We start from the raw sequence: 57,367 nt of genomic DNA, 5'->3' as shown, positions 1-57,367 counted from the left end.
CAGTGCCGAGAACTGGTTCGGCACCGACCACCTGGGTCGCGACCTCTATAGCCGCGTCGTTTATGGCACGGTTTCCTCGGTATCCAGCGCACTCATTGCCGTGGTCATAGGTGTCGTCGCCGGCGGCATCATCGGCCTTCTGGCCGGCTTCCTTGGCGGCTGGGTGGACACTGTGCTCGCCCGCTTGGTCGACGTGCTGCTGGCGATCCCAAAATTCCTGCTGGCCGTCATCGTCGTCACCGCGATCGGCTTCGACACCACGAACGCCGCCATCGCCACCGGCGTCTCTGCGGTAGCCGTCTTTGCCCGGGTCATGCGCTCCGAAGTCATCAAGACCCGGCGGGCGACATTCGTTGAAGCGTCGTTCCTCTCGGGCGGCTCGCGCTGGCACATCTTGTGGCGGCATGTGCTGCCGAACGCGTCACGCTCGGTGCTCCCGCTCGCGGTGCTGCAGTTCGGCGACTCGATCCTGGTGATCGCAAGCCTTGCTTTCCTCGGGTATGGCGACCCGCCACCGGCCTCCGACTGGGGCCTGCTGATCTCGATCGGCAAGGACTACCTCAAATGGCCATGGCTGGTATACGCACCCGCCTTCGTCACAATCGCGACCGTCCTCTCTGTGAACAGGATCAGCCGATGGCTCCGCAAGACAGACTGAACTTCACTCTCGCCCATGGTGAGATCACGACGCTAAATCTACAGCGATCTGCCCCCCTGCTCCTCGTCAAGGGCATGTCCGTCTCTTACGGGCCGCAGGAGGTCGTTACCGACGTTGGCTTCGAACTGGGCCGCGGCAAGAGCCTCGCCCTCATCGGGGAGTCAGGCTCGGGCAAGTCGACCATCGCCCGCGCGGTGCTGCGACTGCTTCCTGGCAGAGGGCACGCTACCGGCCGCGTCGAGTTCGACGGCCAGGAAGTTCTCGGCCTCTCGGAGCGTCGTTTCCGGCCTTTGCGGGGACGGGCCATCGGCTTTGTCCCGCAGGATCCCGGCAACTCGCTCAACCCGGTACGGACGATTGGCGCCCAGGCGATGGAGGCGGCAGCTCTCCTCGACGAGCCCAACAAGGCAATCCAAAAGGCGCTTATCCTTGATATGTTCGCCCAGGTCGGGCTCGACAACCCCCAGCGTGTCTACGACTCGTACCCGCATGAGCTGTCGGGCGGCATGCTGCAGCGCGTGCTGATCGGCCTTGCGGTCCTCCCACGGCCCTTGCTCCTGGTCGCGGACGAGCCGACCTCCGCGCTGGACGTCACGATCCAGAAGCGGATCCTCGACCTGCTCTCCCGGCTACAGCAGGAACTCGATATCAGCCTGCTTTTGATCACCCACGATCTTGCGATCGCCGCCGAACGGGCGGACTCGCTGGTGGTGCTGAAGGACGGCCTCGTCCAGGAAGCAGGCAGGACCGCAGCTGTCTTCTCGTCGCCGGCGTCGGCATACGCGAAAAAGCTGCATGCCGACGTCCCGGCCCTCAACCCCAACCGCTATGCCAGGCTGCGCGATCCCGGCTTCCGTCGGCTCAAAACCGATGCCGGCAAGGCACCGAAGATCGAGGTCGGTGGCGTCACCAAGACCTTCACGGTCGACGGCAAGATACTGACGGCTGTCAACGATGTGTCGTTCACCGTCCCGGCCGGTACCACGCATGCGCTGGTCGGCGAGTCGGGCTCAGGCAAGACAACGACGATCCGGCTGCTGCTGGGGCTCGATGAACCCGACGCCGGGAACATCACGGTTGCCGGCGAGCGGCTCGCCGGTCGCTCGAACGGGTCTCTGCGCGCGGTGTGGCGGCATCTTCAGTTCGTTTATCAAAACCCGTTCACCTCGCTCGACCCGACCTGGAAGGTCGAGCAGCTGGTGCGCGAGCCGCTCGACCGGTTCAAGATCGGGACGCGTGAGGAACGGGCTGAGCGGGTCCGGGAAGCGCTGGCCAATGTCGGGCTCGGCGAACACCTGCTCTCACGCAAGCCGGAAGCCCTGTCAGGCGGCCAGCGCCAGCGCGTGGCCATCGCCCGGTCGCTGGTCCTCAAGCCGGACGTGATCGTGCTCGATGAGCCCACCTCCGCGCTCGACGTCAGTGTCCAGGCCGACATCGTCGAGGTGCTGCTCTCGCTGCAGGCCAAGCTCGGCCTGACCTATGTGTTCGTCTCCCACGATCTGGCCCTGGTGCGTCAACTCGCCCACACTGTCTCGGTGATGCAGCGCGGCCGCATTGTCGAACATGGGACCGTCGCCGACATCTTCGACAACCCCCAGCAGCCCTATACTCGGTCTTTGCTGGCGTCGATCCCGTCCGGCGCAGCCGATATTGCCCGCGCGCCACACCCGCAACCCCGGCGGATATTCAACGAGGAAATGATCGCATGAACGTCACCGCGCCCGCCAGCACGCTACCCGCACAGTTCCGTCCGAAGCAGCGGCTCGGCTTCAATACGCGGGTATCGTTCAACGATGAGGCTGGCCCGGCGCAGGGGCTGCGCGACGGGATCGAGCTGTTCAAGGCCGCCGAACGGCTGGGTTACCAGTCGGGCTGGGCCTACCAACGGCACTTCGACAACTACCTGTCTTCACCGCTTCCGTTCTTTGCCGCTGCCGGCCAGCATACGCAGCATATCACGCTGGGCTCCGCGGTCATCCCGATGCGCTATCAAGATCCGATCCTGCTCGCCGAGGCGGCCGGCACGACAGATCTGTTGATCGGTGGCCGGCTGGAGCTTGCCATCTCGACCGGTACCAACGCGGCGTTCGACGCAGTGTTCGGCGCGGTCGATACCGATGCCCGGACGGAGGCCAAGCGCCGCCAGGCGCGCTTCCTTGCCGCAATTGCAGGCGAGGTTCTCCACACCGTCGCCGGACCCGGACAGGGCGCCCCGGAAGGCGCCGAGCTGCGCGCGACGCCTCACAGTCCGACCCTGCGCTCCCGTATCCGGCAGGGCTCGGCCAGCCTTGACTCCGCCGTGCAGGCGGCCGAACTCGGCATCGGGCTCATCTCCGGGACCGTCCAGCACGACTACGCCGAAGGTGAGAGTTTCGGTGAATACCAGGCGCGCATCATCGAGGCCTACCGCAGCACCTGGCGTAAGACGTGGGGCAACGAGCCGCCTTCGGTCGCCGTCGCTGCCTCGATCCTGGTTGGCACCACCGCCGAACTCAGGGAGAAATACGCCAACTACGACCTCGAGCGCCGCACCCTTGGTATTGCCGCGTCTCGCCCAAAGGGTGCCCTTGAACCAACCGTGCGGACCAACCAGCCGCCCGGGACCCAGATCTCCCCGGTCTTCCATGGCACTCCCGAGCAGGTGATCGAGGCCGTCCTCAACGACCCGGGCCTCGCCGCCGCGGACGAGATTGTGCTCTTCCTGCCGCCAGGCTTCGGTCTCGCCGAGAATGTGCGGCTGCTGTCCGATCTGACGGAGACGGTGGCCTCGAACCTTGGCTGGTCGCCTGGCTTTTGAATAGACGCAAGCGGGCCATCGATGGGGTAGCATCGTTGTCTCGCCTGCATGTGGATTGCTGAACAACGTAGCTCGGCCACTTCATTGCGATGACAACCCGGTGATCCTGCTCCAAGCCACAAACGGCGATCAGCGCTCCATAGACAGTCTTCATCGCGCGAATATTTTCTACGTATTCTATAGAAAAAGAATGACCTGTCTTCCTCTCCGTTTTTCAACGCTCTAACTTGACTGCATGATTATACAACCTTAGGGAGACACGCCCACATGGCCGCAGAATTCATCAGCGTAACCTTTGCGAATGAATCGAATGACCTCAACCCCCTTCCCGACGCGCCGGTGGATCCGCAGTTTCTTGAGCGGTACGCGCGCGCGCTTGACGACTACGGTTTCAACTATACGCTGATCCCCTATTCCTCATCCTCCTTCGATCCTTTCACTCTTGGCGCCACGATTCTCGCACATACGAAGAACATCAAGATCATCGTCGCTCTGCGTCCGAACACCGTCTATCCAACCGTCGCAGCGAAATCACTGGCGACGCTTGATCAGTTGAGCGGCGGGCGCGTCGTTGTCCACTTCATTGCCGGCGGCAGCGACGAAGAGCAGGCGCGTGAAGGCGACTTCCTCAACAAGGAAGAGCGTTACGAGCGGCAGGAGGAATATATTCGCATCCTGCGCCTAGTCTGGACGTCGACAGAGCCCTTCGATTTCGATGGGAAATATTATCAGTTCAAGCAGTTCCGCAGTGCCGTGCGCCCCACGAATGGCCTTATTCCCATCTCGCTGGGCGGATCGTCGGACGCCGCTTACCGGATCGGTGGTTCGCTCGCCGACATTTTCGGCCTCTGGGGCGAGCCGCTCGCAGAGACAAAACAGCAGATCGACCGGGTCTATGCCGAAGCCGCCAAGGCCGGCCGGACGGATCGTCCCCGCATCTGGGTCACATTCCGCCCGATCGTGGCTGAAACCGACGAGCTGGCCTGGGTGAAGGCGCATCAGATTCTGGACCAACTGAACGACAACCGTCAGAAAGGTCTCGGACGGTCGCCGCTTTCCGCTCCGCGCCCTGCCAATGTCGGCTCGCAGCGACTCCTGGACATTGCTGCCCGCGGCGACGTGCATGACCGTGCCTTATGGTATCCAACAGTCACTGCGACCAACGCAGGTGGCGCCACCACCGCGCTGGTGGGATCGCCGCGAACCATCGCCGATTCCATTCTCGATTACATCGATCTTGGTGCCGACCTGATCTCCATCCGCGGCTACGACAATTACAACGATGCCGTCGATTATGGCCGCTACATCCTGCCGCTGGTGCGTGAAGGCCTCCGCGAGCGGGAAGAGGCCAGGAAGAAAGCGGCCGCGTGATGATCGCGGTCCGGCCCGGGTTTCACACTACATTCAATCCCACAATCACCAGGTGAGGCGGCGTTCATCGCGTCGAGGGATATTGCTGGCTCCATCAGAAAGCTTGAATGACATGCCCTATGACAGAAGCGTACTCGACGCGACCGCGCGGGTTCTTGCGGATGCGGCGCCGGACGCGGATCGTACCGGTCAGTTTCCCTGGGTCGGTATTCGTGCCGTTCATGAGAGCGGCCTTCTCGAAAGCACGGTTGCTACCCGCCATGGCGGCGACGGTGCCACGCTTTACGATGCCGCCACCATTCTGGCGGCGCTGGGCCGGGGCGATCCGTCGGTCGCGCTGATCAGCGCCATGACGATCTTCACCCATCTCGGCCAGGCAGGAAAGAACCATTGGCCGGAAGATCTCTACAAGCGGCTTCTGGCAGAGGGAAAGCAGCGCCCGCTCCTGCTCAACGCCGCTCGCGTCGAGCCGGAACTGGGGTCGCCAGCGCGCGGTGGCCTGCCGGCAACGCTTGCCCGGCGCACAGCAAACGGCTGGTCGATCACGGGCCGCAAGCGCTTCGTGACCGGTGCGCACGGTCTGACCCATTTTCTCGTTTGGGCTCATACCGACGAAACGCCGTCCCGGGTCGGAACCTTCGTCGTGCCGAACGGGCTGCCCGGCATTTCCGTGATCGAAAACTGGAACAGCCTCGGCATGCGCGCCACAGGTTCGCATGACGTCGACTACACTGACGTCGAAATTCCGGCAGAAAACGTCCTGGAACTCGTGGATCCCTCTGTGGCTCAGCAGGACAATCGCGCCCATGCGGCGATCACGCTGGCGCTGACCGCGATCTATCTCGGCGTGGCGGAAGCTGCGCAAGAAGCCTTCACCCGCTTCGCGCATGAGCGGGTACCGGCCAATCTTGGCTATCCCATCGCCCGCACGGAGCGGTTTGTGGCGCTTTCGGGTGAAATCGACCTGCTCGTCTCAGGTGCCCGACAGATCATTTTCGACGCGCTCGGGGCTGGCCAGGGCGATGCGGAAAGGCACATTCGGGCCCGGCTCATCGCCGGCCGGCAACTCCGCGACGCCGTGCAGATCGCGGTGCGCAGTATCGGCAATCCAGGCCTGGGCGCAGATCTGGGCCTTGAACGACATTTCCGCGACATCCAGGCCGTGCTCGTCCATGCTCCGCAGGAAGACACATCCATTTCCATTCTGGGCCGCGCCGCCTTCGACAGATGGAACCGGGATCAGGCCGCCTCGCACTCCGTGACGGACCTTCCTATCCTCAAGACAGCCTGACGCGATCGGACGGACATGACACGCTACATTATCATCGGCGCCGGCGCAGTGGGCGCGAGCCTTGCCGCAGAGTTCGAGACGCACGACATTCCCTACGTTCTGGTGGGACGTGGCGCGCAGATCGCTCATATCATCCGCCACGGCCTTTCCTATCGCCGTCCCAGAGAAACACGCGTGGTGCGACTGAACGCGGTCGACACCGCGACGCCGCCGGCCTTGAAAAGGGGCGATATCCTCATCCTCACGGTCAAGGCGCAGGACGTCGAGGCAGCAACCGATTTCTGGGCCTGGCGCGATGTGGATGGTGGGGGCCTTGCATCCGAACTGCCGCTGGTGACGCTGCAAAACGGTCTGGCGGCCGAGGATATCGCGCTTCGACGCTTCGATCGTGTCTATGCGGCAAGCGTCAAGATCCCCGCGCGCTATACCGTGACGGGCGAAGTCGTCGTCGGCAGCGAGCCGAACCTCGGCGTGGTGACGCTCGGGCGCTATCCGCACGGACTGGACGAGACCGCATCGGCAATCGTCTCCGATCTGACGAAGGCCGGATATCTGGCGGAGGCCCGCGCGGACATTCGCCGCTGGAAGGCCGCGAAGCTGGTACACAACGTGACGAACGCGACCGAGCTTTTCGCCGGCACAGCGGAGGCCCTCGCTAAGGCCGCCACCGAACTGGCCGACGAAGCCCGGACCGTCCTGAAAGCAGCGGGATACGACCCGGCAGAGCCTTCGGAGCGAACCATTGACATTTCCGGCTGGCACGTCGCGGAAGACAGCGGCATCGAACATGGCCAGCAATCGACTTGGCAGAGCTTTGCGCGCGGCACGTCGAGCGAGGTTGACTACCTGAACGGCGAGATCGTGCGGCTCGGGCGTCTTCACGGCGTACCCGTACCCCTCAATGCGGCCTTTCAGCGGGCGGCGGCGAAGCTTGCACGCGACGGCGGCAAGCCGGGTTCGCTGGACATCGCGGAGATCGAATGGTCGGCCTGACCAGAGGGAAAAATAACTTCGAACATGTGCGATCCGTCCGAATTCCACTGGTACATTCCCAACGACGTGAAGGCCGGTCATCGCGGAGATGTCGCGGCCGAAGGCCATAACAGCCTCGACACACTGACGACCCAGGCAAGAGCCATTGAAAAACACGGATGGAAGGGCGCTTTGATCGGCACCGGTTGGGGACGTCCCGACACATTCACGATCGCGACAGCGCTTGCTGCGCAAACGACGACGTTCGAGCCGTTGATCGCCGTACGCCCCGGCTACTGGAAACCTGCGAATTTCGCCTCCTCAGCGGCGACGCTCGATCAGTTGAGCGGCGGACGCGTGCGGGTCAACGTGGTGTCCGGCCAGGACGAACTCGCGGCCTATGGAGACAGCGAGGGTGACCAGGCACAACGCTACGCCCGCACGAAGGAGTTCATGCGGCTGATTCGCCGTCTCTGGACCGAAGAGAACGTCACCTTCACCGGCGACCACTTTCAGGTAACTGCGTCCACGGTGGTGCCGACGCTTGAAGCCCGAGGCAACCGCCTTCATCCGAAACTCTATTTCGGGGGTGCTTCGGAAGCGGCCGAGCGGGTGGCAGCCACGGAGGCCGACGTTCAGCTTTTCTGGGGCGAACCTCTCGACGGAGTGCGGGACCGGATCGAGCGGCTGAAGACGCTTAGCAAGGCGCTCGATCGCGATATCGCTCCGCTGGAATTCGGCCTCAGGATCACGACCCTGGTGAGAGACACGACGCAACAGGCCTGGGCCGATGCGGAAGCGAAAGTCGCCAAGATGGCCGAAGGCAAGGCCGGCAGCTGGCAGGACCATCGTCACACGGTGGCAGTGGGCCAGCAACGCCTTCTGGATCTTGCCGCGCGCGGCGACGTGCTGGACGACAATCTCTATACCGCGCCAGGTAAGTTCGGTGGCGGCGGAGCGAGCACGACGTGGCTGGTTGGCTCTGCCGAGGAAGTAGCCCGCTCGCTGCGCAAGTACGAGGAAGTCGGAATCACCCATTTCGTGCTGTCCGATACGCCTTATCTTGCGGAAATCCAGCGTCAGGGCGACCGATTGCTTCCTCTTCTCCGTACATAGGTGTATCGCAATGACGTGGCATAAAGTCCTGACGGGTCCAGAATAAGCACCTGCCGCCTGAATGGGATTGAACCGCAGATAGGGCCGTTAGATTGCGTAATCGGGATTTGCAGTTGGTTGCTCCATGGTTACACTAGGCAAATCGGACTTCGGCCTTCCGACCACCCGCGCCGGCACGCCAGCTACCGAGGTATGGGCCGCGACGGCCGACACGACGACGCTGCCAGCCCCCACCCTGGCACCCACACCAATCTCGATATTGCCGAGTATTTTTGCGCCGGCGCCTATGAGGGCGCCCCGGCGAACCTTCGGGTGGCGGTCTCCGGAATCATTGCCCGTTCCGCCTAAAGTAACATCCTGAAGTATGGAAACGTCGTCATCAACGACGGCAGTTTCGCCTATGACGAGCCCGTTTCCATGGTCAAGCATGATCCCGGTGCCCATCCGGGCAGCCGGGTGAATATCAATCGACAGCACCTCGCAGATGCGACTTTGGACGTGGCGCGCCATGTGCTTCTTATCGTTCCGCCAAAGCCAATGTGCTATGCGGTGACCCTGCAAAGCAAGAAAACCCTTAAAGTAGAGGAAAGGGATCAGTAGCTCGGACGTACTCGGGTCTCGATCATACACTGCTTGCAGGTCCGAAACAGCAGACGTTATGATATCGGGAGAGGCGTGAAAAACCTCAAGCGACAACGACGTCAGCACGTCGGCACCAACATCCCTATTCGCGAGTATTTCTGAAAAACGATAAGCCAAACCACAGGCGAAGGTTGGATGAGCCAGTATATTAAGTTGCATTGCCTGGGCAAGCCGTGGATCGTTGTCCACCACCACTCGGGCCTCCGCGGAGAGTGTGGCCCAAACGGCGCCGCAGGGGGAAACGGTGACTGGTGCGGCGGTTCCGCCAAGAGTTGTCTCAGCGGCGGCCCAACTTTGGTCGAAACGATTAGCCAGTCCCATTTGGTTCGTCATGTTTGCTCTTATCTTACCCGATTTGACCCATTTTTTCGGTTATGAGGACTCTATGACGGGCATTCCTAGTCTCCGACATGATACTCGGCAACGTCGCTGATGTTCGCGGTTGAGGCAAGTGCTGCGATATAACCAGGGCTCATCTTGAGGTCGGTCCCCTTAACAACGATATTGGTTCCCGGAAAACAGCACCGAAATCCGCAGGCCTCCTGATCTGCCACGGCCAGTCGTTGAAAATCGACGAAAAGACCTGAGCCAAAAACCTTCGCCGTGGCCTCCTTCCGCGTCCATGCGCGAAGAAGAAATTCTGCTCGTTCAACCTTCTGAGCGTAAAGATAATCAAGCTCGACTTGCCCCAGAGTACCCATGATAGTCGGTAAGAATGAAGCGCTATCTTCAATGCTCTCGACATCCACCCCGATTGCCATCGCGCTTGAAAGGCCTACAAGTGCGAGATCGCCAACGTGTGCGATGCTGACTCCGGGTCCTGAAAGAATAACTGGTTTTCCATAGGGTGCCCGAATGACCTCGACTTTGTCAGGCCGGCACTCGAGCATTGCACCAACGACACCCCGCAAGGCGATCCAACCCGTTACCGAACGATTACGATCCATCACTTGCGTGAAGCGATCTGCACGGCTCGATTCCTCGGTCGAAAGAGGAAGGTCCCATAGTTCAAACTGTTGGTGTGGAACACTTATCGAGATTGCAGCGTGAAAGTCGCCCTGCAACCACTTTCGTCTCAACTCAGAACCGATAGCCGCGAAGTCTTCCATGCGGCGTGCCGCTTCGTATGCGACCATCACGACCTACTCCTGTCAGCGCTCATATCTGAGACACGGGCCCGAGTGCCACTATTTGATTCTTCGCATGTCAGCTGGCGGCATAGGATTCTTGCACTGAAGGTTTGTCGTAGCCCTTTTTCCGATAGACGATGGTGGAAATGATCCAGCTCACGAGGAAAATGCCGACGACGGCGTAGCCCACGTTCGAAAGGTTGTCGTTGAATTCTCCTAGGAAACTCCAGAAATCCCCCTCGAATCCGAGCTTGTCGACAATAAGGCTCGCGGCTGTAAGACCACCGATAAATACGGCCACGACCACGGAAGCGGCGGTAACGGTTAGATTGTACCAAAGCTTGCGGGCCGGATTGACGTAGGCCCAGCCATACGCTCCCGTCATCAGGACGCTGTCGGTGGTGTCCATCAAGGACATTCCCGCGGTGAACAGCGCGGGAAAGAGTAGGATCGTCCAGAAGGACATGCCCTGCGCGGCCTGCATCGCGGAGATGCCCAACAGACCGATTTCCGTGGCCGTGTCGAAGCCAAGCCCGAACAGAAAACCGATCGGATACATATGCCATGACCGGGAAACCACGCGAAAGACCGGCCGGAAGATCCGTGCGATCAATCGGCGGCCGGCGAGAAGGGCGTCGAGATCTTCGTCCACGATCTTTTCTCCCCTTCTAACACGCTTGAACGCGGACCATATACCCTTGAGCACAAGAAGGTTGGCAATGCCAATGATCAGCAGAAATACCGCCGACACGGTTGTCCCGATAATGCCTCCGATGTCGGCCACCTCGTCGAGTTGCATGGCGGCAGCCGTTGCCGCGATGACGATGGATGCCAGAACCACGATGCTCGAATGGCCCAGCGAGAAGAAAAAGCCGACGGAATAAGGGGCTTTGCCCTCTTGCATCAGCTTTCTCACCACATTGTCGATCGCAGCTATATGGTCCGGGTCGAAGGCGTGACGCAGTCCTAGCATGTAGGCGAGGAACGCAGTGCCCATGAGGGCATGGCCGATCTGCAAAGGCCACCCAGGCCCAGAGCCATGCGGCGATGTTCGCAGAGATCAGGAAGACAAAGGTGATCGCCGCTTTTGTCCTGATTTGGAATGGCTTGTCGTCAAACGGATTTGGAAACATTGGCTGCCCTTTGCAAGTCACGGAGAGGCGGTTCGGCAGTGACCTGCCGACCGCCATCTAATGATAGGTACTTGGGCGGTGTTAGTGCCGGCCCCAGCCCGGGACATCACCGGTGTACTCGACCTCGAACTGGTCGAAATCGGCCATGAGATCGATAAGCTCCTGCTCGGATGCCCGGCGGCCATCGGCATAAAGCGCACCCAACCTGCGGAAGTATTCCTCGCGGTTCTTTCCCGGGCTGAAAAAGATCAGCATGACCGCTTCCTCGTCGAAGGGATTGTGGAAACCGTGAGGAACATCCTCAGGGACCTGAATGTAGGTGCCCGCAGGGGCGGCGACATGCTCACCGTCGATGTAGATTTCTACCGTTCCCTCAAGAACATAGAACGCCTCGAGCTGGTGGCGGTGAATATGCGGCGACGCGCCAGGCGCGCCGGGTTTCATGCGGTGTTCGAACAGACCGATACGATCGTCCGTCTCCTTGCCGACTGCCTTGAACGTCGTGTGCGTCGTGGTGCCGATCTGGACGGATTCGCCTTCACCGGGAAACAGGGTCTTGGAAAATTGCGTCATGAACTCTTCCTTCCTTTTGGTATTGATGGATTTAAGTGCCGGCTTGATCGGTCGGCTATGAACTGAGGAGCGACACGTATCGCTCGCCAGAGTCTGGAAATATCGTCGCGATGCGGGTCCCGGCTAAGGCCGGCCTGTGTCGCAGCTGGCGGCAGACATGGGCGACGGCGCCGGATGAAATTCCTGCAACGATCCCGGCAGCGGCAAGCTTGCGTGCCATGGCCCAGGCATCTTCATCTTCCACCGTCACAACCTCATCGAGCAGGGTGCGATCGGTGGTCGCCGCGACAAAGCCACCATTCAGTCCGGGAATACGATGAATTCCACCGGGGTTGCCGCTAAGGACGGCCGAGCGCACGGGTTCGACGGCAACGATCTTGATATCCGGGTTCTGTTCCTTGAGGTATTTCCCTGTACCGCTGATCGTCCCGCCGGTTCCCACACCGCAAACGAGGACATCGATGCGCCCGCCAAGATCGCGCCAGAGTTCCGGACCGGTCGTCTCGTAATGGGCGAGAACATTGTCTCTGTTCTCGTGCTGGCAGGCAAACCAGGCCCCCGGCGTTGCATCGCGCAGCTGTTCGGCTTTCTCGATTGCGGCGGTGTACCCCTCCTGGCTCGGCGTCAGTTCCAGCTCTGCGCCAAAAAACTTGAGCAGCTCTATGCGTTCCTTCGACGCGCTGTCGGGCAAAACGATGATGCAGCGATAGCCCCGCGCCTGGGCAAAACCCGCAAGCGCGATACCGGTATTCCCGGACGTTGCTTCGATCACCGTTCCCTGACCTGGGATCAACTGCCCCCGCGCCTCGGCCCCTGCAAGCATGTACCAGGCGATGCGATCCTTGATGCTGGAATAGGGGTTGTACTTCTCGAGCTTGGCGAAGACGTCTCCCCCGCCGACAAGCTCCGCCGGCAGTTCCAGGACGGGCGTCGCTCCGACACCTGAGCCGAAGTACAGCGCGTCCTGGGCCGTCTTGGAGGCCGCACCCTCGCCCCAACTACTGCCGTCGCTAGATGCTGGCGCCGAGTGCGTTCCGGCAACCGGCCGAAAGTTTGCTGCGTGCGGCGCGGTGGTGCTCGAGGACAAAGGGTCTATGGCGCTCATTAGTTGTTCACCTTTCCAGAGGCCTCAGGTAGGGCGGAGGGAGAAATACGACCCTCGGCAAGCGCCATTCCGACCAGGATGACTGCACCGCCCACGATGATGTTCCACGACAAGGGTTCGAGCAGCAGAACCGCACCGAACAGAACGGCGAAGACGGGCACAACATAGTCAACCGCGGACGCTGTTGAGGCGCCGACATCCTGGATCAGCCGGAAGTAGAGGATATTGGCAATTCCGCTGGCGAGAACGCCAAGGTAAAGCAGCGACAGCAACGGGACCACGGAGACCGCTTCGATTGCAGGCCAGGTAAAGAACGGCAGGGCAAGGCCGAGAAGGATGGCTGCCGCAATCAACTGGTTGGCACCCAGCGTGATCGGATCGACCTTCAAAGGCGACAAGTAGCGGCTGACATAGGCGTATCCAAGAGCATAGCTGGCGGCTGCACCGAAGCATGCCAGCGCGCCGAGCAGCGAACTGCCCTCGGCCTTCCAGGGACTGACGACGAGCGCCACGCCTACGAAGCCCAGGAAAAATCCAGACACCTTGCGCGAGGTTGCCGGTTCATTTCGCAGAGCGACCGTCGAGATGAACAGCGTCACCAGCGGCGTGCCGCCGATAAGCACACCCGCCAACCCGGCGCTGGTGTGGAGTTCACCGTAGCTGAGCAGTAGATACGGAATGACGTTTGCGAAGATCGACGACACCGCGACATGGAACCATGCCCGGCCGGTCAGTCTGAAAGACCTTCCCGTGAAGATGATAATTGCAGCGAGCGTCGCCGCGCCGAGGATCAGTCTGAACAGAACAAGTTGGTTGGGACTGAAATCCTCCAGAGCCAACTTGATGAAGGTGAAACTCGCACCCCATATCGCTGCCTGCCCGAAAAAACGGGCCGCCGTTGCCTTTTCCATCTTTACTCTCCCTATTTTGCGGCCTGTTGCACGCCGTAGTTCGGCTCTCTAACCAGGAACTTCTGGCGCCCGATAATCTCGGGTTGGTAGACGAGTGCGTCCCAGTGCGCCGCCTCCACCGGTTCAAGCGCCACCGAGACGACGTTTGGCGCGCAGCCGAAGGCCTTGATGACCGCCGATGCGAGCTCGTCCGCCAGAACCTGCCGGCGGCTTTCGTCGATGTTGGCTGGGAAATGCTTGACGCTGATATGAGGCATGGAAATCTCCCGCTCGGATGAAAGGACGTCACTGAGAGCCTGGGCGAGCGCCGTCTGGCCGTCGCCACGAAGGATCGAGTAATGGTCATGGGGAAGCTCGATGACGTCGCTGAACCCCTGCCGGACACGGCGGCCCATTGTTTCGAGGAACGAATAATCGTCTCCCTTCGCCTTGATCAGCGTGAGTGGCGCTGCAACGGTGCGCTGGTCGAGCTCGGCGAATGTGTACTCGAAGGAAAACGTGGCCTTGACGACGCCGACGATCCTGGAGACCAGATCGGTCGGAAGGTCTTCAAATCGCTCCGCAACGAAGGCGATGAAGGCGCGTTCTTCCCGTACGCTGGCAAGCAGCTCCTCTTCCAAGGGCGAGTTCAACGCTCCGGCAAACACCGATAGCAGAATGCGCAGGAACCGTTCGTCCTCGAAGCGATCGGCCTGTGTCGGCGCCGCCGCCGTTCGCTGCAAGGGAGATCCGGGAGCGATCAGGACGACCCGCTCCACCGTTCGGCCCTGTTGTTCCAGCTGATAGGCTGTTTCGAAAGCCACGCGGGCACCGAACGAGTAACCGATGCAGGTTATGGGACCGACGGGGTGATCGCGCTGAATGAGTTCCAGATCTGCTGCCGCCATTTCCTGGATTGTCGGGAACGGGATTTCATCCGGATTGATACCGTGGGCTTGAACACCCAGGAAACGATAGGCGTTGCCACCGGTCTTCGCGAGAGAACGAAGGCTCATGGGATAGCCTCCCAACCCTGGCCAGCAATAAACCGGGCTTGCGTCGATTGCCTCGTTTAGAATGACGAGACGGCTCGCGAGCGTGATCGCGCCGGAACCGATTTCGCTTGCCAAGGCCTCTACCGTCGGAGCAGCGAACAGCGCCTGTATCGGCAATCGCGTGCCGAACCTGGCATTGAGCCGATTGATGAGCGCCATTGCGGAGAGTGAGTTGCCGCCAACGTCGAAAAACGAATCCCGGATCGACAGCTCCTCATCGCCGAGACGCAGAATGTCTCTCCATATACCGGCGACCTCGATTTCAATTCTCGTCGCAGGATGGACGATTAGACGCTCACTTTCTTCCGCTTCGACCAGACTGCGCAGGGACTGCAAATCGATCTTGCCGCTTGGGGTCGTTGGTGTCTTATCGATCACTTTTACGCGGCCCGGCACCATGTATTCCGGCAGCAGCTCGCGCAGGTCGTCCTTGAGGATTTCCGTTGGGCCGCGCATGTGCACCAAATCCTCGTCCATGCCGCGGCTTGATCGTTGTGCAGGCGATATCCCACCTGCGAGCGCAAAATAGGAAAGGGCCCCGGCAGCCAGAGAAACATCCTTTCCAACAAGAGCATCCAGCCGGCTAGACGTCGCCATCTCGTAGCCCGAGAGCGAGCTATAGCCCGACGACATCAGTCCGATCTCGGGATCGCTTGTCTGCAGGCGATGGAGAAGGCGGCCAAGTTCGACAAAACCCTCCCAGCCCAATTGCTTCGAGACGATCAGGGCGATGCCGAACGTCGACCGATCGTAGACAGCCTGGTTAATCGCGATGACATCTTTGCGACGGATAACAAGGTCGCCTATTCGCACTAGCCTTCCAGAATCCAAACGGTACGTTCCCGGGCTCACACCATCCGGCGTTTCTTCATGGATCTGGATGAGGACGAGGGATTGAATGGCCGAGTGCGTCTGCGCCTTGCCCGAGAGCTCAACGCTGAGCGTGCGGACATAGTCTTCGGCACTGAACAACTCGGCAGGAACAATGTATGGCGGCGTGGCCCTAGCGGGAAACAATCCATGCCCGGCTGCGACTTCCTCGAGAAGACCCAGAATATGCCCCGCTTCGAGGTGAAGGACCTCGTCGATATTTGTCGAATAAACTTCCTGAATGCGGCTGCGCTTGCCGTAAATGTGAAGTCGGATGCCCTCTTGCGAAGGCGTGCCCAGCGATACGAGCGCCAATGTGTGATTGGCCGGGTGAAAGTAGTACAGGCCTGGCCAGAGACCCTCCACACCGTTGACTTCTACGAAGATTTGCGACGCATTCAACGCTCCCGGTGAGGCGTACGCATATTTGGGCAAGAGCCGTGTCTCGCTGGTGAACGGGCCAAACCATCGAAGGATCTTTCCGATCAACGCCTTGTTCAACCTGGGTGGGGCATGGCCATCGGCAGCAGAATGCTGCTGTGCCTGTTGTATCGCGCGCACGATCTGGTCGCCGCCGATCCGCGTCCTGAAATTGCGGTAGGTCTTGCGCGCGAATACCTGTGCCGCAACCTCTTCCGGCGCTTCGCGGAACGGCAGGCTGATGATGTTTCCGTCGAGATCATCCGGTGCGCGGAAACTACCGTTCGACAGTTGAGCGTTCACCTGCCGACGACTGGACTTGGATTTGTGATGGCTGCCAGCCACGTTTTGGTCCATCAGCGCGGCTTCCGTATCGTCAAGTTCGACGAAGGCGGCCAATTGTGTCGTGCCGAGGCGTGATTGCCACGGCACGACCGTCGCACTCTTGATCCAGCGATGGTTCTCGATCGCCAGCCGAATCTCGTCCAGTTCGATGCGATGGCCGTTGATTTTGACCTGATTGTCGACGCGGCCGCCAAAGCTGACACCACCATCGGCCGCCTTGATGGCAAGGTCGCCAGTTCGGTACACCCGGCGCTCGCGACCTCCCACATCGATAAGCGTCGTGAATCTCGCTGCCGTCAAATCGGCGTTGCCGATGTATCCACGCGCCAACTGGGGCCCGGCGATGTAGAGCTCGCCGACCTCGCCATCCGCAATCTCCGTCACGCCATCGCTCACAATCAGCTCCGTGTCGTAGACCGGATATCCGATCGGCAAGACGCGATCTGTATCGTCCAGCGCATCGGCCTTAACGGTGTAGGCGGAAACGTTGATGGTGGTTTCAGTCGGGCCGTAGAGATTGACGACGCTCGCGGTGGGATGAGCGATCTGAAGATTTCGCGCAAGACGAGACGTCAACGCCTCCCCCCCGCTGAAGATCTGGGTAAGGTTCAGATCGCGAAACCCTTCCGCTTCCAGCAGAGCCGACCAAAGCGTGGGGACGCATTGCAGCGTGGTGACATCATGACGCGCCGCAGCGTCGATCAACCGCGCCGGATCGCGATACGCACCGATACCGACCATGACGACCGTCGCGCCCTGCGCTACCGCAAGTATTTCCCATTGCGCCGCGTCGAAGCTGAAAGGCGTCTTTTGCAGAACGCGCACAGTTTCATCAATGCCCATGGCATCACGCAGCCAATCGAGCTGATGGGCAATGCTCGCATGTTCGATCGCCACGCCCTTTGGCTTGCCGGTGCTTCCCGAGGTGTAGATGACGTAGGCGAGATCGCTCGAGCGGACATTGTCGTCGTGCTCGACAAGATCTCCGCCTTCTAAACAATCTTCCAGACGGATGATGGCGTCCTCGACAGGCTTGATCGCACGCGCGTCGCTCTCCAAGGACGCGGTTGTCAGGATAATCCTGGCGCAGGAGTCATCAAGAGCATACCGCAACCGACCGCCCGGATATTCCGGGGATAGCGGCAGATACGCCCCCCCGGAGCGCAGAACCGCCCAGATCGCTACTTCGAGCTCCAGCGAGGATTCGATGAAGACGCCGACAACTGCATCGGCGCTGACACCACGATTGCGCAGGTGAGCCGCGACCTGTCCGCTGCGGCGCCAGAGTTCGGAAAAAGTCAACGAACCGGAATCAGACGACACGGCAACGCGATCCGGATGTCGCAGAACCTGCGTTCTCAATTGCTGTATGAGTGTTGAAGATGTCATCTCGATACCGCCCGTTTCGAATGACCGTATCCAATCAGATTGATATCAATTGTGATAACAATCATGTTCTCAATCAGAAGATGAGGTGGGAAAAAATTACTCAAATTGTGCTGGTGAACGCACAAGATTGAGGCATTCTGCTCAAAGGTCGATCAGCAGGATTTCGGTTGTAGACGCACCCAAGGACGGAAGCCGAGGTTGGCAATATATCCAGCACCTGAAGCAGCACTTAGACGCCTGAGCTAACGTGACCTCCTGGCCGCGCCGCGAGAACCTAGTCTCGCGAAAAGGGTAGCAAAAGCCTGCGATAGCTTTCCTCTTTTGCTCCGCCCCGCAATTCTTCGCGCGTGGTGCACCCAACGATCTTTCCGGAGGCCATGACCGCGATACGCTCGCACAACTGCGCGACGACAGCGAGATCATGACTGATAAGAAGGTAGGAAATCTGCCGATCGACGCGCAGATCCGCTAGCAAGTTGAGGAGTTCGGCTTGAATGGACACGTCGAGCGATGACGTCGGCTCGTCGAGGAGAAGAACCTGCGGCCCGACGAGCAGCGCGCGTGCAATGCAAAGACGCTGTCGCTGCCCACCTGAAATCTGGCCCGGAAAACGGAAGCGGATGGAACGTGGCAGTCCGACGGCGTCCAGCACGTCGGCAATGCGTTTGTCCTGACGATCGACGCGATGAATGATCAGAGGTTCGCGCAGGATCCTGTCCACGGTATGCGCCGGGTTAAGTGCAGCCGCTGGATCCTGGAAGACGATCTGCAACATTCGACGATCAGCAAAGGTTCGCCGGGCAACAAGTCTGCGACCGAAGGCTTCGATGGTGCCGGACCAGGTGTCGTGGATGCCCGCGATGCATTTCAGCAATGTACTCTTGCCGCAACCGGATTCGCCGACGATTCCAAGGCTCTCGCCATGGCCGAGCGTTAGCGAGACGTCATTCACGACGAGCGACGTGCCAAGCCGGATGGACAGCCCGTCGACGGAAAGGGCATGGGGCGTCATCATCTGGACCATTCCGGGTCTCGCGTGAGGACCGGCAGACGACGACCGGGGTCGTCCAAAGACGGCACGCAGGCCACCAGCCCGCGCGTATAGGCATGCTGCGCGGTCTTATAGCCCTGCCAGCTGGCGAGTGTTTCGACGGCGCGGCCCGCATACATCACCAAAACCCGGTCCGCGAAGTCGGACACCAGCTCCAGATCGTGACTGATGAGGATGAGTCCCATGCCACGCAACCGCACCTGCTCGTCGATCAGCTCGAGAATACGTCTCTGGACAACGGCATCGAGAGCGGATGTCGCCTCGTCTGCAATCAGAATATCCGGCCCGCCGGCAAGCATCATGGCGATCATCACCCGCTGCGCCATTCCGCCGGACAGTTCGTGGGGATAAAGATCGAACACGCGGCGCGGATCGCGGATGTGAACCTCGTCGAGAAGCGTTTCCACCACCTTGCGCATGTCCCGCCGCCCGGTCCGTCGATGCAGGCGAAGCATCTCTGAGACCTGCCGGCCGGCCGTTTGCACAGGATTGAGGCCTTGCCTTGGGTCCTGAACCACCATTGCGATGCGATGGCCGCGCACTGCGGTGAGTTGCCGGTCCGACAGTGACAACAGATCCATCTCGCCAAAACGCGCCTGCCCGGCCGTGACAATGGCATTGTGCCCGGCAAGGCCAAGCAAAGCGCGAACCGTCATCGATTTCCCCGACCCCGATTCCCCAACGATTGCGAGACGCTCGCGGCCGAGTGTGAAGCTGACGCCCTTCACAGCCTCTACATAGCCACCGGGCGTGCGGAAGCTGACCTTGAGATCACGGATATCGAGAAGTGGAGCCAGCAACGGGATTTCCTCTCAGGATCGCGGGTCGACGAGGTTGCGCAAAGCATCGCCCAGCAGATTGAAACCGAGAGCGAAGAACAGGATCGCTATACCAGGCATCGTCGAAACCCACCACGCCTCGAATATGACGTCTCTCCCCTCGGCAACCATCGCTCCCCATTCGGCTTGCGGCGGCGGCACGCTTGCGCCCAGGAAACCCAGGCCTGATGTGATGAGGATGATGCTGGATGCATCTAGCGTGGCACGCACTATGGCCGACGGCAGGCAGAGCGGCAGAATGTGCGTAACCATGATGCGTATGCGGGAGGCGCCGATGACGTGTGCGGCCTGCACGAACTCCGCGCCACGAAGCGCCACCGCCTCGGCGCGTGCAATGCGCGCATAGGTCGGCCAGCCCGTCAACGCGATCGCGACGATCGCCGTCGAGATACCGGGGCCGAGCGTCACTGCGACGGCAATCGCCAGGATGAGGCGAGGAAACGCCATGAAGACGTCACACAGACGCATGATGGGTGTGTCCAACCGCGGGAAAAATCCTGCGGCGATGCCGACCAGCACGCCGACGGGCACTACGATTGCGAGAACGCTTGCGACGATGGCGAGTGTCGGCCGTGCGCCCGATAGCACGCGCGAAAAAATGTCCCGGCCCAGCATATCGGTTCCAAACCAGTGACTGGTGGACGGCGGCTGCAATCGATCGCCCAGAGCCTGGAAGCTGGGATCTTGAACCGGCAACACCGCTGCGAGCGCGACGATACCCACCATCAGCAAAACGATGAACAGGCCTGTAGCGGCTATGGGGTCGCGCAGCAGCGTCGAGACATCGCGTGCAACGCGCGCCAGTTGCGCCTGCAACGGGGTATCCGGGCTGTCGTCGAAAAGCCATGCCTTTATCGCGATCATGCGTCAGGTCCGTGTCCGCGGATCTACGCGCACCTGCGCGAGTTCCGCCACCCTGTTAAGCACCATGAATATGGTGCCGATGATGAGCGTTCCGGCCAGAACGGCGCGCATGTCGGAAGCCAGGAGGGACTGGGTGATGTAAAGACCAAGTCCCGGCCATGCGAACACGGTCTCTGTCAAAACGGCCCCTTCAAGCAGGTAGGCATAGTTCCAGGCGATCACTGCAAGAAGCGGTCCGACCGCATTTGGCAGAGCGTGGCGCCACAGCACCCGCGTTTCCGACAATCCCTTCAGCCGCGCGACGTTGATGTAGTCCTGCCGATACTGCCACAGCAGGAAACCACGGGTGGTACGAGCAATGTCGCTGAAGGCGACCAAACCCAGCAGCGAGGCTGGAAGCGCTATGTGGGATATGGCATTGCCGAATGCCGCCGCGTTGCCGCTGAGGGCCGTGTCAACCAGAACGAAGCCGGTCACCGCGGGTATCGTATATTGATAGACAATATCAAGCCGGCCCGGGCCCGACACCCAGCCGAGATGCGCGTAGAACAGCAGCAGCCCCACCAGCCCCATCCAGAAAATCGGGATCGAGTTCCCGAGGATCGCCACCACACGCACCAGGCTGTCGGGCCAGCGGCCGGAAAACCGAACCGCCAGCAGTCCGGCAGGCACGCCCAGGCCAACGCCCAGCACGATTGCCACGGTCGCCAACTCGACCGTAGCCGGCAGGAACCGGCCTATATCCTGCGCGACAGGGTTTCCCGTGGTCGTGGCGACACCGAAGTTTCCCCGCGCCATATCGATAGCGAACAAGACGAACTGTTCCGGTATCGGCCTGTCCAGATGCATCTCCAGATACATTCGTTCGTAGAGTTGCTGTGGCGCGTGATCACCGATTACCGTGAGGATCGGGTCCGTCGGCAAGAGACGCCCTATGGCAAATATCACAAAAAGGAGCCCCAGCAGCACGACGGCGGGTACGATCGAACCAGAGGCCAGCCGCAGGAAGAAGGACGCACCTTTCCAGGCAAGGGCTGCGGGGGCCTTTAATTTCACGGCCGAGGCCTGCGTAAATCCGGCGTCAAGACGGCGCCCATCAGGTGCCGTCGGGATCTTGCTCGTCATTAGGCTGCCCCCCTGCGATCATCAGCGACCGGGACGGCAACCATGAGGTCACCGACGCAAGGGAAACCATTTCATGCGGCGAACTGTATTGCTAACAATATTGATTTCATTATTCGCGGATCTCGGAGATATATTTCCCGCGATATAGCCTGAACGGAAACGTTTGCAGCTGCCGGCCTCCCGGATCGAACATCTATGCGTCGATCTGGGTTAGGTTCTGCTCCAAAGCCTTGCCCATATTGTTGAGGTGCTCGAGCATCGCCTTGCCGGCGCGCACGCCGTCCGCCGCGCAGATGGCATCGACAATTTCCTTAAGTTCCTGGATGGATTGCTTGATGCGGCCGGGAAACAGGATGGTCTGGAGCCGGAAGCGGGCGATTTGTGCGTTCAAGGTCGCGACGATGCGGGTAGCGGTCGCATGAGCAGCGATGCGGCGGATCTCTGCGTGCAGCTTGTTGATCTGCTGCGAATATTCGACATATGCCTCTTCGGCCTGCGCCTGTTGGATTGCCGCCAGTATGCCCTTGAGACGTTCGCCGTCGGCAGCAGAGGCCTTGGCGGCCGCGTTGCGCACAATCAGCGTTTCCAGCGAAGCGAAGGTCTGGAGGATTTCGACTGCCTCCTGCTGGCTGATAATACGAACGCGGGCGCCCTTGTTGCGCTCGACCTCGACAAGCCCTTCCTGGTCCAGCTTTCCGAGCGCCAGCTTCACGTTGACCCGATTGACACCCAGCCACTCCGCCAATTCCAATTCCGGCAGGCGTTGGCCCGGCAGAAAATGTCCTGTCTCAATCGCTTTGCGTAACCTTGCCACCGGATCGGCGTGCCGTTTAGAAATCCTGACCACTTTCATCTCTTCCATTTCAATCGCATGCATCGTCAAGCGGGATCCCACCCACCTTCCCGCCGTGTAAAACGTCAAACGCTGCCATTCTCCAATAGCACGGATTTTAGCATACAATATTGTTAGCAATTACGCTAGCAAAGAGAAAAATTTTACACTCCTCCTCAATGGAAGAAATTTAATCCGATCTAGTTGAGTGGAGCGTGGTGGCTTCAACCAAAGAATGAGAGCGCAAGCAATCACCAGCCATGACGCCGCTAAGCGAGAGTTTCGACCTCTCTATGATGGGGAAGCGCAGGTCGGACGGCAGCCACCTGCGGCTCAAAATTCTGTGATCGCACCTGCCCGTCAGGCTTCCAGAATGGCCTTAAGGAAAGCCCTCGTCCGGTTGTTCGCCGGCGATTCGAATATCTGCGCCGGACTGCCCTGCTCGATAATCCGCCCGCCCTCGAGGAAACAGACGCGATCGGAGATTTCGCGGGCGATACCCATGTGGTGCGTCACCATCAGGGTCGTGAACTGGTGCTCCCGTGCGAGGTCGCGGATCACCGACAGCACCTCACCGACCGTTTCCGGATCGAGCGCCGAAGTCACTTCGTCGAACAGCAGGATCTTGGGCCGCATGGCGAGCGCGCGGGCGATCGCCACGCGCTGCTGCTGGCCGCCCGACAACTGGATCGGGAAATTGTTCTGCTTGTCCGCAAGCCCTACAAGCGTCAGGAGGTCGAGGGCACGCGCATGCGCTTCGTCCCTGGAAAGCCCCAGCACCCGAATGGGCGCCTCCGCGATATTTCGCAGCGCGCTCATATGCGGAAAAAGGTTGAAGCTCTGGAACACCATCCCGATCTTGCTCCGGATCGCCCGGGTTTGCGGCTCGCTCGCCTGCCGGCTCGGGGCAGCCGCGCCCAGGTCGTGCCAGAGTGCTTCGCCATCTACCGATACGCCGCCGCCCTGGACGGTCTCCAGCGTCATGAGAATGCGTAATATCGTCGATTTGCCGGAACCGCTTGGCCCGATGAGTGTCAGATTTTCGTTCTGTGCCACATCGAGGTTGAGGTCCGACAGAACGGTGAGGCCACCGAATGTCTTTTTGACATCGCGAAACGTGATGATGGGTGAAGCAATCCGGTCAGCCACGGGCGGTGCTCCTGCCGAGCCAGGCCTGCGAGGCCAAGCTTTCCAACTGCCTTGCGGCAAAGGACGTCACGAGACTGATCACAAGGAGGATGAGGCCGCAAAGCGTGATGGGTTCGATGTACTGGAAATGATCCGCGCCGTGCTGCATGGCGACGAACATGATGTCCGTCACCGCGATGGATGCCAGCAGCGGTGTTTCCTTGAAGATCGACACGAGGAGGTTTCCAAGCGCCGGAACGAGGAAAGGAACGAGTTGCGGCACGATGACGTGCCGATAGGCGTCGAAACGGGAAAAGCCGAGCGCCGTGACGGCGTCCCGCTGCCCCGACGGCAAGGCCTCGAGGCCCGCGCGATAGGCCTCGGCAACGTAGCATCCGTAGTGGATCGACAATGCGAGGATTCCTGTCGCGATCGGCGGCAGGACGATGCCGGCCTGCGGCAGCACGAAGAAGTAAAAGTAAATCTGCAGCAGCAAGGGGGTGGACCGGATGAAATCGGCGAAGAACACCGCCGGCCCTGCGATCAACGGAAAATTCGAGCGCCGCGCCGTTAACACCGGTATGCCGACCACCAGTGCGCCTGCAAATGCGAGGACCGCGACATAGATCGTGACGCCCGCTGCAGAAATCAGCTTCGGCAGGACAGCGGCCGCGATGCTGAGCCGGAACCAGTCCAGTTCGTGAATGTCTACGCCGAATATGTTCATCGGATCGCCACAATAGAAACCATCATTCTTCCACGTTCGGCCGCCGCCGACTGCATCGCCGCATCGCCTGCTGAAGGTGCGTGCCGCATCACGCCGCGCCAACGGAGGTGCGGAGCTTCCAACCGCCGAAGCGGCGCTCCATCCACCGCGTGAGCCGGATGAGCGCCTGCGCCAACAGGAAATAGATGCCCAGAACGGCGAGAAGCACCGGCACCGGCTGATAGGTGCTGACGATGATCGAGTGCGCTTGCTCCGTCAGTTCCGCCAGCCCGATCAGCGATACGATCGACGTGCCCTTGATGAGCATGACGAATTCGTTGCCCATCAACGGCAGCAAGGCGACCAGCGCCTGCGGCAGCACGACATACCGCAGGCGCTGGAAAGCACTCATCCCCAAGGCGATCGCCGCCTCGTGCTGGCTGGTGTGAACGGAAAGAACCGCTGCCCTGATATATTCCGAGGAATAGGCGGCATGCGTCAGGGAACAGCCTATCACTCCTGCCTCCCATACGCTTAGCCGCATGCCAAGGAACGGCGCGGCAAAATAGAGCCAGAACAAGGTGACATAGAGGGACACGCCACGGAACAGTTCCACGAAAGTGATGGCGGCGTAGCGCACCAGCCGCAACCGCGACAGGCGTGCAAGGCCGACGAGAATTCCCAGGCCGAAGCCGAGCGGAAGGATGATCACGAACAGCAAAAGTGTTTGCGCGAGCCCGTCCAGCAGCAGCGGGACCCACACCAGCAGGTCACGCATGCGCACTCCCCCCGGCGAGAAACTCGCCGGGCGCTTCAGGCTCGCAGGAAAGTGCGAGGCCCAAGATCCTACTCCTTGCAGATGTCTGCGAGCTTCACTTCCGGCGAGGGAATATCCGTCGGCGTGACCGCGTATTTTGCAAGGACGGCATCATATTCCGGAGTGCCCCGGAAAGCCCGTAGCGCATCGTTGAATGCCGCGACGAGGTCCTGGTCATCTTGGCGGAAGCCGAAACCGAGATAATTGATCGACGGCTTGCCGTCGAAGACGGGAAGCGTGAACGGCGTGGCCCGCTCCACCGACTTTCCGCCGTCGGCCGCGATGGTCTCGTTGGCCGCAAAGATCGTCGAGGACGTCAGGTCGACGCGGCCCGATTTCAAGGCGAAGAAGACCTCCGGAAAATCCTGGAAGACGACGAGTTGGCGCTCGGGGATGCCTAGTCGCTCGAAATCCTTGCGCGACGCCGAACCCTGCTGCGTTCCGATCTTGATATCCGGATTTTTCAGGACGTCGTCGTAGCTATGAATATTCTTGGGGTTTCCCTTCTGAACCGTGATGGCGTCGGCGATCTGGATATGCGGTTCGGCAAAGGCGATTTCGGCGCATCGTGCCGGACGAATGAAGAGGCCTGCAGCAATGGCGTCGAAATGCCCTGCCTTTAGGCCAGGGATCAGCGTGCTGAACTTTACAGCCACGCCATCGACCGCCTGAACGCCGAGTTTGGCGAACGCGGCGCGCGCTAGCTCATAGTCCACGCCCGCAAGGCTGCCGTCCGGTTGTTTAAAACTATAAGGCTTTTCGTTGGAAAAGCCGATTTGGACTGTACCGGTGCGCTTGACGCGCTCCAGTGTGGTTTCTGCCGCGACGGGCGACGCCACGATGCCAGCTGAAAAAATGGCGAGGACGGACGCCAGGAAAACTCTCTTCATATGCAATTACCCCCAAGCAATTCGCGTTACGTTTGCATCGCAACCATAAACCAAGCCGCAATATTGATAACAATTTTGATTTCAATTTTAGCCGCATGCGGCGAACGTTTTATCAATAAGGTCGGTTCGACGAGGCACTACTGCCCGCGAAGGTGTGAACCGACGCTTTAACGCCGTTTCAGCCGGCGAGCCGTGAGGCATTGGCAGACCGGGCGCGCCCCTCCCCGAACAACGTCTCGCGGAATGTCTCTCGACGTTCGGCAATGCGTCCACGGTTCCGCAGCTCGGGAATGACTTGGTCAACGAAATCGACAATCGTGCGCGGCGTAACGATGGAATTGAAATTGAACCCGTCGACGCCCGTTTCATCGACGATCGCCTCCAACTGATCGGCGATGTCGACAGGGGTTCCGACCAGGATGCCGTCTCCGAAGCGCCCGACGTCTTCAATCGCCTCCCGGACCAGGAACGGTCGGTCTGACTGGGTGGTGTACTGCGCCGCGCGCGACTGGTTGGCCTCTGTCAGCGCATAGCCGAGGATGGAATCCGGATCGAGGGTGGACAGATCGTAGCCGGACGAGCCGCAATATTGCGCCAGCGCCGATTCCGGCGAGCGGTACAGCGTATAGTCCTCCAGTTGTTCTCGCGCTTCTGCCTGCGTGGGGGCGACGATCGCCGTCTGCTGGTGGAAGATCAGGATATCGTCCGGCGCGCGGCCGAAGTCCACGGCGCGCCGGCGAATGTTGGCGACGTTCTCCTTGACCGCCGCCAATGTCCGCCCCTGCACGAAGACACATTCCGCGTGCCGGGCGGCAAAGTCGCGCCCGGCCCTGGAACTGCCCGCCTGGAAGATCACAGGCGTCCTTTGCAGGGAAGGTTCGCAGACGTGCGGGCCGGCGACCTTGAAGAATTCGCCCCTATGGTCGACTGGGCGAACCAGCGCCGGGTCGATATGAACATCGTTCTCGATGTCGAACCGGACCGCACCGTCGCTCCAACTGGCCTCCCAGAGCTTGTAGCATACCGAGAGAAACTCGTCCGCGATCGCGTATCGTCGATCGTGCGCAATCGGTTCGTCCAGTCCGAAGTAGCGGGCAGCGGCCGCGATATAGGACGTTACGACATTGAGACCGATGCGACCTTTCGTCAGATGATCGAGCGTCGAAAGTCGCCGGGCAACGTGGAAGGGATGTTCGTAGGTCGTGGAGATCGTCGTCACGAAATTGAGTGACGTCGTCGCATTGGCCATCGCGGGGACGAGCAATGACGGATCGTTGGAGGGGAACTGCATGGCATGGCGGATCGCCACCTCCGGCGACCCTCTGTAGACATCGGATGCACCGAAGAAATCCCCCAGAAAGAACGCGGTAAAGCCGCCTTCCTCTATCTTGCGGGCAATCGCGATCCAGAAGCCAATGTCGTTGTAGTTGTGATGCCGGCTATGTGGATGCCGCCAAAGACCATGGGAGTCACCGGTACGGTTGTTCAGTTCAAACAGATTGAAGAAAATAGGCTTTTTGGCCATTGTGCCCTCAGGATAGGTCGCGGGAATAGCGGCTGGGCGGGCGCGGTATCTGGAGGTTGTCACGCAGGGTCAGACCCTCGTAAGCCTCGTGATAGAGACCCCGGCGCTGCAATTCCGGAACGACCAGATCGACGAAGTCGTCGAGGTCCCCCGGCAGGTAGGAGAACCGCACATTGAAGCCATCGGCGCCGCCGCTTCTGAACCAGTGCTCGAAATGGTCGGCGACGTCCGCCGCTGTTCCGACCACGGTGTTGTAGCCGGGCGAAAGCCACCGGTAGAGGTCGCGGATGCTCATGCCGGTTTTGCGAGCGTGAGCAACCAGCAACTCCTGCCGCGTCTTGTCACCTTCCGTCGGCGGGACATCCGGCAAGGGACCGTCGATCGGATACTTGGACAAATCCGCTCCGGCCGCCCCCGAGAGCATCGCCACGCCTGCGACCGGGTGCACGAGCTCTTGGAGCTGTTCATACTTTTCCTGCGCTTCGCTGCGCGTCGCAGCAACCACCGGTGTTACCCCCGGCAGGATAGCGATGTGGTCCGGATCCCGACCTGCGGCCGCCGTGCGCGCCCGTACGTCGTCGTAGAAAGCGATCGCGCCTGGCAGATCCGATTGGGCCGTGAAAATGACATCGGCGAAACTTGCCGCAGCGTTCCGGCCGGAATCGGAAGACCCGGCCTGTACGATGACCGGATGCCCCTGTACCGGACGGGCGACGGCGAGCGGCCCGCGAACCTTGAAATCCGGGCTGGAATGGTTGAGGACGTGCATCTTTTCAGGGCGGAAAAAGCGACCGCTGTCCTTGTCGAAAAGAAATGCGTCGTCATCCCAGCTGTCCCACAGGCCTTTGACGATATCGACGAATTCCGTTGCGCGCACATAGCGGAGCGAATGCGCAGGATGCTCCCGCTGGCTGTAGTTCAGGGCTTCCGCGGCATTGGAGGAAGTTACCACGTTCCAGCCCGCGCGTCCCTTGCTGAGGTAGTCCAGCGAGGCCAGCTGGCGGGCAACAAGGTAAGGCTCATAGTAGGTGGTTGTGACCGTCCCGACCAACCCGATGCGGCTCGTGGTAACGGCCAGTGCCGAAAGCAGCGTCACAGGCTCGAAGTCGACCACCCTGGCGCTGTGGCTGAGCGTTTCTGCATCGAGCTTCACGGGAAAGGGAAGCGTATCGGCAATGAAAATTGCGTGGAACAAGCCTCTTTCCGCTGTTTGCGCAAAGGCGATCTGTGCGTCGATATCGAGGCTCGCCTGGGCGTCGGCCCGCGGATAGCGCCACCCCGCCGTGTGTTGGCCCGGTGTTTGCAGAAATGCACCCAGGATAAGCTTGTCGCGTCTTGCCATGCCATGGTCTCAATGCAGAATGTTGGAAGAAAAGCGCCATGCCGAGACTTTCCCGGCATGGCGTGCGTGGTCAGCCCTTGGTGGTGCGCCAGTAGGCCGGGGTGTCCCAGCTCGGCCCGGGCACGAAACCCTTCACATCCGCCCGAACAGGCACCTGGCCGAGTTGCTGGTAGATGACGATGAATGGGGAATTGTCGCGAACCTCCCTCTGCAAATCGAGGTAGATGGCTTCGCGCTTGGCGGAGTCGGCTTCCGTCAATCCCGACAGCGTCTTCTTGGTCAGCTCCGGAACAAGCCAGTGGTCGCGCCAGGCCGCGTTTTTGTTCTTGGAAGCATCGCTGTCGTCGTCGTTGATCGTGAAAAACGAAGCGCTGGCATGGACGTCGAGATAGTCGGGCGACCAGCCGAAGAACACCGCGTCGTGCTGACGTCCGCGAAACCTTGTCTGGAGCTGCGCCCGGTCAAGCGTGTTCAGCTCGACGGTGACGCCTGCCTGGCCGAAGGTGGACTGCAGGGATTGACTGATCTCCCTGTCGGGTGAGCGGCTCGACACGTCGAGCTTCAACTTGAACCCGTCTTTGTAGCCGGCAGCCTCCAAGAGAGACTTTGCCTTGGCGATATCCAGCTTGTAGGGCGTCTCGTCCAACGAGCCGCCCGAGCCGCTGCCCCAGAAACTCTGGTGCACCTTGGCTTGACCTTTCAGGATGTTGCCGGTGATCCCTTCGTAATCGATCGCCCAGCGCAAGGCCTGCTGCACCTTGGCATCGTCCAGCGGCTTGATGCCCTGGTTGAGCGCGATGTAATTCACATCGGTCTTGGGCGTCGAAACGATGGCTATGTCGGCGTTGGTCGAAAGCGCCTGTATCTGGTCGGCGGTCAGATTTCGCGCGATGTCCACGTCGCCTTTTTCAATCAGTAGCCGCTGGGTCGCGGCTTCCGGGATGTGACGCAGAACTATGTTCTTCAGGGGGACGCTCTCGCGCTTGTAATGCGGGTTCGCGGCGAGAAGAACGGCCTCGTTCGGCGTCCAAGCGGCCAGTTGATAGGGTCCGGACCCTGCCGTGTTCTTCTTCAGCCAACCGGCGCCGAGATCGCCCCCACTTTCATGTTTAATCGCCTCCTGCTTGTCGACGACCGAGGATACCGTGGACGATAGCACCTTCAGGAAAAGGTCGGGCGCATACGGCTTGTCGAGCTTGAGCACAAGCGTTTTCTCGTCCGTGTAGCCAACGTGGTCCGAGATGTCGTCATCCGACCACCCGAACTGCGTCAGGTAGAAGACCGGCGTCTTGCCCAGGCGCACGACACGCTCCAGGGAGAATGCGGCGTCTTCTGCAGTGACGCCGCGGCCGGAGGCAAAAAACAGACCGTCCCGGATCTTGAAAGTGAAGGTCAGCCCGTCGTCGGAAACTGTCCAGGATTCCGCGACACCACCCACCGGCTTCGTGAAATCTGCGGGATCGAAGGTGATCAGCCGCTCATAGACGTTGTTGACGACTTCGCCGCCAGTTGCCTCGTAGACCTCGGCCGGATCGAGCGTGATCAGGTCGCTGATATATTTCGCCACCACGAGGGTGTCGGCGGGTGTTTCAGCGAATGCTTGCGGGGCGCTGGAAACGAGCGATGCGCCGACGAGGAATAGCAACGTCGCAGCGGTGGATTTCAACGACGCCCCGCGCGTTGTTGAATGGTGCCCGGCTTGAAGGGGATAGGCTTGAAAAGAGGGATGCATGGGATCTCCTGATGTTGCGTTCGGCGGCGTTCGGGAGCCGAGACAAGCATCTTTCGCCCTTGTTCATCCCCCGCGCTAAGCTTCAAAGGTGAAGCCAGCCAGAGAACGGTAACTCTTTTGAGATCAATATTGATAACAATTTTGATCTCTTATTTCCGGACCCATTGAAAGCACATTCCAATTATGGCTGCGTTTCGAGTAGACCGACCTCTGGCTCACGGCGGGCGCTTTAGGAGCCCGCCCTCTCGCCAGCGCTGAACCGCACAATATGCATGCCATCCCTATGATGGACAGCGCAGTTAGCATGTCTCCGAACAGCGCTGCCGCAAGAACGATGCCGAAGCCCGTACCCCAGTAGCCGATCTGGCTGAAGACGACCGGACCTGCCAGTTCCTGAAGACGGAAATTGGCAAGATAGGAGAAGGCCGAAACGCAGATGAATGACAGAAGCCAGAACAGGATTGATGCATCGGCAAAGCTCCAGTTTGCCGGAGATTCAAAGATCGGCGCTGCGAGACCAAGTATTGCGCTCGAGACGAACAGCGTGGCGCACGAAAATGCGAGGGCGGACGCCCCAGGGGGCCAGTATGCCAAACGCATTACGTTACCCGCTGCCGCGCAGACGGGAATAGCCAATCCTGCATAGACCCAAAAGGATTGGCTCACGTTGATTTGCAAAAGTTGTTGCTGCACGAGGGCAATCATTCCCACGAAGCCGATGACAATTCCCAAAAAGCGGAGAAAGAACACTTTCTCCACGCCCATTGCGACGGCAAGTGTCATCGTCAACAGCGGCGAAAGGCAGTAGATCGTCGCCCCGTAGGCAGGCCCCACTCGCGCAACGACGAGATGCGACAGCACGACGGGAAAACCAAAGCTGATGAGGCCCAGTAGCAGATAGAGAAGGAGATCACGGGGGCCGCACGGCAAGGGTTTCCTCGAGCCACCCAGCAGCCAGGGAAGCAAAACTGCGCCCGCACCGAAATTGCCGATAACGGCGAGTTGAAACGGCTGAATTCCAGCATCCAGGGCTGCCTTGGACACCATGATTTTAGCAGCAAACAGGAAGCCGCAGACCACAAGGAGGGAAAATGGCGACGCGAAAAATGTCCAAACTGGTCCGCGTGTCATAACTGTCCTCTTGTGCGTCTTCTTCCAAATGGTTATCTTCACGTGAAGATAACCATTTGAGATATCTTAATGTCAAGACAATATGAGGCAGGAACGAAAGACGGTAGCCATCGAGACACGATCGATGAAATCCGTGCGCAATGGGCGCTGGAGCTGCCTGATTTGGACACATCTGGAATCGCTATCCTCGGTCGGGCCCGATGGATAACCCTTGCCTCTCGTCCGAGGATCGACGGAATTTTTCAATCTCACGGCCTCGATAGCGGCGAAGCTGATGTCCTATTCACGCTTCTGCGTTCCGGCCCACCCTACCGGCTTCGTCCGACAGAACTGTTCCGGTCGATGATGATTTCATCAGGTGGCATGAGCCACAGATTAAACCGTCTCCAGACTGCAGGACTGGTTCGACGGACCGCAGCCGAAAAGGACGGACGAAGTCTCCTGGTGGAATTGACAGATGAGGGAAAGCAGTGTGCCAAACAAGCTTTTCAAATGGACGCGGCCGCCGAAGCAGACATGCTCCAAGGCCTGACCGGGCAAGAACGGGCCGAGCTGGAAAGACTTTTGCGCAAACTTTCGCGGACGTTTCCTGCTGCCAACGGCGAATAAAAACCTCATCCTCTCCGAATTTTTGGCATAGCTACAGCAGCCACGTCTCTAGATCTGCCGTATGGTTCACCCAGAAGTGCACCCATTCGAGGCAAACGAAAACGGCGCTCATTCAACTTAATTTTTCAGGAGGCATTGCGATGACCCAGCGGAATGAAGGCGACACCGAACACTGGAAGCACGACGGCGTACGGGTAATAAAGGGCGCCCAGCTCGACCCCAACACTCCCCAGACGCCGGGCATGTTTAGACAGGCGGCAATAAATCATGCGCGCGTCGGCGCCCAGAAAATCTGGGCAGGCACCGTATCCATCGAACCGGACGCGAAGACGGGTGTCCATCATCATGGCGCGCTCGAAAGCGTGATTTTCGTCATTCGGGGCAAAGCGCGGATGCGATGGGGAACACGACTGGAGTACGTTGCGGAGGCTGGCCCCGGAGATTTCATCTATGTTCCGCCATATGTACCGCATCAAGAGATCAACGCTGACCCCGATCACGTCCTTGAATGCGTTTTGGTTCGCTCAGACAACGAGGCGGTTGTCGTCAACATCACTGATGTCGATCCCGTCGAGAACCCTAAAGAGGTATACTGGGTCGATCCGATTCATTCCCGGCCCGACCAATCGATTTCTTCGGAGTAAGAGTGTCGAACGCCTTGTTGGGCGTCGAACCGACGACTCTCACCAAGCTTAACGCTCTGCGCCTTCGGCCGCCGCACGGGCGAGACGAAAGGCTTATGCTGATTACTTGCGATCGTTGGGCCTGCCTGCTTTCTGGCGGTCATCGGTTGCGTTGTGCGTTGCCCCCAAGCTGGAACTGGCAATCAACTCGCGCAGCCGGCCAGCCTCATTGGCGAGTGTTGCGCTGGCTGCATTTGTTTCTTCGACCATGGCCGCGTTCTGCTGTGTCACCTGGTCCATCTGGTTGACGGCCGTGTTCACCTCGGAAAGGCCGATCGACTGTTCACGCGCCGACGTCGCGATGGAATCCATATGTTGGTTTACCGTGACGATATAACCCTCAATCGTCTTCAGCGCTTGCCCCTCGCAAGTGTCCTGGGTTTGACATAGAGCGATCCTGATTTAGCCGATCAGATCGTCCACAGCTACATGAAGTCGGGCGTTTCGTATCTTCACGGATGCTTGTAGAATCCACCATCTTCTCCACCCAGCCGTTTGTCGCCAGAATTGGCGGGAGTTGCAGGTTCTGGTCGACATCTGCGTGATCACAACCTCTCCAGGACGACGCGGTTCTCCTATCGCCTAACAATCCGACCGCTGCGGCGTCTTGCATTAAGTCTCGAAGGAAACATCGATGATGGCGCGAGCCGGGCAAGAGTGGACAGGAAAATGCCCACGACTATCTTGGTCACTGAGAGCATTGCAAAGGATAAAAAGCAACGAAGAACTCGGCGCGGTTATCGAAAATACGCGCGCCCTATATCGCTTGGACCATATAACATTTCTCATCGTTCACGATGGGACCAGTCCTCAGCCCTACCCGTTTTATTGCACGACCTATCCCCACCAGTGGACAAACGTTTACCTGAGCAGAAACTATTTTGACGTCGACCCCGTCATCGCGGTCAGCCGCACGGGGTTCCTGCCCGTTGACTGGTCGGACCTTAAACGGACGTCAGTTACAGCGGACGCCTTCTTCAAAGAAGCGAGATCGTTTGGCATAGGCCGACATGGTCTGAGTTTGCCGGTGAGAGGGCCAAATGGCGAACGCAGCATATTATCAGTGACCTCTAATACGGCCGGAAAATTATGGTCCAGGCTACGCAATTCCAGCATTCACGACCTGCAAATCTTCGCCCACTGTCTGCATGAGAAGGCAATCTCTTTTTCCAATCGTCGCGCCGGCAGCGTGTACAAGACACTTTCGCGGCGGGAAAAACAGTGCCTTGAGCTTCTCGCGCAAGGCAAGCTTATCAAGCGAATTGCTTCGGATCTTGGCATTTCGGAAAGCGCAATTCGCCTTTATCTTCGTTCGGCAAGGCGTAAGCTTGGGGCCGCCACCCTCTATCAGGCGATGGCCAGGGCAAGCTTCCTGGAGAAAATCCATGTCTGATTAGAATCTAGCTGCGCGCTCACCCGCGGTGCGCGTCAATCTCCCGAAATCGACAGATTGCGACAGCTTCCCCTTCGAGGAAGTCTGGTCACAAGGGCCATCCGCCGGCCGGTCGCTCGCAATGAAGCGGGATGCCGATATGTCATCCGACGCTCTGATGCCTGTCGCGGCGGCTGTTTCTTTCAGTCAGGGAAGGATCGCACAATGGTGGATATGCAGACCATCGACACTTGGCGGAATGCGCCGCGGCTCACTGCTTTTGCGCCGTTCTTCGAGCGAACAGCAACGGGCCTCGGCGCAATGCCTGATCGAAACATACCAGAGCCCGATATGCGGCTTCTGGAATACGATCTGGAATGCATGACGTTCTGGGACACGCACCGTCGGCTATGGGGTCATTTTGACAACCATTATTTCGCAAGCATCCCCTATCGCCTGGAAGAGGAGTGCCGCCTCGCCACCGCTATACTCTCGCACAGCCTGCGTGTTTGGGGACATAGCGGCCGTGCCGCAACATTCTACTCCCTTGGGGCTGGAGCGGGAACGCTCGCAAGAGCTCTCGCCAGGCTCGGCGACGGCCGGCTGGAGACCTTGTGCTGCAGTCCCACGGATGGCAACCGCACCTGCTTTTTTGCCAAACGAGGGAGCGAGCATGCGCATTTCTACCACGGTCCGTTCTTTGAACTGGATGCAGAACTCTACGCGGCCGATGAGAACCTGCAGCCATTCAGGGATGGCTTTGATATCTTGCTCGAGGACACAACCTTCCAAATGTACAGTCGCGACCGGAAAGCGCAACTCGCGTTCATCGCGCCCCGGATCCGGAATGATGGTTTGCTCATTCAAGTGCAAAAGATCGCACACCCAGATAGCGAAACCTATCTGCAGCGCGAGCGCCAGAAGGACGAGCAGTTCAAGCGACGTTACTTTTCCGAGACCGAGATTGTTGCGAAGAAGCGCGATGTCCTAGACACTATGCGGAAACTCCAGGTCGACCTGGAGAGTTCAATTGCTGCGCTGAGCACATTTTTCAGTCACTCCATCGTGACCTGGAACAGTGGCAATTTCTACACGATCGTCTCTTCCAATTCGCTCGCCGCGCTCAAAGGCTTCGCTAGATCGATGCTGAAACCGGCGATTCCGCCCGAGTATTGCTACGAACAGCTCCCACTCCGGTTTTTTCGAGAAACCGCTTCGTCACCATCTGAGCGATCGGAGTGGCGGCCTTCGCGCCCGGCCGACAGTTGACGCGACATGGGCCTTGCACGCCAGAGCCGAGGAAGCGAGCCGATGGACGAAAATCCGACTACAGTTCGATCCCGCGGCAACGAATTCACCGCGGCTGGACTGAAACAAACCTTGTCGCATCTCTTGCCACGGCTGGATGACCACTGGGCTCGCCCGCTCAAGAATTATGCACAGACGGCCTACCACATCGCGGGTCACCGAAGTGGATGTTCTGCTCGTGACGAGGCCATGTTCTTCCTTCAGACCTGCGTCGAACGGGCTGCGGTGCGTTCGGGAGCCACCTCGCAGGAAGCGAAGCAATCGGCCCAACAATTGGCGGCGGCCCCTGTCATTCAAACCGGTCCCCACTGCCATCTGTTGATCGAACCGGATGCGTTTTACACACACCTCTTCAGCCTGCTCGGATTAGACGCGAACGGGCTGAAATGGCATATCTGGTACAGCGCCTCCACTGTGAAATTCATTGAAAGGCCAAGGAAAGGTCCAGGATGGCTGTTGCTTGAAGGCGAGCCGGTCAACATCTTCGGGCTTCCGAGACGCCTGATGGATTCCTACAGCGTATGCGGGTTCAACGGCCCTTACAGCTTCCAATTAGTGGGAAGCAGCAAGGAGACGCCAGCCAACGCGTCAGCCGCCCGGTTGAAGGCGATTTTGCCGGAAGCGGAGTTCGCGTCTGCCGCGGACGCGATCAGGGCTGGCAATCAAGCCCTCTGGAGTTGGGCTTTCCCGGCGCAGCCACGGCTTCTCCAGCTTGACGACATCGACATCGCCGACCTCGTCGCCGATCATCTCGAAGACCCTGGTTCATGGCTATCGAGACATTTTGCCGGAAATGATCTGGTCGCACGCGCCCTCCTCGAAGCAATCGACCAACTTAACGCGGGTCCTTGGGCAGGATGGATCCGCAGCACGACTGACTTTTTCTGGGGTCATACCGGCGGGAAGCTCTTCTCGTTGCGGCTGGCGAACCGGGTTCTAACGGGCAATCCCGGTAAAGCGATGGAGCTGCGCTTTGAGCCGGCGGCTCTCGCAGCAGCACTTCGCAGGCGGGAGATCGTTCCGAACCTGTTTACGACCTTTCTGGTGGCTTCCATTCTACCGGGCATCCGCGTTCTCGGCGGGTGCCGGCAGACCGTCTACTACCCTCTCATGCGCTATGTGTTTTCAAATGCGCTTGAGCGATCCGGTCACCAGGCTTTGTTGGAAACCCTCTGTGCTGATGATTGCCCCGGGGTGTGGGGCCATCGTGTTCTGAAGCCACGCAACGCGTGGCCGTTTCAGGAGCTGGAGAGCAGCCCCCTCCCCGTCTTGCTCGATCTGTATGGCAAGCAACCACTCGAACAGACGTGCGGTGATCTTGAGAGCTTTATCAGCGATCCGATCTGGGAGACGCTGACGCAGCGGATCGCAGATGAGGTCGTTCACGTCCGTTCACCAGAATGGAAATTTGCCTGATCGGAGCTTCGTCCCGAACCGAACGTGAAACCTTGCAGCAGCAAATTCTGGGAGATGCAAATGTCCGACACCATCACCGATACCGTCATCAGGCGCCTGTCGGTCGATGACGTCGGCGTGTTCCGTGACATTCGCCTGGAAGCACTTTCATGCGAGCCTAATTCATTCGCGAGTTTACACGAAGACTGGATCAATCTCTCCGAGCAGGAATGGCGCCAGCGGCTCGAACAGCCCGTTTTTGTGGCACTCCTGAACGAGCAGCCTTGCGGCATGATGGGGCTCAGGTTTCAGAAAGCAAGGAAAATGATGCATCGCGCGACACTCACGAGTGTCTACGTGCGCAAACCCGAACGGGGAAAGGGGATTGCCTCAGACCTTCTCGGTGCCGTTGCAAACCATGCACGAGAGCTTGGAATGCTGCAGCTGGAGCTTGGGGTGAGCGCGGAAAATTCCGCCGCAATACGCTTCTATCAACGCTACGGCTTCGAACCGGTTGGTCGAATACCTCGCGGCTTCCGCGACAATGGGATGAGCAGCGACGAAGTGCTCATGTTGCTCCCCCTGGAGAAAACGCGAGAATAGCGAGCGCACTTGAAGCTTGACGCTGTGGCGACAAGGCCACCGCGCGAGCGACAATATGCAGTTTGCGTCTGGCGCACCCTGTGCTGATTTCAAAGGCTGATGTTACGCGAACTGACGATTTTCCTCCATGCGATCGTCCGCTTTCGGCCCCGAAGCAGACATAGAAGGTTCGATCACTGAAAGACCGCTTCGCGCTCCCATTTCGGCCGTTCAGCGGGAGACGACCACTTTCGAAAGCGGCCGTTTCGAAGTCCACCATCCTCTGGCCGAGATGGGGTGGAGAGTTGTCAGGCAGCTTTTGACGCCAAAGCCCAAAAGCTGCCTCTGCTCCGTAAAGCGAACGCTCGTTTATCCGCTCAATCCATATCTGCTGGCCGGCTTGGCATCGAACATGCCCTGGAGAATTGTGGCAAAGGCAGCTTCGTATTCGCGGAACAGCGTTTCATCGTGGAGCGACGGAGCGGTAACAGATTCTTGCCGATCCAGACCGTTCAGCGCAGCGTCCACGCAATTCTCGGTCGTCATGACGATGCTCCCCGGCAAGGGTTCCAGGTTTGCGCCGCCCGCAACGTCCCAGCATTCCGAGACGACAAGCGCCTGGCAGGACGAGCTGGACACGAACACCAGCGGTTCGTCGCCGATAATAGAGTTAGACGATTGATCTTAGCGAGATTTGTCGCCCGCAAGAACCCCCGCGTGAACACGCAGTCTATCTGATATGAACTCCGTGAACAGGCGGACACGCTTGGTCTTTCGCGTCTCGCCCTGTGTAAGCACCCAAAGCGTTCCATGGGGGCCGAGACTTGTGCCAGGAACTCTGACGAGCAGCGGCTCAGCATCTCCAACGAAGCAGGGAAGCGCCGATATCCCTAAGCCCAGGCGCAACGCCTCGAGATGCGCTGCATCTTCTGGAACTCGGAACGGGGCTCCGGTAATTTCGACGGCATCGCCATGGGCCCAATCGGGCACGCCCTCTATGTTTTTCGTTATCCACCTGATGTGGCCCGAATTGCCGGTCGTCCAAGCCGCGAGGAGGTCGCGAGACATATAGACACCTACGGAAAGGTCTGGGCCTTTCACGCCGTGAAGGTTCTGCGGCAGCGAATTGCGGTCAAAAACGACCCTCAAGGCCACGTCGGCTTCGCGATTTGTCAGGTTAGCGTTTTCTAAAGAGGAGTGGATCTCCATTTCGATTTCGGGGTGCTGTCGTGTAAAAGCGGCAAAGTCAGGCATCAACAGATGTGTCGCCAGGGTGGGCGCCATTGTGACTCGCAGGGGACCACGCACGCCTTGATCACGGCCGGACACGCGGCTCATCAACAGATGAGAAGAAGCCTCCATCTGTTCCGCAAACTCTTGCACCTGTTCGCCAGCTTCGGTGAGGCGATAGCCCGCCGGCAGTTTTTCGAACATCTGCGAATGGAGTCGGGCCTCAAGCTGCGCGATGCGCCTCAGCACCGTTGTGTGATTCACCTCTAGCTGGGCCGCGGCAGCGCGGACAGAACCGTGTCGTGCCACAGCGAGAAAATATCGAACATCATCCCAATCGATCGTCATTGTCTTCCTGGCCAAATCGCAATGCTGATGTCTGAGGCGGTGCAGTAACACAGATCCTATAATGCAGACGGTGTAATTATGCACCACGCTTGTGCAACTTTCGACACTGATAGCGCCGCACGCAGCATCCTACCTCCATGACGTAAACAAGGCGGGTCGGCGCGCTGCCCCTAACTCGGCGCGCATTGCACTGCGTCACTTCCATTAATTGTTCGGGGTTTCGCGGGCTGCCACTTTCAAGGAGAATATATGAGCTACGCAATTATCGGCTTCGGCAAGATCGGCCAGACTCTTGCCAAGGCGTTTGCCCGCAACGGCATTGAAGTATCCGTTGCAACCACGCGCGACCCGGAAAGTTTTGCATCCGCTGCGGCCGCGATCGGCCCCACAATCATTCCCAAAAAACTGGCGGAAGCGGTCAAGGCGGACATCGTGTTTTTGGCTGTCCGTTTCGAGTCGCACCAGGATGTCGCGAAGGCGCTGCCCACCTGGCAGGGGAAGACCATCGTCGATGTGACCAATGCCTACGGCGTGTCCCCTGAGGAACTGGGAGGACAACCTTCGTCCAAGTTCGTCGCGCAGGCCTTCTCTGGCGGAAGGCTGGTTAAGGGCTTCAATCATTTGGCCGCCGCGGTCCTTGGCCAAGACCCGGCCGTGCATGGAGGCAGGAGAATCGTGTTCCTGGCGAGCGACGATGACGGTGCTGCAGCGGAGATTGGTGCGCTTGCGGAAAATCTCGGTTTCTCGCCGATCAAACTCGGCGGGCTTTCGGAAGGCGGACTACTTGTTCAAGCGCGCGGGAATAGCTGGGGTCAACTGATCTTTAAGGACTTGGTCAAGTTCGACTGATGAATCGTGATCGCAAATTTCGATGCGATCCTGCCTCGTGGAAAAAGGGCAGCCACATTTTGATTGAAGCGAGGGCGACGCCCTCCAAAGAAGGATGCATGACATGAACAGACTGAATGGAAAGACCGCCGTGATCACCGGTGGCGCTACCGGCATCGGCCGCGCCGCAGCGAAGCGCTTCATCGAGGAGGGCGCCTTCGTCTTCATCTTCGGCCGCCGGCAAGAAGCGCTCGACGCTGCTGTGGCCGACCTCGGGCCCAATGCCCGCGCGGTGAAAGGCTCGGTCTCCGATCTGGCCGACCTCGACCGACTCTACGCGGCGGTGAAGGCCGAGCGCGGAACCCTCGACATCGTTTTCGCCAATGCCGGGGCGGGAAGCCCGCTTCCGCTCGGAGAGATCACCGCCGAGCACATCGACGAAACTTTCGACACCAATGTGAAGGGTACGATCTTCACGGTCCAGAAGGCGCTGCCGCTGATGGGCGAGGGCGGTTCGATTATCCTGACCGGATCGAGCGCCGGCACCACGGGCGCCCCGGCGTTCAGCGCCTACAGCGCAAGCAAGGCGGCAGTGCGCAACCTCGCGCGGACCTGGGCGGAGGACCTGAAGGGCACCGGCATCCGGGTAAACGTGCTGTCGCCCGGGGCGACGGCGACCGAACTCGCGAAGGAAGCGCTAGGCGAGGAGGGCCAGAAGGCCTTCGCCTCGATGACTCCGCTCCAGCGCATGGCCGATCCGGCGGAGATCGGAGCGGTGGCTGCCTTTCTCGCGTCGCCGGACAGCAGCTTCATGACCGCCAGCGAGGTCGCCGTCGATGGCGGCCTCGCGCAACTCTGACGCGCTACGCCCGGCCGGCCGCTCCATTCGATTATTCGGAGCGCCGTAGGCGCTCGGTAAAATAGGCGGAAAAACACTTTCATGCCGTTCATACCGTACGGGAGCCCGAACCTTTTAGCGAGTTTCGATAAGAGTTCCAGAAGCAAGGGCCAGCTCACCTTTATGCGTTCCCAGAATTGCGAGCTCGACAACGACGAAGTTCTCCGCGACGTAGATGCTGAATAACTCACGGTGGACATCAGGAAATGCACTCGCAAAGTCGACAATAGAGCCACCAATGGCCTGCCCGCGAAACTTCGTGCCAGAAGGAATGTCGTACATGTATCCTTCCTCCGAGAAGATGGAGACAAACTTCTCGATATCCGTTCCTCGCCCTTCTGCTGCGGCGTAAAGTTCTCTGATGATTTCTTCATTATCAAGCATCATGAATCCTTCCTGCAGTCGGTAAATTCTGTCGGTGCTTCGAAGCTATCGTTAAGCCCCGAGCTTGTCGGCGGCGGCGACCTGGGGAGGCTCGCGGCACAGCGCGGAAACCGCGCTGATCGGTGCCCACATCGTCGCAGATTCGACCACCGGCAAGTCCTCACTCGCCCAAATCTTCCAAGGCGAGCCGAGCAGAGCACGCTTGAGCCCGGCATTCACCTGTTCGGGCTCAAGCGTGCTATGGGTGATGAGCCGACGTAAGAGATGACTTGCTCCTGCCGGCGTCGTGGACCTCCCGGTGAGGCCGTGTTGTCGGCGATTCAGTCGATATCGACGTTCATGGCGAAGTCCCAGGTGCCGGCGCCGTTTTTGGCCAGGCCGATCATCATCAGGCCGAGCGCTTCGAGCGTCTGAGCCATGTGCAGGCCGCCGACATGCAAGGGACGCAGTCCGAGACTCTCGAGGAAGGTCGAGACGCGCGCCTTCGCCTCCGCATCGTCGGCTGCGATGAACGCGTCGAGGCGTCCATCCTTCGCAAGTACGTGACCGAAGATCGTGTTGAACGCCTTCACGACATGCGCGCCGGCGGGGAGGCCCTTGGCGGTCTCCTGCGCACCAGAACTGCCGTTGGGGGTGACGAGGCCCGAGAGGTCGGGGGCAACCGGGTTGGCGATGTCGATGATCACCTTGCCGTCGAGCGCGTTCCCAAAGTCGGCCACCACCGCCGCCGCACCGGTGTACGGCACGGCGAGGATGACGATGTCGCCCGCAGGCGCGGCGCCGTACGTCCCCGTGGTCGCTCCGGCTGCGAGTTGGTCGGCGAGCGCCCGCGCCTTGGCGGGGTCACGGCTGACAACCTCGACGGTGTGTCCAGCCTTTGCGGTACGGCCCGCGATCGCCGCGGCCATTTTTCCTGAGCCAATGATGCTAACAGTGCTCATGTGCAGTCTCCTAATGAGTTGGGTTATGCTCGTAGTGTCTAAGCGGGTCAGCCGGCTGGGAAGTAGTGGCCGTTGTCCAAATCGGCGAGCAGGCTGGGCTGAGCAGGCTTCCAACCGAGGGTCTGCCGCGTAATGAGGTTGGACGCCGGGAGGTCCAGCGTGACCAAATTCGCGAGGAACCCAAAGTATCCCGGCAGCATCAATACGTCCGCGGGAATGCTCACGGCGGGCAGGCCCAGACGGCTGCCAATGGCTTCGGCGATCTCGCGGAACGGGATGCCCTCGCTTTCAATCCCGTGCCAAGATTTTCCAGCCGGACCCTTCTCCAGCGCCAGACGGAACAAGGAGGCGAGGTCGCGGCTGTGTACGGCCGGCCATAGGTTCGCGCCGTCTCCGGGGTAGCCTATGACGCCCTTCTCCTTCGCAAGGCCGATCAGCAGCGGCAGGAAGCCGCCATCGGTCGTGCTGTGCGCGATGGGCGGAATCCGCACGATCGAAGACCGCACGCCCTGCTCGGAGAGGCCGACCACGGTGGTTTCCACGACGTTACGAACCCGCAGCGTACCCTTGTGTTCATCGCCGCCGGAAAGGGCCGGGTCCTCCTCGGTGGCGGGCCGGCCGAGGCTTTCCCACCCGGGCGAGCCAATGCTCCCCGACGCGACCAGCGGCTTTCCGGTCCCCGCCAGTGCCTCGCCGTACGCGAGCATGATCTGGCGCTCCGCGGCGGCCACGGCGTCGAGCCCGCCGGAGGGAAGCAGGTCTTGCCTGTGCGCGAGGTGGATGACGCCGTCGGCCTCCGCGGCCGCCGCCTTGAGCCCATTGAGGTCGGAAAGATCCCCGCGACGCACCTTGGCGCCGAGCGCCGACACCGCCGCTGCAGACTCGTCGGACCGGGCCAGGCCAGTGACCTCGTGGCCGGCGGCGATGAGTTCGGGGATGATATACGGACCGATATGGCCGGTCCCGCCAGTGACGAAAACGTGCATGTAAATGCTCCTTGTGAGTGATGTGATGCGAGAAGGGGTGGTACCGGTGCACTCAGCCGAGAAGCTTGACGCCGATTGAGAAGTTGGTGTGCTTGACGGAGTGGGTAAGGAGGCCCAGCGACAGCAGGCAGGCGTGCTCCAGCGTCCGCGCCATGGGCAGCTGCCCGGTATCCATCGGGCGCAATCCGAGGCTCTCGATGAACACCGAGACGAGTGCCTTCGCCTGCGCGTCGTCCCCGGCGATGAACACGTCCAACGGATGGCCCTCGACTGGACCGGCAGCCAGGACGTGGGAGAACAGGGTGTTGAACGCCTTGACGACTTCCGCATCGGCAGGGGCGGCCATGGCGATCTCCTGCGCGCCGAAACTGTCGCCGGGGGTCACAAAGCTCGTGTAGTCGGAGGCGACGGGGTTGGTGATGTCGACGAGGAGCTTGCCTGCCAGCTCTTCGCCGTACTGCTTCACCACGTCGAGAACGGCGGAGTAGGGAACCGCCAGGATGACAATGTCCCCGGCCGGGGCGGCGCCGAACGTTCCTGTCGTCGCGCCGGCTCCGAACTGCTCGGCCAGCGCCCGCGCCTTGCCGGCGTCGCGACTTATCACCTCGACGGTGTGTCCGGCCTTGGCGGCAAGGCCGCCGATAGCTGCTGCCATGCCACCTGAGCCGATGATGCTGATAGTGCCCATGTGCAGTCTCCTTGTGAGGTTGGGTAGTGCACCTTGCAAATGGTTCGGTGCGCTGTATCTTATGGATCACCGATCCAGATTCTCACTAATGACATCTGGATCACTGATCCGAATATGTGGACCAGTGATCCAGATGTCAAGGGGCAACCCATGCGAGCCGACGCCAGAAGAAATTACAGCCACGTACTTGCAGTCGCGCGTGACGTCGTCAGTGAGCACGGTGTCAATGCGTCCATGCGCGATATCGCCCGCCGGGCCGACGTCGGGTTGGCCACGCTGCTTCGTCACTTCCCGACGCGAGAAGCCTTGTTCGAAGCCTTGCTGTGTACGAATCTGGACGCACTGACGCAGAAGGCAGACGATCTCGAAACGTCGAACACACCTGACGAAGCGCTCGTGTCCTGGTTTCGCGAATGGTTGGCATTCGCTCAAAGCTATAGGGGCGTTGTCGCCCTGATGGCGGCCGCCCATACGAACCCGGACTCCGCTCTTTATGCTTCATGCGCAGCGGTGCATTCAGCGAGCGCACGACTACTTCTCCGTGCTCAGGCCGAAGGTACGGCGCGCACCGATATGAATGGGGACGACCTGTTCGCCCTGATGTCGGCGCTCGGCTGGGCGGTCGACCAACCCTCATTTTCGCCACGGGCCGATCATCTCTTTGATATTATCGCGAGCGCCATCCTGACAAATCGGTCGAACAACGATGTCGAGAAGCGACGTGCTAAATCAGATCGGTGAGGCGCTCCGCTACCGCGATTGACTGTGCGCCCTGCGAACAGACTTAAAGCTGACAGCGCATCCTTGATGCGCCGACAGTCGTCATCCATTTCGAGGCTGTCTAGCCCGAGGAAGGGGACAGCGAATAGACCGAGCCAAGCGCTAAGCAATCGATCGCGGATAAGCGCTGCCCCGTCGCTCGTCCGCTGGCCGACCTTGTATCGCTTAAAGGATTTTGATTTTCGAGCGACAGGGTATCAACAGGACGGCAGCCTCTCTCAGACACGTTTTCAAACCCGGCCAGTCTGCTATCGGCCCCAAATCGGGCAGTTCTCCAAGCATAGCCCATGTCCGCTATTGATGCTGGGGACGGCTCCCTTCGCGGGCATCGCGATGTGCCAGGATTGCGGTGTTGTTAGGAACCGCATGGGAGGAGCCATCCATCGAAGAGATTGCCACGATTGGACCCGACATTGCTAAGTCAGTCGGTGTTCCAAGTGCACGCCATTTCCGCAACCGGCGCGGTCGTTCGCCGACAATTGAAGCGCCGCTACGTTGCTCAGTTCTTTGCAGGCCTCAAACCTTGTCTGATTGGCATGGAAGCCTGCGACTGCCAATCATTGGGGGCGGGAATTGGCAAAACTCGGACACGAAGTACGGCTGATGCCGCCACGCTATGTAAAGCCTTACGTGAAGCGAAACAAGAACAAGGCGACTGATGCAGAAGGCATATGCGAAGCAGTGACGCGACCGAACATGCGCTTTGTCCCGATTAAGACACGGTTTCAAGAATACCCCGTTGTCACAACCACCGAAGACCATATTCGCAGTCATTTATCGAGTAGGTTCGGCCACTTCATGGTGTCGCTTTTTAAAGCGAACACCGGCACCACCGCCATTTTCTGGGATGAACTCAATCCCTGCGGCTTCCAATACCTCACGAAGTGCCCTTAGGTTTGAGTTCGTAAGAGAAGTACCGCCGTCCTCCACCTCCGCCCGACTAACTGTCGCAACACCTATCCCCGCCGCCTTGGCGAGGTCTTTCGCACTCCAACGAATTAGAGCGCGCGCCGCACGAATTTGAGCACCAGTGATTTCATTGACATCATGTGATTTCGAATTGATCAAGTCAGTCTCGTGTGTTACCTAGGCGTTACTTGGCTCTGCGGCTCACTCTCGCAGGGGCATTAAGTGAACTTCGGCTGCATCCGGTGCTCGAACACCGAATACAGCCTGACCACAATCAAGCTTACGGGAGCTCGGATCATGGCTGATTCCGACAATAGCAGAACTTTGTCTACGGTCACATGGGATGACTTGCATTCCCTCCTGGCGGCGGACTTACCCACATTTCAGATGCCCACGGCTTCCTTGGACGCGTTGCAGGACGCAGAAGACACCGATCCGGCACTCATCGCCTGGCGCCAGTGGTGCGTCTCCTGGCAACGGTTGACCGAAGCAACGCTCTTACAGCAGCTGCTCGAAAAATCTTTTATTTCCGGCGGTTTAACGCCCCGCAGCGCTGCGGGTAGTTTCGGGCCGACCGTAACCGAGCGGCAGTACAATGATGCCCTCGAAGCAGAGGATCTTGCGTCAATCTCGGAGGACTGGGCAGCAGAAGCCCTATGGAACACGCCAGCGGTGTCAGTTGCAGGCGCCGGCGCCAAGCTCCTTGCAATCGCCAGCAAGTGGGCGCCCTCGCCCACCAGCCTCGAAGAACCCTGGCCGCAAATCCGCAACATCATCGCCGACCTCCTGAAAATCAACCTGGAGCTGGGAACTGGCCGCCTGTCTGCGCCCGAACACCAACCGGTATTTCGCAACGGCTGAACAGTTCGCGCACGCGATTTCTCTAGAGCTACAGGCTCCCGCGCGTTCCTCTCAAGGCAGTCGCAAATCGCGATTTCCAAGAATCGCCTCGATGAACCGACGCGTTGGAGACTTTCCACCGCGGCGGTTTCGACTCTCTCAATAATCAAAAAAGGAACGACGAATGAAACTGGGATCCTCATTTCGCCTGCTGCTTTCAGCACTTCTGATATCGATTGCGCCCTGGGGTGCCCCATCGACCCAAGCGCAAGCAGACGAGCCGGAAGAGCTTCGCTTCGCCACGTCCTACAAGCTGATGACGCTCGATCCGCACTACGCCAATCTCAACGAGAACACCTCATTGCTCTCCCATATCTACGAGCGGCTGGTCTATCAGGACGAGGGTCTCGAGCTGACGCCCGGTCTCGCCATTTCCTGGCGGCCATTGTCCGCCACACAATGGGAATTCAAGCTCCGCGACAACGTCCGCTTTCATGATGGCACGCCGTTCACGGCTGACGACGTCCTGTACACGATCGAGCGCATCAGGGATTTCCTTCAATCTCCAAGCGGCGGCTTTCGCTCCTACGTGAATGGCATCAAGGCGGTGACGGCACCCGATCCGCTGACCGTCGTCGTCGAGACGAAGGGTAACGTCCCGAACCTGCCTTTGTCCTTCTCCTCGATTTTCGTGATGCACCGGCCTTCCGACGGTTTCCAGACCACGGAGGATCTCAATGCCGGGGATCCTCCGCTCGGCACCGGACCTTACCGGTTCGAAAGCTGGAGTTCCGGCGAGGTGCTGAAACTCACCCGCAACGACGACTATTGGGGCAGCAAGCCCGCCTGGCCGGAGGTCACGTTTCGGGTAATCGAGAACCCTGCCGCGCGCGTCGCAGCGCTGAGCACCGGGGAAGTCGACGTGGCTGACGCCATTCCGGCACGTGATGTCGCGTCGCTCAAGCACCGCGGCGCCAGGATTGCCAGCGTTGGCGCCGCCCGCATCAACTTCGTGCAGTTCGATGTCGCGCGCGAAGCGCTTCCCGGCGTGACAGCGAAGTCCGGTGAGGCGATTGCCAATCCCTTCAAGAACCCGCTGGTCCGTCGGGCGCTTTCCTTGGCCATTGACCGCGGCGTGCTCGTCGACAAAATCCTTGCTGGCTACGGTACGGCCGCCGCCCAGGTCTTCCCGACCGGCTTGCCCGGCACCTCGGCAAACCTGCAACCGCAAATGCCGAACTACGAGGAAGCTCGAGCCCTTCTTGCACAGGCCGGTTTCCCGGACGGCTTCAACCTTGTTCTGGCCGGTCCGGCCGGCCGCTATCCCGGCGACGCCGAGAGCCTTCAGGCCATCGCACAAAGCTGGGCGCGCATCGGCGTCAACGCCCAGCCGGCGGCCGCTCCGTTTTCTGTCTTCAACACCAAGCGGGCTGCCGGCGAGTATGCCGTCTGGTACGGCGGCACGTCGGGTGAAGCGGTCGATATCATCCTGCACGCACTGCTCGCGTCACCGGATCCGACCCGCGGGACTGGTGCGCTCAACTTCGGAAACTACCGCAATGAGGCCTTCGACGAGAAGCTTGCAAAGGCGGAGGGCATTGCGGTGGGGCCAGAACGCAACGCAGCACTGGTTGAAGCCACCGAGTTCGTGATGACCGACCAGCCGATTATCCCGCTCTATCACTTCCATCACATCGTCGGCTTCGGCCCGCGGGTCGGCTCTTACGTCACGCATCCGCGCGGCTGGACGACCGCGATGCAGACGCTTGCGGCGGAGAATTGATCATGGCCCTGGCTTCAGTTGCATTGGGGAGGCTGTCGCAAGCCTTCCTCCTTCTCCTCGCCATGTCGCTGATCGGCTTCATCGGCATTCACAGCGTCGGCAATCCGGTCTTCAACGTCGTCAACATCGAGACCGCCACGCCCGAAGACATCCGCCAGGCGACGATCGCGCTCGGGCTGGATCAACCGATCTGGCGCCAATATCTGGTTTTCATCGGCAACGTCATCGGCGGAAACTTCGGCACCTCCTATATTTATCATCAGCCGGCGTTCGGGCTGGTAATAAGCAAGCTGCCGGCAACACTGGAACTTGCCTGTGTCGCTATGCTGGTGGCGGCCCCGCTTGGCACGGGCCTCGGTCTAATCGCCGGCCGCCGATCCGGCACGCTCTTTGACCGCTCGGTCCTGAAGGCGAGTGTCTCGGCGCTGAGCATCCCGTCCTTCTGGCTGGCGATGATGCTGATCCTTGTCGGCGCCATCCTCACCGGCTGGTTTCCATCCGGTGGCAGGGGCGCGACCGCGCGCTTTCTCGGGCAGGAGTGGAGCCTGATTACGGCCAATGGCGTCTGGCACCTCGTGCTCCCCGCCCTGACACTGGCGATCCCGAACATTGCGCTGATCGCCAGGCTTTCCCGGTCCGGCACCATCGAAGTCGAGAACCTCGATTTTACACGGTTCTGCCGCGCCAAGGGGCTGTCCTCCCGACGGATCCTGCTGCGCCATACCTTGCCGAACATCAGCGTGCCGATCGTGACGATCATCGGCCTTCAGTTTGGCGGCATGCTCGCCTTCGCGGTGGTGGTGGAATCGATCTTCTCCTGGCCGGGCGTCGGAAAGCTTCTCATCGACTCCATCCAGCTTCTCGACCGGCCTGTGGTGATGGCGACACTGACCTTCATCGCGGTCGCGTTCGTCGCGCTGAACGCACTCGTTGATCTCTTCCACGCCGTGCTCGATCCACGCGTGCGCCTGTCCTCACAAAGGTGAACCGTCATGAAAGCTCAAATTTTTCGCGCGCTTCAGATGCGCGGTACCCTGCCGGTTCTGACCGCCTCCAAAATCCTGCTTGCCAGTTACATCCTGCTTGCCATCGCGGCGCCCACGATCGCGCCGCAAAACCCCTACGACCCGCTGCAGATCTATGGGTGGGAGGCGTCCTCACCGCCGGGGACCGTTGGAAGCGGCGGCTTTTCCTATCTGCTCGGGACAGACGGCCTTGGCAGGGATATTGCCGGCACGATCCTCTATGGCCTTCGCATAAGCCTGGTCGTCTCGCTCACGAGCGCTGCGATCGCCGCGCTAATCGGGCTGACAGCCGGCGTCAGCGCAGCCTATTTCGGGAGATGGGTTGATGCCATCATCATGCGGCTGGTCGACCTGCAGCTCAGCCTGCCGACGATCCTGATTGCGCTGATCGCCATCGTCACGCTCGGACCAGGGGTTGATCGGATCATTCTGGCTTTGATCATCGCGCAATGGGCGACCTATGCGCGGATCGCCCGCAGCGTTGCACTGAGCGAAGCGAGCAAATCCTATATGGATGCGGCCCGATTGCTTCGGATGCCGACGTCCCGGATCATCTTCCGTCACCTGCTCCCCAACAGTATCGCTCCGGCCATCACGCTGATCCCGATCGAAGTTGGTCACGCGGTTGCGCTCGAGGCCACCCTCTCCTTCCTGGGCTTGGGGGTTCCGATTGACAAGCCGTCGCTTGGCTCCGCGGTCGCAAACGGCTTCCAGTATCTCCTGACCGGCCAGTACTGGATCAGCCTGTTCCCCGGTCTGGCGCTCTTCGGCCTGATCGCATGCATCAACCTGGTTGGCGAAGACATTCGCCGCAGCCTCGATCCAAGGAACCATTCGCGATGATCATCGAGACACAGAAGTCCCCACTGCTGCGGGTCGAGAACCTTGGTCTTTGTCATCGATCGGCGTCCGGTCCAACGGCAATCCTCACCGACGTCACCTTCGAGCTTCGGCGTGGCGAGATCCTCGGCATCATCGGCGAGTCGGGTGCCGGAAAATCCACCGTCGGCAATGCCGTCCTCGGCCTGCTTGCGCCCGAGTTCCAGCAGACATCCGGGACCATCGAATTCGATGGCAAGGCGCTGGACGCTATGACGGCCGGCGAGCGGGAGGCAATCCGAGGACGCAGGATTTCCGCGATCTTCCAGGATCACACAGCCTCGCTCGATCCCTTGATGAGCGTCGGCGCCCAGGTGGAGGAAACCGTCCTTTCGGCCAACACCGCACTTTCGAAGCGCCAGGCCAAAGCCAAAGCGCTCGAACTGATGGCACGCGTCGGGATTCCCGAGCCGGCACGGCGATACCGCAACTACCCGCACCAGTTCTCCGGCGGCCAAAGGCAACGCATCGTCATTGCCATTGCTCTGGCCGCCTCCCCCGACATCATCATTGCCGACGAGCCGACCTCGGCACTCGATGCAACCGTCCAGAAGCAGATCCTGGAACTCTTACGGGGCCTGGTCAAGGAAAGTGGGGTCTCGATCATTCTCATCACCCATGACATGGGCGTGGTCTCCGAAGTCACCGACCGGGTTCTCGTCATGCGCCATGGCCAGATGGTTGAACAGGACGCCACGGCCAGCGTCCTCGATGCTCCCAGCCACGACTACACAAGAAAACTGCTCGCCGCCGTTCCAAGGCTGTTTATCCCGGCAGGACCTGTCGATGCGCGCGACAACGCGCGTGAATGCAGTTGCCCTGGGCAACCTACAGTGGACGGCGAGTTTCTGGTAGCGCAGGATGTCTCGAAACAGTTCTCCGCGCCGGGTTTTGGCTGGCGCTTTGGCGCAGGCAAGCCCGGGTTCGCACTCAGCAACATCAGAATGCGGCTGCCGCGTGGCACCATCACCGGCATCGTCGGGGAGAGCGGCAGCGGAAAGACGACGTTTGGCCGCATTATCGCCGGCCTCGACACGGCGCCCGCTGGCAGGATCGCTATCGGCGAGAACGTCTTCGACGTTTCAAGGAACGGCCGGCGGAGTGGTCTTCTCGGTCGTGTGCAGATGATCTTTCAGGATCCGTCGGTATCGTTGAACCCCCGGATGACCATCGCCGAGACGCTCAGCGAGAGCATCCGCTTCGGCGTCAAGACGCGGCCCGATGACGAGCGCAATGGCGCAGCCGAGATGATGGATCGGCTGGGCCTTGCCCGCAACTTGCTCAGCCGCCACCCGCATCAGCTTTCAGGAGGCCAGAAGCAACGTGTGTGCATTGCACGTGCGCTGTTGGCAAGGCCGGAGATCATTGTCGCGGATGAGCCGACATCAGCGCTCGACGTGTCGGTGCAGGCCGAGATCGTCCAACTGCTGAAGGACACCATCGCCGACGAGGCCGTGACGATGATCTTCATCTCCCATGACCTCGCCATCGTCCAGGAGATGTGCAGTTCAGTTTACATCTTCAAAGATGGTCGGATCGAGGACTTCGGAACCGCCGAGTTCATCTTCTCACAATCGAACAATCCCTACACGCGCGCGCTCATCAACGCACGACCCCGACGGTTTACGTGTTGAGCGGCCTGGCTCCTCCCAACCACCGCCTCGGACAGGAACAGCAAATGGTCAAAACAGCCGACAACAATTGCCGCGGGAAGGTTACTCAATGAATGACAGGTTCACTTTGGCCGTCACGGGCCAATCGCTTATCAAGCACGACATCCGCCCGATCTCCGACCCGGCGTTTTTGGAAGTCCAGTCCCTGCTCCACAATGCGGATCTCTCCTTCACCAATTTCGAGGGCACAATCCTGGGGGACCACGGTGGCTGGCCTCTGAAGGGTTCGTTCTTCGGCTGCAGCGACCCCGTCGTTCTCGATGCTCTGCGATCCATCGGGTTTCAGGGGCTCTCGCTGTCGAACAATCATGCCTTCGATCTTGGGCCTTCCGGTGTCCTATCGACCTTGGAGGAGGTGGAAAAGCGTGGATTCCTCCATGCCGGACTTGGACGCGACCACTCGGACGTTTCGCAAGCAAGCATCCGAACAATCGGCGGGAGGCGTGTTGCGATCGTCGCAATGGACGGCGGACCGGGACCGGATTTTATGTATGCTGCCGATGCCGGCAACAACCGCCCCGGGCGCCCAGGCGTCAATCGGCTTGGCCTGTCGCAGATGATCGAGGTCGATGCGCCCGCCTTCGCGCAGCTTAAGGCCATCCGGGATCAGGTCGGCTATACCGCCATCGATCTTGCCAATGACAGCCAGCCGGATGATGCTCCTCGCCTCACCCCAGAATGCGAGCTTGCTATCTCGCGGGCCGTCTTCAAACGCTCGGACAAGTTCGGGCGCGATGTCAAAATCGATGAACCTGATCTTCAGAGGAACCTCGCCTCGATTGCGACCGCGGCAGGTGATGGGTGCCTGGTGATCGCCTACCTGCACCATCATCACTGGGCGTCCAACTGGCACGAGGTTCCCGGCTGGGTGAGCGGCGTTGCCAGGCAATGCATTGACGCTGGCGCTGCCATGTTCGTCAGCCACGGTGCGCCGGTCCTTCAGCCGATCGAAATCTATCGGAGCCGGCCGATCTTCTACAGCCTCGGCAACTTCATTTTCCATGTCCGCTCGGAAAAATCGACTTGGACGGCGCCGGAGGTTTGGGAGAGCGTCGTCGGACGATGCTCGTTCGGCCCCGACAATGGCCTTGTCGAGATCACGCTTCATCCTGTTGTCATCGGCGGCGACGAAGCCTTGCAGAATGGGGTGCTCGAGCGGCGCCTGGCACCACATCTGGCGACCGGTGAGCGCGCCAAACGCATCCTGCGTCGAGTTTCCGAGCAATCCGCCAGACTCGGCGTCGAGATCACCATCGCCGGCGATATCGGTACCATCCGGGTCTAGCCGAGGGCGCAGCCTACCGAAGGGGCCGGCTGCATCACTGCCCGCACGTCATACGGGCGCACAACAGTGCAGATCAATCTCAGCAACGCTCCGAACGAGGCCTGCAGTGGCCTGCATATTTGAGTGACAAGGAATGAAAATCATGGACGCTCGGGAAGAGCTAATCAGCCGGTTTTTTCGCTATGCCGCAATAGAGAGCCAGAGCAACGGGCACTCCCAATCGTTACCCTCCTCGCCCGGTCAATCGGTGCTTGCCGCCTTGCTCGCCGACGAGATGCGCGCACTCGGCCTGAGTGACGTCGTTGCCGACGAACATGCCATCGTGACGGCCGTCAAACGGGGCACCAGACCTGAGGTGCCACCCATCGGCTTTATCGCCCATCTCGACACGGTCGATGTCGGCCTCTTGCCCTTCGTCCAACCGCAAGTCCTTCGCTTCGAAGGCAATGACCTCTGCCTCAACCGTCAAGAGGATATCTGGCTGAGGGTCGTCGAGCACCCGGAACTTCTTTCCTGGATCGGCGAAGACATCATCTTCAGCGACGGCACCAGCGTGCTCGGCGCCGACAACAAAGCAGCTATTGCCATCATCATGACGCTTATCGGCCAACTCGATCAGCTGGACAGCCACGGCGACGTCTTCATCGCCTTCGTGCCGGATGAAGAGATCGGATTGCGCGGTGCCAAGGCGCTCGATCTCACCCGCTTCTCTTGCGCATTCGCCTACACGATCGATTGCTGCGAACTCGGCGAAGTGGTGCTCGAGACTTTCAATGCCGCATCCTGCGAGATTGTCTTCAAAGGCGTCAGCGCACATCCGATGTCGGCGAAGGGGACTCTGGTCAATCCACTGCTGATGGCCGTCGACTTCATCTCACAATTCGACCGAAACGACATGCCTGAACATAGCGAGGATCGCGAAGGTTTCTTCTGGTTCAAGGACTTGGTGGCAAACGACAGCGAAGCGTCCTTGACCGTGCTGGTCCGGGATTTTGACGACGCGGGCTTCGATCGGCGCAAGGCTCGAATCACCGAAGTCGCAGAACGGATACGATCCCGATATCCCAGCGGAAACATCCGCTACCGCGTGACCGACACCTATCAAAATATCTCCAGGAATCTCGCCAGCGACAAACGTGCGGCGGCTCTGCTCTTGCGCGCCATGGACGAACTCGGGATCGAGAAGAAACTCATCCCGATGCGTGGTGGTACCGATGGCGCCGCCTTGTCAGCCCGCGGAATCCCGACCCCTAACTTTTTCACCGGCGCCTACAACTTCCATTCGCGCTACGAGTTCTTGCCGGTACCAGCCTTCGAACGTTCGCTAGATCTGGCGGTAAAGATTTGCGATCTCGCAGCGACCTGAACCACTGCCCTTGAAAATCGCCTATAAGAATGCCGAAAATCATGGTTTCGGCGACTCCTGAGGCGTGCCGTCGAAAGCGGGATAATGGTGCAGCCGCTATGAGCGGCGACCGACCCCGTGTTTTTTTCGGACTCGACTCCAATCCATCGGAATGCTTCATTTGGCGCTCGGAGGACTGAGGATGGCATACGAGTGGGATGAAGGGCGCGCGCGTCGAGTGCGCCTGATCAAACTAGCGTCTATGTGGGCATTGACGGCGTCAGCGCTCAGTGTCCCTGTTGCTTTGCTTTTGACCGCGTCTCCACTATAGCCGCCAGCGGCACTCAATGAAAATTCCGGCTCTTCACCTTCAGCGTATCGATATGAAGATCCGGTGTGAAAATGTCCCTCGGCTTGACCGCCGGCGATCGATCTCGCGAATCCCGACTTCCCGGCGATCCGTGGGCGAACTCGTCACCGCGACCCGTCGGCGGTTTTAACTCCCCATCACGATCCGCCAAGGCGGATAGGTCGCCCGACAGATCGAACAGTTGCTGGGCGATCAGATGCACGACGTCGCCTTCCCGCTGGATGCGGCCATTGATTGCCATCATGCTCGATCCGAGCACGACGCGCCGGCGCCGCTCGAAGAGCTTCGGCCAGACGACGACGTTTGCCGGACCGGTCTCGTCCTCGATCGTCAGGAACATCACACCTTTTGCCGATCCGGGCATTTGACGGACGAGAACGAGGCCTGCGGTCATCAACCAACGGCCATCTCGGGCCGACATGGCTTCTCCGCAGGTAACAATGCTTCGAGCGGCAAGGTCCTTGCGCAGGAAGGCGATCGGATGCTCGCGCAGTGTCAGCCCGGTGTGGCTGTAGTCCTGGATGACATTGTGCCCATCTGTCATCTGCCGGAGTTCGACATCAGGCTCCTTCTGCTCGGCGATCGTCTTCATCTCGCGCTCGGCCGCAGCAACAAAGAGTGGCAGTGGCTCATCGCGCAAGGCTTTGATCGCCCACAGCGCGTCTCTACGCTGAAGTTCGAGCGACGGCAGGAAAGCATCGGCCTCTGCCAGTTCGACCAGCGACGCCGCCGGCACCCCGCAGCGCCGCCACATGTCGTCGACGCTGTCGAAGGGCTGATCGGCACGGGCGGCCACGATGCGTGCCGCATCGACTGCGGCCAGTCCACGTACCAGACGCATACCCAGTCGGACAGCATGGCGGCGCTCGTCACCCACGACCGGCTCGAGCGTGCAGTCCCAGCGAGAGCGGTTGATGCAGACCGGCCGGATCTCCACACCGTGGTTGCGGGCGTCGCCGACGATCTGGGCGACCGCATAGAAACCCATCGGTTGGCTGTTGATCAAGGCCGCGCAGAACGCGTCGGCGTAATAGCATTTGACATAGCTGGAGGCATAGGCAATGAGCGCGAAGCTCGCAGCGTGGCTTTCCGGAAACCCGTATGAGCCAAAACCTTCGAGCTGCGAAAAGGTCTTTTCAGCAAACTCCGGCGAATATCCATTCTTCACCATGCCGGAGACCAGCTTGTCCTTGAACTTTGAGACGCCGCCGGTGAACTTGAACGTGGCCATCGATTTGCGAAGCTGATCGGCCTCGCCGCCGGTAAAGCCGGCGCAGACCATCGCTACCTTCATGGCCGACTCCTGGAAGAGAGGCACGCCGAGCGTCTTTCCAAGCACCGCTTCCAGTTCGGGCGTCGGGTATTCGACCGGTTCCTTGCCTTCGCGTCGGCGCAGATAGGGATGCACCATGTCGCCCTGGATCGGCCCGGGCCGGACAATCGCCACCTGGATGACGAGATCATAGAATGTTCGCGGCCTCAGCCGTGGCAACATTGCCATCTGTGCCCGGCTTTCGATCTGGAACGTTCCGAGCGTGTCGGCCTTTCTGATCATCGCATAGGTGGCATGATCCTCCTGTTCGATGTTTGCGAGATCGATCGTTTCGCCCTTATGCTCTTCAATCAGCTTGAATGCTTTCGCCATGCAGGTCAGCATCCCCAACGCCAGGACATCGACCTTCATGAACTTCAGGGCTTCGACATCGTCCTTGTCCCATTCGATCACCTGCCGGTCGGCCATTGATGCGGGCTCGATGGGGACAAGATCGTCGAGCCGATCATGCGTTAGCACGAAACCGCCGGGATGCTGGCCGAGATGCCGGGGCGCGCTCATCAGCTGCTGCGCAAGTTTCAGCGTCAGTGCGAGGCGACGGTCGTCGGGATTGAGGTTGAGTTCGCGCAGGTTCCGGTCGCCGACCATATCGGCGGACCAGGACCACATGCCCGATGACAGCGCCTTGATCATATCCTCCGGAAGACCGAGCGCCTTGCCGACATCACGGATCGCCCCTTTTGCGCGATACCGTGTCACCGTCGCGCAAAGTGCTGCCTTCTGATGTGTGTAGGTCTTGTAGATCCACTGAATGACCTCCTCGCGGCGCTCGTGCTCAAAGTCGACATCGATATCCGGCGGCTCGTCGCGCTCTTGAGATACGAAGCGCTCAAAGAGCAAGTCATTTGTCTCCGGATCGATGGAGGTGATGCCTAGAATGTAACAGACGGCGGAGTTAGCGGCGGATCCCCGCCCCTGGCAGAGGATGCCCTGGCTGCGGGCATATCGGACGATCGAAAACACGGTCAGGAAGTAGGGTGCGTATTTCATGGCCCGGATGAGGTCGAGCTCATGCCGAATGATTTTCAGAACGCTGTCCGGCAGACCTTCCGGATAGCGCGTAGGCGCGCATTCCCAGACATAATGCTCAAGAGACGCTTGCGCGTCCTTACCTGGGACGATCGCCTCTTCAGGATATTGATAGGTCAGCTCCT

General features: G+C 60.0%; 50 protein-coding genes and 3 pseudogenes (2 of these 53 running past the window's edge). 24 read left to right on the top strand and 29 right to left on the bottom strand.

The features are described from left to right. The 7 genes from ACSQ3F_RS25210 to ACSQ3F_RS25180 form a co-directional block, all read left to right on the top strand. Positions 1–658, top strand: partial view of an ABC transporter permease gene (locus ACSQ3F_RS25210; RefSeq protein WP_436102944.1) — the 3' portion only. 191 nt of this gene lie to the left of the window's left edge; the window shows 658 of its 849 coding nt (coding positions 192–849); the start codon falls outside the window, past its left edge; its stop codon occupies positions 656–658. Beyond that, entirely contained in the window at positions 637–2,367 is a 1,731-nt protein-coding gene (locus tag ACSQ3F_RS25205; RefSeq protein ID WP_436102943.1) for a dipeptide ABC transporter ATP-binding protein, read from the top strand. The genes ACSQ3F_RS25210 and ACSQ3F_RS25205 overlap by 22 nt, the downstream gene beginning before the upstream one ends. Then, the gene (locus ACSQ3F_RS25200; RefSeq protein WP_436102942.1) at positions 2,364–3,455 is read left to right on the top strand and encodes an LLM class flavin-dependent oxidoreductase; all 1,092 of its coding nucleotides are present in this window, start codon (positions 2,364–2,366) and stop codon (positions 3,453–3,455) included. Before ACSQ3F_RS25205 ends, ACSQ3F_RS25200 begins: the two co-directional genes overlap by 4 nt. 267 nt (positions 3,456–3,722) lie before the next feature. After that, on the top strand, positions 3,723–4,826 hold the full coding sequence (locus tag ACSQ3F_RS25195) for an LLM class flavin-dependent oxidoreductase (RefSeq protein ID WP_436102941.1): 1,104 nt from the start codon (positions 3,723–3,725) through the stop codon (positions 4,824–4,826). 112 nt (positions 4,827–4,938) lie between these two features. Continuing rightward, on the top strand, positions 4,939–6,117 hold the full coding sequence (locus tag ACSQ3F_RS25190; protein ID WP_436102940.1) for an acyl-CoA dehydrogenase family protein: 1,179 nt from the start codon (positions 4,939–4,941) through the stop codon (positions 6,115–6,117). Positions 6,118–6,132: 15 nt separating this feature from the next. Then, positions 6,133–7,110, top strand: a complete 978-nt coding sequence (locus ACSQ3F_RS25185) for a ketopantoate reductase family protein (RefSeq protein WP_436102939.1) — start codon at positions 6,133–6,135, stop codon at positions 7,108–7,110. A gap of 24 nt (positions 7,111–7,134) precedes the next feature. Continuing rightward, positions 7,135–8,205, top strand: a complete 1,071-nt coding sequence (locus ACSQ3F_RS25180; RefSeq protein WP_436102938.1) for an LLM class flavin-dependent oxidoreductase — start codon at positions 7,135–7,137, stop codon at positions 8,203–8,205. 87 nt (positions 8,206–8,292) lie between these two features. Here ACSQ3F_RS25180 and cysE read toward each other — a convergent pair whose 3' ends face one another. From cysE to ACSQ3F_RS25080, 20 genes and pseudogenes are all read right to left on the bottom strand, one after another. Then, positions 8,293–9,180: a serine O-acetyltransferase gene (gene cysE, locus ACSQ3F_RS25175; protein WP_436102937.1), complete on the bottom strand. Its 888-nt coding sequence runs from the start codon at positions 9,178–9,180 to the stop codon at positions 8,293–8,295. A 65-nt stretch (positions 9,181–9,245) separates the two neighbouring features. After that, positions 9,246–9,983: a 4'-phosphopantetheinyl transferase family protein gene (locus ACSQ3F_RS25170; protein WP_436103120.1), complete on the bottom strand. Its 738-nt coding sequence runs from the start codon at positions 9,981–9,983 to the stop codon at positions 9,246–9,248. A gap of 70 nt (positions 9,984–10,053) precedes the next feature. Then, positions 10,054–11,110, bottom strand: a pseudogene (locus tag ACSQ3F_RS25165) (HoxN/HupN/NixA family nickel/cobalt transporter). Positions 11,111–11,191: 81 nt separating this feature from the next. Then, positions 11,192–11,683, bottom strand: coding sequence for a cupin domain-containing protein (locus tag ACSQ3F_RS25160; RefSeq protein ID WP_436102936.1), 492 nt, complete (start codon positions 11,681–11,683; stop codon positions 11,192–11,194). 55 nt (positions 11,684–11,738) lie between these two features. Continuing rightward, on the bottom strand, positions 11,739–12,788 hold the full coding sequence (locus ACSQ3F_RS25155; protein ID WP_436102935.1) for a PLP-dependent cysteine synthase family protein: 1,050 nt from the start codon (positions 12,786–12,788) through the stop codon (positions 11,739–11,741). Next, positions 12,788–13,699: a DMT family transporter gene (locus ACSQ3F_RS25150; protein ID WP_436102934.1), complete on the bottom strand. Its 912-nt coding sequence runs from the start codon at positions 13,697–13,699 to the stop codon at positions 12,788–12,790. The genes ACSQ3F_RS25155 and ACSQ3F_RS25150 overlap by 1 nt, the downstream gene beginning before the upstream one ends. An 11-nt stretch (positions 13,700–13,710) precedes the next feature. Then, a complete protein-coding gene (locus ACSQ3F_RS25145) occupies positions 13,711–17,691 on the bottom strand; it encodes an amino acid adenylation domain-containing protein (RefSeq protein ID WP_436102933.1) in 3,981 nt (1,326 codons plus the stop codon). Positions 17,692–18,031: 340 nt separating this feature from the next. Then, positions 18,032–18,772 carry an ABC transporter ATP-binding protein gene (locus ACSQ3F_RS25140; RefSeq protein ID WP_436102932.1) on the bottom strand — a complete coding sequence of 247 codons (741 nt, stop codon included), beginning with the start codon at positions 18,770–18,772 and terminating at the stop codon, positions 18,032–18,034. Beyond that, positions 18,769–19,608 carry an ABC transporter ATP-binding protein gene (locus ACSQ3F_RS25135; protein ID WP_436102931.1) on the bottom strand — a complete coding sequence of 280 codons (840 nt, stop codon included), beginning with the start codon at positions 19,606–19,608 and terminating at the stop codon, positions 18,769–18,771. Before ACSQ3F_RS25135 ends, ACSQ3F_RS25140 begins: the two co-directional genes overlap by 4 nt. A 12-nt stretch (positions 19,609–19,620) precedes the next feature. Further along, on the bottom strand, positions 19,621–20,511 hold the full coding sequence (locus ACSQ3F_RS25130; RefSeq protein WP_436102930.1) for an ABC transporter permease: 891 nt from the start codon (positions 20,509–20,511) through the stop codon (positions 19,621–19,623). A 3-nt stretch (positions 20,512–20,514) separates the two neighbouring features. Further along, the gene (locus ACSQ3F_RS25125; protein ID WP_436102929.1) at positions 20,515–21,636 is read right to left on the bottom strand and encodes an ABC transporter permease; all 1,122 of its coding nucleotides are present in this window, start codon (positions 21,634–21,636) and stop codon (positions 20,515–20,517) included. Between the two features lie 193 nt (positions 21,637–21,829). After that, positions 21,830–22,489 (bottom strand): GntR family transcriptional regulator, encoded by a 660-nt coding sequence (locus ACSQ3F_RS25120; protein WP_436103119.1) that lies wholly within the window; start codon positions 22,487–22,489, stop codon positions 21,830–21,832. 339 nt (positions 22,490–22,828) lie between these two features. Next, positions 22,829–23,617, bottom strand: coding sequence for an ectoine/hydroxyectoine ABC transporter ATP-binding protein EhuA (gene ehuA / locus ACSQ3F_RS25115; RefSeq protein WP_436102928.1), 789 nt, complete (start codon positions 23,615–23,617; stop codon positions 22,829–22,831). After that, positions 23,610–24,323 (bottom strand): ectoine/hydroxyectoine ABC transporter permease subunit EhuD, encoded by a 714-nt coding sequence (gene ehuD / locus ACSQ3F_RS25110; RefSeq protein ID WP_436102927.1) that lies wholly within the window; start codon positions 24,321–24,323, stop codon positions 23,610–23,612. The genes ehuA and ehuD overlap by 8 nt, the downstream gene beginning before the upstream one ends. An 88-nt stretch (positions 24,324–24,411) precedes the next feature. Then, the gene (locus ACSQ3F_RS25105; RefSeq protein WP_436102926.1) at positions 24,412–25,080 is read right to left on the bottom strand and encodes an amino acid ABC transporter permease; all 669 of its coding nucleotides are present in this window, start codon (positions 25,078–25,080) and stop codon (positions 24,412–24,414) included. A gap of 68 nt (positions 25,081–25,148) precedes the next feature. Continuing rightward, the gene (gene ehuB, locus ACSQ3F_RS25100; RefSeq protein WP_436102925.1) at positions 25,149–26,009 is read right to left on the bottom strand and encodes an ectoine/hydroxyectoine ABC transporter substrate-binding protein EhuB; all 861 of its coding nucleotides are present in this window, start codon (positions 26,007–26,009) and stop codon (positions 25,149–25,151) included. A 178-nt stretch (positions 26,010–26,187) separates the two neighbouring features. Then, positions 26,188–27,534, bottom strand: a complete 1,347-nt coding sequence (locus tag ACSQ3F_RS25095; protein WP_436102924.1) for an LLM class flavin-dependent oxidoreductase — start codon at positions 27,532–27,534, stop codon at positions 26,188–26,190. A 7-nt stretch (positions 27,535–27,541) separates the two neighbouring features. Further along, the gene (locus tag ACSQ3F_RS25090) at positions 27,542–28,876 is read right to left on the bottom strand and encodes an LLM class flavin-dependent oxidoreductase (protein ID WP_436102923.1); all 1,335 of its coding nucleotides are present in this window, start codon (positions 28,874–28,876) and stop codon (positions 27,542–27,544) included. Between the two features lie 70 nt (positions 28,877–28,946). Next, a complete protein-coding gene (locus ACSQ3F_RS25085) occupies positions 28,947–30,542 on the bottom strand; it encodes an ABC transporter substrate-binding protein (RefSeq protein ID WP_436102922.1) in 1,596 nt (531 codons plus the stop codon). Between the two features lie 189 nt (positions 30,543–30,731). After that, the gene (locus ACSQ3F_RS25080; RefSeq protein ID WP_436102921.1) at positions 30,732–31,739 is read right to left on the bottom strand and encodes a DMT family transporter; all 1,008 of its coding nucleotides are present in this window, start codon (positions 31,737–31,739) and stop codon (positions 30,732–30,734) included. Between the two features lie 69 nt (positions 31,740–31,808). Here ACSQ3F_RS25080 and ACSQ3F_RS25075 point away from each other — a divergent pair, with 69 nt between their 5' ends. Beyond that, a complete protein-coding gene (locus ACSQ3F_RS25075) occupies positions 31,809–32,348 on the top strand; it encodes a MarR family winged helix-turn-helix transcriptional regulator (RefSeq protein WP_436102920.1) in 540 nt (179 codons plus the stop codon). Positions 32,349–32,488: 140 nt separating this feature from the next. Continuing rightward, entirely contained in the window at positions 32,489–32,992 is a 504-nt protein-coding gene (locus tag ACSQ3F_RS25070; protein WP_436102919.1) for a cupin domain-containing protein, read from the top strand. 102 nt (positions 32,993–33,094) lie between these two features. Here the strand turns inward: ACSQ3F_RS25070 and ACSQ3F_RS25065 are convergent. Then, positions 33,095–33,394 (bottom strand): annotated as a pseudogene (locus ACSQ3F_RS25065) (methyl-accepting chemotaxis protein); the annotation flags it as partial. A gap of 271 nt (positions 33,395–33,665) precedes the next feature. Here ACSQ3F_RS25065 and ACSQ3F_RS25060 point away from each other — a divergent pair. From ACSQ3F_RS25060 to ACSQ3F_RS25045, 4 genes are all read left to right on the top strand, one after another. Beyond that, on the top strand, positions 33,666–34,424 hold the full coding sequence (locus ACSQ3F_RS25060) for a helix-turn-helix transcriptional regulator (protein ID WP_436102918.1): 759 nt from the start codon (positions 33,666–33,668) through the stop codon (positions 34,422–34,424). Between the two features lie 204 nt (positions 34,425–34,628). Continuing rightward, positions 34,629–35,672, top strand: a complete 1,044-nt coding sequence (locus ACSQ3F_RS25055) for a class I SAM-dependent methyltransferase (RefSeq protein ID WP_436102917.1) — start codon at positions 34,629–34,631, stop codon at positions 35,670–35,672. A gap of 42 nt (positions 35,673–35,714) precedes the next feature. Then, on the top strand, positions 35,715–37,127 hold the full coding sequence (locus ACSQ3F_RS25050) for a hypothetical protein (protein WP_436102916.1): 1,413 nt from the start codon (positions 35,715–35,717) through the stop codon (positions 37,125–37,127). A 60-nt stretch (positions 37,128–37,187) separates the two neighbouring features. Beyond that, a complete protein-coding gene (locus tag ACSQ3F_RS25045; protein ID WP_436102915.1) occupies positions 37,188–37,709 on the top strand; it encodes an N-acetyltransferase family protein in 522 nt (173 codons plus the stop codon). 348 nt (positions 37,710–38,057) lie between these two features. Here ACSQ3F_RS25045 and ACSQ3F_RS25040 read toward each other — a convergent pair whose 3' ends face one another. Further along, on the bottom strand, positions 38,058–38,234 hold the full coding sequence (locus ACSQ3F_RS25040; protein ID WP_436102914.1) for a hypothetical protein: 177 nt from the start codon (positions 38,232–38,234) through the stop codon (positions 38,058–38,060). Between the two features lie 138 nt (positions 38,235–38,372). Further along, positions 38,373–39,266 carry a LysR family transcriptional regulator gene (locus ACSQ3F_RS25035; protein WP_436102913.1) on the bottom strand — a complete coding sequence of 298 codons (894 nt, stop codon included), beginning with the start codon at positions 39,264–39,266 and terminating at the stop codon, positions 38,373–38,375. A 249-nt stretch (positions 39,267–39,515) separates the two neighbouring features. Here ACSQ3F_RS25035 and ACSQ3F_RS25030 point away from each other — a divergent pair, with 249 nt between their 5' ends. Beyond that, positions 39,516–40,115, top strand: a complete 600-nt coding sequence (locus ACSQ3F_RS25030) for an NADPH-dependent F420 reductase (RefSeq protein ID WP_436102912.1) — start codon at positions 39,516–39,518, stop codon at positions 40,113–40,115. A gap of 103 nt (positions 40,116–40,218) precedes the next feature. After that, positions 40,219–40,953, top strand: a complete 735-nt coding sequence (locus ACSQ3F_RS25025) for an SDR family NAD(P)-dependent oxidoreductase (RefSeq protein WP_436102911.1) — start codon at positions 40,219–40,221, stop codon at positions 40,951–40,953. Between the two features lie 114 nt (positions 40,954–41,067). Here the strand turns inward: ACSQ3F_RS25025 and ACSQ3F_RS25020 are convergent, their stop codons facing one another. The 4 genes from ACSQ3F_RS25020 to ACSQ3F_RS25005 all read right to left on the bottom strand — a co-directional run bounded on the left by ACSQ3F_RS25020 (position 41,068) and on the right by ACSQ3F_RS25005 (position 43,991). Continuing rightward, positions 41,068–41,379, bottom strand: coding sequence for a nuclear transport factor 2 family protein (locus ACSQ3F_RS25020; RefSeq protein ID WP_436102910.1), 312 nt, complete (start codon positions 41,377–41,379; stop codon positions 41,068–41,070). Positions 41,380–41,696: 317 nt separating this feature from the next. Beyond that, positions 41,697–42,431 (bottom strand): NADPH-dependent F420 reductase, encoded by a 735-nt coding sequence (locus ACSQ3F_RS25015; RefSeq protein WP_436102909.1) that lies wholly within the window; start codon positions 42,429–42,431, stop codon positions 41,697–41,699. Next, positions 42,365–43,303, bottom strand: coding sequence for an SDR family oxidoreductase (locus ACSQ3F_RS25010; protein WP_436102908.1), 939 nt, complete (start codon positions 43,301–43,303; stop codon positions 42,365–42,367). Before ACSQ3F_RS25010 ends, ACSQ3F_RS25015 begins: the two co-directional genes overlap by 67 nt. 52 nt (positions 43,304–43,355) lie before the next feature. Further along, positions 43,356–43,991 (bottom strand): NADPH-dependent F420 reductase, encoded by a 636-nt coding sequence (locus ACSQ3F_RS25005; RefSeq protein ID WP_436102907.1) that lies wholly within the window; start codon positions 43,989–43,991, stop codon positions 43,356–43,358. 150 nt (positions 43,992–44,141) lie between these two features. Here ACSQ3F_RS25005 and ACSQ3F_RS25000 point away from each other — a divergent pair, with 150 nt between their 5' ends. Together ACSQ3F_RS25000 and ACSQ3F_RS24995 are read left to right on the top strand one after the other, a co-directional pair. Continuing rightward, complete coding sequence (locus ACSQ3F_RS25000) at positions 44,142–44,732, top strand: TetR/AcrR family transcriptional regulator (protein WP_436102906.1); 591 nt, start codon at positions 44,142–44,144, stop codon at positions 44,730–44,732. A 431-nt stretch (positions 44,733–45,163) separates the two neighbouring features. Beyond that, a pseudogene (locus tag ACSQ3F_RS24995) lies at positions 45,164–45,503 on the top strand (IS110 family transposase); the annotation flags it as partial. A gap of 42 nt (positions 45,504–45,545) precedes the next feature. Here ACSQ3F_RS24995 and ACSQ3F_RS24990 read toward each other — a convergent pair. Continuing rightward, positions 45,546–45,839: a helix-turn-helix domain-containing protein gene (locus ACSQ3F_RS24990; RefSeq protein WP_436102905.1), complete on the bottom strand. Its 294-nt coding sequence runs from the start codon at positions 45,837–45,839 to the stop codon at positions 45,546–45,548. A 138-nt stretch (positions 45,840–45,977) separates the two neighbouring features. Between ACSQ3F_RS24990 and ACSQ3F_RS24985 the strand changes: the two genes are divergently transcribed. The 7 genes from ACSQ3F_RS24985 to pepT all read left to right on the top strand — a co-directional run bounded on the left by ACSQ3F_RS24985 (position 45,978) and on the right by pepT (position 54,531). Further along, complete coding sequence (locus tag ACSQ3F_RS24985) at positions 45,978–46,541, top strand: hypothetical protein (RefSeq protein WP_436102904.1); 564 nt, start codon at positions 45,978–45,980, stop codon at positions 46,539–46,541. A gap of 163 nt (positions 46,542–46,704) precedes the next feature. Next, entirely contained in the window at positions 46,705–48,303 is a 1,599-nt protein-coding gene (locus tag ACSQ3F_RS24980) for an ABC transporter substrate-binding protein (protein ID WP_436102903.1), read from the top strand. Between the two features lie 2 nt (positions 48,304–48,305). Next, positions 48,306–49,289, top strand: a complete 984-nt coding sequence (locus ACSQ3F_RS24975) for an ABC transporter permease (protein ID WP_436102902.1) — start codon at positions 48,306–48,308, stop codon at positions 49,287–49,289. A gap of 6 nt (positions 49,290–49,295) precedes the next feature. Next, a complete protein-coding gene (locus ACSQ3F_RS24970) occupies positions 49,296–50,171 on the top strand; it encodes an ABC transporter permease (RefSeq protein ID WP_436102901.1) in 876 nt (291 codons plus the stop codon). Continuing rightward, entirely contained in the window at positions 50,168–51,841 is a 1,674-nt protein-coding gene (locus ACSQ3F_RS24965; RefSeq protein WP_436102900.1) for a dipeptide ABC transporter ATP-binding protein, read from the top strand. Before ACSQ3F_RS24970 ends, ACSQ3F_RS24965 begins: the two co-directional genes overlap by 4 nt. 88 nt (positions 51,842–51,929) lie before the next feature. Further along, positions 51,930–53,165 carry a CapA family protein gene (locus ACSQ3F_RS24960; protein WP_436102899.1) on the top strand — a complete coding sequence of 412 codons (1,236 nt, stop codon included), beginning with the start codon at positions 51,930–51,932 and terminating at the stop codon, positions 53,163–53,165. Positions 53,166–53,307: 142 nt separating this feature from the next. Then, the gene (gene pepT, locus ACSQ3F_RS24955; protein ID WP_436102898.1) at positions 53,308–54,531 is read left to right on the top strand and encodes a peptidase T; all 1,224 of its coding nucleotides are present in this window, start codon (positions 53,308–53,310) and stop codon (positions 54,529–54,531) included. 323 nt (positions 54,532–54,854) lie between these two features. On the opposite strand, the gene ACSQ3F_RS24950 is transcribed toward pepT, so the two are convergent. Continuing rightward, a protein-coding gene (locus ACSQ3F_RS24950; RefSeq protein WP_436102897.1) for an error-prone DNA polymerase crosses the window boundary here: on the bottom strand, positions 54,855–57,367 show its 3' portion. The gene runs 754 nt beyond the window's last position; only the last 2,513 of its 3,267 coding nucleotides appear in the window; its start codon lies off the right edge, out of view; the stop codon is at positions 54,855–54,857.

Origin of the sequence: Pararhizobium sp. LjRoot238 (assembly GCF_964252955.1) — a bacterium.
GTDB lineage: Bacteria > Pseudomonadota > Alphaproteobacteria > Rhizobiales > Rhizobiaceae > Pararhizobium.
Note: the sequence above shows the minus strand (reverse complement) of the source record. Positions and strands in the feature narration are given on the sequence as shown.

What these genes read in the sequence shown, in the direction of transcription:
- ACSQ3F_RS25190 (WP_436102940.1), top strand. Translation starts at nt 4,939, where the DNA reads ATGCCCTATGACAGAAGCGTACTCGACGCGACCGCGCGGGTTCTTGCG.
- ACSQ3F_RS25025 (WP_436102911.1), top strand. Translation starts at nt 40,219, where the DNA reads ATGAACAGACTGAATGGAAAGACCGCCGTGATCACCGGTGGCGCTACC.
- ACSQ3F_RS25120 (WP_436103119.1), bottom strand. Translation starts at nt 22,489, where the DNA reads ATGAAAGTGGTCAGGATTTCTAAACGGCACGCCGATCCGGTGGCAAGG.
- ACSQ3F_RS25080 (WP_436102921.1), bottom strand. Translation starts at nt 31,739, where the DNA reads ATGACACGCGGACCAGTTTGGACATTTTTCGCGTCGCCATTTTCCCTC.
- ACSQ3F_RS25030 (WP_436102912.1), top strand. Translation starts at nt 39,516, where the DNA reads ATGAGCTACGCAATTATCGGCTTCGGCAAGATCGGCCAGACTCTTGCC.
- ACSQ3F_RS25205 (WP_436102943.1), top strand. Translation starts at nt 637, where the DNA reads ATGGCTCCGCAAGACAGACTGAACTTCACTCTCGCCCATGGTGAGATC.
- ACSQ3F_RS25185 (WP_436102939.1), top strand. Translation starts at nt 6,133, where the DNA reads ATGACACGCTACATTATCATCGGCGCCGGCGCAGTGGGCGCGAGCCTT.
- ACSQ3F_RS25040 (WP_436102914.1), bottom strand. Translation starts at nt 38,234, where the DNA reads ATGACGACCGAGAATTGCGTGGACGCTGCGCTGAACGGTCTGGATCGG.
- ehuB (WP_436102925.1), bottom strand. Translation starts at nt 26,009, where the DNA reads ATGAAGAGAGTTTTCCTGGCGTCCGTCCTCGCCATTTTTTCAGCTGGC.
- ACSQ3F_RS24980 (WP_436102903.1), top strand. Translation starts at nt 46,705, where the DNA reads ATGAAACTGGGATCCTCATTTCGCCTGCTGCTTTCAGCACTTCTGATA.
- cysE (WP_436102937.1), bottom strand. Translation starts at nt 9,180, where the DNA reads ATGACGAACCAAATGGGACTGGCTAATCGTTTCGACCAAAGTTGGGCC.
- ACSQ3F_RS24960 (WP_436102899.1), top strand. Translation starts at nt 51,930, where the DNA reads ATGAATGACAGGTTCACTTTGGCCGTCACGGGCCAATCGCTTATCAAG.
- ACSQ3F_RS25200 (WP_436102942.1), top strand. Translation starts at nt 2,364, where the DNA reads ATGAACGTCACCGCGCCCGCCAGCACGCTACCCGCACAGTTCCGTCCG.
- ACSQ3F_RS25020 (WP_436102910.1), bottom strand. Translation starts at nt 41,379, where the DNA reads ATGATGCTTGATAATGAAGAAATCATCAGAGAACTTTACGCCGCAGCA.
- ACSQ3F_RS25075 (WP_436102920.1), top strand. Translation starts at nt 31,809, where the DNA reads ATGTCAAGACAATATGAGGCAGGAACGAAAGACGGTAGCCATCGAGAC.
- ACSQ3F_RS25155 (WP_436102935.1), bottom strand. Translation starts at nt 12,788, where the DNA reads ATGAGCGCCATAGACCCTTTGTCCTCGAGCACCACCGCGCCGCACGCA.
- ACSQ3F_RS25160 (WP_436102936.1), bottom strand. Translation starts at nt 11,683, where the DNA reads ATGACGCAATTTTCCAAGACCCTGTTTCCCGGTGAAGGCGAATCCGTC.
- ACSQ3F_RS25090 (WP_436102923.1), bottom strand. Translation starts at nt 28,876, where the DNA reads ATGGCAAGACGCGACAAGCTTATCCTGGGTGCATTTCTGCAAACACCG.
- ACSQ3F_RS25060 (WP_436102918.1), top strand. Translation starts at nt 33,666, where the DNA reads ATGATGGCGCGAGCCGGGCAAGAGTGGACAGGAAAATGCCCACGACTA.
- ACSQ3F_RS24985 (WP_436102904.1), top strand. Translation starts at nt 45,978, where the DNA reads ATGGCTGATTCCGACAATAGCAGAACTTTGTCTACGGTCACATGGGAT.
- ACSQ3F_RS25125 (WP_436102929.1), bottom strand. Translation starts at nt 21,636, where the DNA reads ATGACGAGCAAGATCCCGACGGCACCTGATGGGCGCCGTCTTGACGCC.
- ACSQ3F_RS25195 (WP_436102941.1), top strand. Translation starts at nt 3,723, where the DNA reads ATGGCCGCAGAATTCATCAGCGTAACCTTTGCGAATGAATCGAATGAC.
- ACSQ3F_RS25095 (WP_436102924.1), bottom strand. Translation starts at nt 27,534, where the DNA reads ATGGCCAAAAAGCCTATTTTCTTCAATCTGTTTGAACTGAACAACCGT.
- ACSQ3F_RS25010 (WP_436102908.1), bottom strand. Translation starts at nt 43,303, where the DNA reads ATGCACGTTTTCGTCACTGGCGGGACCGGCCATATCGGTCCGTATATC.
- ACSQ3F_RS25180 (WP_436102938.1), top strand. Translation starts at nt 7,135, where the DNA reads ATGTGCGATCCGTCCGAATTCCACTGGTACATTCCCAACGACGTGAAG.
- ACSQ3F_RS25070 (WP_436102919.1), top strand. Translation starts at nt 32,489, where the DNA reads ATGACCCAGCGGAATGAAGGCGACACCGAACACTGGAAGCACGACGGC.
- ACSQ3F_RS25050 (WP_436102916.1), top strand. Translation starts at nt 35,715, where the DNA reads ATGGACGAAAATCCGACTACAGTTCGATCCCGCGGCAACGAATTCACC.
- ACSQ3F_RS25105 (WP_436102926.1), bottom strand. Translation starts at nt 25,080, where the DNA reads ATGCGTGACCTGCTGGTGTGGGTCCCGCTGCTGCTGGACGGGCTCGCG.
- ACSQ3F_RS25005 (WP_436102907.1), bottom strand. Translation starts at nt 43,991, where the DNA reads ATGGGCACTATCAGCATCATCGGCTCAGGTGGCATGGCAGCAGCTATC.
- ACSQ3F_RS24970 (WP_436102901.1), top strand. Translation starts at nt 49,296, where the DNA reads ATGAAAGCTCAAATTTTTCGCGCGCTTCAGATGCGCGGTACCCTGCCG.
- ACSQ3F_RS25000 (WP_436102906.1), top strand. Translation starts at nt 44,142, where the DNA reads ATGCGAGCCGACGCCAGAAGAAATTACAGCCACGTACTTGCAGTCGCG.
- ACSQ3F_RS25170 (WP_436103120.1), bottom strand. Translation starts at nt 9,983, where the DNA reads ATGGTCGCATACGAAGCGGCACGCCGCATGGAAGACTTCGCGGCTATC.
- ehuD (WP_436102927.1), bottom strand. Translation starts at nt 24,323, where the DNA reads ATGAACATATTCGGCGTAGACATTCACGAACTGGACTGGTTCCGGCTC.
- ACSQ3F_RS25150 (WP_436102934.1), bottom strand. Translation starts at nt 13,699, where the DNA reads ATGGAAAAGGCAACGGCGGCCCGTTTTTTCGGGCAGGCAGCGATATGG.
- ACSQ3F_RS25045 (WP_436102915.1), top strand. Translation starts at nt 37,188, where the DNA reads ATGTCCGACACCATCACCGATACCGTCATCAGGCGCCTGTCGGTCGAT.
- ACSQ3F_RS25130 (WP_436102930.1), bottom strand. Translation starts at nt 20,511, where the DNA reads ATGATCGCGATAAAGGCATGGCTTTTCGACGACAGCCCGGATACCCCG.
- ACSQ3F_RS24965 (WP_436102900.1), top strand. Translation starts at nt 50,168, where the DNA reads ATGATCATCGAGACACAGAAGTCCCCACTGCTGCGGGTCGAGAACCTT.
- ACSQ3F_RS25055 (WP_436102917.1), top strand. Translation starts at nt 34,629, where the DNA reads ATGGTGGATATGCAGACCATCGACACTTGGCGGAATGCGCCGCGGCTC.
- ACSQ3F_RS24975 (WP_436102902.1), top strand. Translation starts at nt 48,306, where the DNA reads ATGGCCCTGGCTTCAGTTGCATTGGGGAGGCTGTCGCAAGCCTTCCTC.
- ACSQ3F_RS25035 (WP_436102913.1), bottom strand. Translation starts at nt 39,266, where the DNA reads ATGACGATCGATTGGGATGATGTTCGATATTTTCTCGCTGTGGCACGA.
- pepT (WP_436102898.1), top strand. Translation starts at nt 53,308, where the DNA reads ATGGACGCTCGGGAAGAGCTAATCAGCCGGTTTTTTCGCTATGCCGCA.
- ACSQ3F_RS25140 (WP_436102932.1), bottom strand. Translation starts at nt 18,772, where the DNA reads ATGATGACGCCCCATGCCCTTTCCGTCGACGGGCTGTCCATCCGGCTT.